Raw genomic sequence first — 57,671 nt, forward strand, 5'->3', positions numbered from 1 at the left:
GGGGCGTTTGAACTCAGTCATCATTACGTTCTCCGGATTTAAGTCTGGAACGTGTCAACGCTATTCAGGACGGGTCACAGAAACAAAAAAGAGCCCATGTATTAAATGGACTCTTTCGCTGATGCCTCGGTTAATCTGTCTAGGTTTTGGGGTCAGTACAAAGTGAGCCCACCTCTGCCATTCTTGTGGCGTTATGCATTCTCAAGGCACTCTGTTAATTTTATCTTGTTGGCGTTTTATAGGCCCGATAACCCATTATGTTATCGGGCATTTTTTTAACGTAATGGTAATTCCGTCAGACAGGTCTGGCTGTCATCTCTGGTGGCAATGGCATGTGACGCCGTTTTACCGTTGTAGCTTACTTCGAGCGTCCCTTCCATATTGCGCGGTAGCCAAACACCGATAAATCCGTTTCGATAGCTTTGCATCTCTTTTTGTACGATGACAGCGCCTTTACTGTCTGTCACTTTTACAGTGAACGGTTTATTCGGCATTTCTCCCTGACAGCCGGAAAGGCTGTGGTTAAAACAGGGGTGTGTCCGCCATTCATAGGGCGCAAAAGAGAGATAGAATTTGTCGCCTAACGGCAGCGTATAAATCTGCTCTCCGTCAGATAATTTGAGTTCGGTACTGGTAATCGACGCGGAGTAAGGCAAAGGACGGCTCTGCGGCGTCTGATCAATCGTATCCACGATCTGCTCAACCGTTTTTCCCGCCAGCCCATGTTGCGCCAGAAAAGCGGATTCTGAGGATGCCGCAAGCGCGGAGCCGCTGGCGCATAAACCCAAAAGTAATAACCATGATGATTTCGACATAACTTCAATTCCTTGTGAACAATCTCCTTGCCTACTATAGGGGTTCCCCTAAGGGAAAGGTCAAAGGAACGCAGGGTAAAGTAATGCAAAGTTATGCTGGGGGAGAGGGGGGAATTGGAATAAAAAAAATCCCCGCCATCAGGCAGGGATTCAAAATTCTGAGCTTTTTAAGCTTACAGGCTGGTTACGTTGCCAGCTGCCGGGCCTTTAGCGCCGCTTTCGATGGTGAAGGAAACTTTCTGACCTTCGTCCAGAGATTTGTAACCATCGTTCTGAATGGCGGAGAAGTGTACGAACACGTCTTTAGAACCGTCATCAGGAGTAATAAAGCCGAAGCCTTTATCAGCGTTGAACCATTTTACGATACCAGTCATTTTACCGGACATAGTGTATTACCTTTTAAAAAATAAGTGTGCCTTTCGGCGTTATGGCGTGCTTTACAGATTTTTTAAGCGTTAAGGAAATGCGCACTACGAGGGGTATCTAATGGATAACTCTTGAAGGGACTTGCCTTACTAAACTGCTTTAATGGTCTGTACGTCAAACCGTTGAGCACATTAACTCATGTAATGCCGGGCGATGCAACTTTTATTTTACTTTATTTCTCCAGGCCAGGAATCGGGCGGGGAAAACGGTCCTTACGCAGGACCGTTAAAACAGAAAGGGGTAAAAATTACTCCATCAATTGCTTACTTAAGCGTGGGTTCGCCTGTATCAGGCGCATCAATTTGAGCTCTGCTGGCGTGGGTTTTTCGCGTTTCGATTCCCATTCCTGAACCATGGCAACCGTTACGCCCAGCGCTCTGGCGAATTCATCTGTTTTTAGTCCCGTCCCTCTCCGTAACTGTTCAAATTCGGTAAAAGGATTGGGTTTTTGCGTCAGGGTGATCTTTCGCGTTTCATCTTTAAAAACAATTTGTTCCAGGCTGCTCAGCAGCTCAAACATCGGATCTTTATATTCCATTGAGAACTCCTGTAAATCACACAGCGGGATCGTGAAGTGCATCGAAGCCTCTTAAGAATAGTCGGGAAACTTGCGGGTGGGGGGCGACGCGCCGCCAGGAAGCGCTATCGATTCGTTTCGATGCCTTACGCTACGCGACTTTTAGGACGCTAACAATTTGATCCAGGAAGGCATATCCGTCTTTCAGAAAATAATTGTAAAGATTAAAAAAATATTACATCCCCCGCTGGAAAGCTTTCTTGCCGCGTTTTTTATCGCAGTGTCAGACCAAAAATTAACAATAAAATAACAAATTAAGCATTGATGCAGATAAACATAATTTTCCGCTACAAGATCGCGTGGAAAGGGTATCCTGCAAGCCTGACCTGGACTATCCTTGTAAGCCGTCAGGCACGCAGGTGTCGTTGTGCGCATTTTTGGGTGAAAGGAGTATTAACAATGGCGACAGGTAAGTCCTGCTCTCGCTGGTTTGCGCCTGTTGTGGCGTTATTAATGGTGTTTAGCCTGAGCGGGTGTTTTGATAAAGAAGGCGATCAGCGCAAAGCGTTTGTCGATTTCCTGCAGAATACAGCAATGCGTAGCGGAGAGCGTTTACCAACGCTGACGGCCGATCAGAAAAAACAGTTTGGTCCGTTCGTGTCTGATTACGCGATACTGTATGGCTACTCGCAGCAGGTAAACCAGGCGATGGATTCCGGTCTGCGCCCGGTGGTCGATAGCGTTAACGCCATCCGCGTTCCGCAGGATTATATGACGCAACGCGGGCCGCTGCGGCAGGCAAATGGTTCGTTAGGCGTGCTGGCGCAACAGTTGCAGAATGCAAAACTGCAGGCTGATGCCGCGCATGGCGCGTTAAAGCAGGCCGATGACCTGAAACCTGTGTTTGATCAGGTCTACAAAAAAGTAGTCACCGTGCCGGCAGATGCTTTGCAGCCGCTGATCCCGGCGGCGCAGATCTTTACGCAGCAGTTGGTACAAGTGGGCGATTATATTGCGCAACAGGGCGAGCAGGTGAGCTTTGTCGCGAACGGCATTCAGTTCCCGACCTCACAGCAGGCCAGCCAATATAATGCGCTGATTGGGCCGTTGGCCTCGCAGCATCAGGCGTTTAATCAGGCCTGGACGGCGGCGGTAAACGCGACCCAGTAATGACAGTCTGCCCGATAAGCGCAAGCCAGCGCTTATCGGGCCTGTAGCGTTATCCCGCCGCTTGCGGATTGACGCAGTTCTTCTCTATTTTTCCCTGCAGCGCATCAATCAAATTATCCACCGCACAGGCCATCATGTTGTAGCGCGTCTCATGCGTTGCCGAGCCAATATGCGGCACCGCGACGACATTAGACATGTTCAGCAGGGGCGAATCCACAGATAGCGGTTCCTGTTCAAAGACATCCAGACCTGCCGCATATATTTCACCGTTTTGCAGCGCGGCAATCAGCGCGTTTTCATCGACCACCGGGCCGCGTCCGGCATTAATAAAAATGGCGGACGATTTCATTCTGGCAAACTGTGTTGCGCCAAACAGATGTCGCGTTTCTGCCGTTAGCGGCAGGATCACGCAGACAAAATCAGCCTCCTGCAACAACGTATCCAGATCGCAGTAGCGGGCGTTAAACCGGTCTTCCGCCTCCTGATGCCGCCGACGGGCGTGATAGAGAACCGGCATGGTAAACCCAAAGTGCGCTCGCTGCGCCAGCGCCATCCCGATACGCCCCATCCCAACGATACCGAGCGTTTTGTGATGGACATCGACGCCAAACCACGCCGGGCCAATGCTTTCTGTCCATTCACCCGCCTTAACCCGTTCTGCGACGTCCACCACGCGGCGGGCAGTGGCCAGCATCAATGCCATCACCGTATCGGCAACGGTTTCCGTCAAAACGGTAGGCGTGTGCATCAGGACTATTTTGCGGGCAGTAAGGGCGTCCACCTCGACATTATCGTATCCCACCGAGATGGTTGATGCCGCGCGTAGCGCCGGCATTTTTTCCAGCAGCGCGCGGTTAACGGTTTCGCTGGCGCCCAGAAGGCCTTGCGCGCTGGCAAATGCCTGCGCGTGTCGCGCTACCGTTTCCGGATGCAGGTTCGGTACCTGGGTGACGGTAAAATGCGCCTCTAGGCGATGTAGCAAATCATCAGGCAGGGTTTTGTAGAGAATGATGGACGGCTTCATGCGACTCTCCGTAAATCAAAAGGTAAGCGCGGCATGCGCCAACCGGAACAGGCTTATTATTAACCCGCTTAGCAATAATCGACCAGCCGATTTTCCCGTTGTCGGCAGCCGTATCGTGGTAAATGGTGAATGAATACCGAATAATGCGAGGTGTATCCGGTCTGGCGAGGGAATAATGCAGGCCGGGTAAAGCATGCCGCCTTACCCGGTACGGTAGTTTACTGCAATGGACTCAAGGTAATTTCGACGCGGCGGTTTTGCGCTTTACCTTCTGCCGTACTGTTGCTGGCGATCGGGTTCGCCGGACCCATTCCGCTGGTACGGATACGGCTGGCGTCAACGCCCTGGGTGATCAGCGAACTGGCGACGGAGTCAGCACGCTGCTGCGACAGACGCATATTCAGATCGTGGCTACCGGTGCTGTCGGTGTAGCCCACCACATTGACGGCGGTCTTGGGATACTCTTTCAGCACCATCGCCACGCCGGTCAGCGTGTTAGCGCCTGCCGGTTTCAGCGTCGCGCTGCTGCTGTCGAAGGTGACATTATTCGGCATATTCAGAATGATATTATCGCCGCTTCGCGTCACGCTAACGCCTGTGCCCCGCATTTTGTCACGCAGTTTCGCTTCCTGTACGTCCATGTAGTAACCCACGCCGCCGCCCAGCGCCGCGCCAGCCGCCGCGCCAATCAGCGCGCCTTTACCGCGATCTTTTTTTGAGGAGGAGAGCGCGCCGATGCCTGCGCCGACCAGCGATCCAATACCCGCGCCAATGCCGGATTTACCTGCTTCGCGTTCGCCGGTGTAAGGGTTTGTTGTGCAGCCAGATACTGCCAGGGCGCCGCTCACGATGGCAGCAATCACAAATACACGTTTTTTCATCTTAAATCCTTATCACTTTTTTATTTTTACCACAGCGACCGTGGCGGTTGATTATGACGTCTGCACATGAAGAAAATTCCAGGGAAAACTCTGAAATTTGTAAGTAACATTGATCGGCAAAATAAATAATCCCAATAATTCAGGAGCGAACCTTGACCCACGCACCATCGCGTCATTCGGTATTGACCGCCGCACACTGGGGGCCAGTCCGCGTTGAAACCGACGGAGAACGCATTTTTGCCTCGTATGGCGAACTCCCGACGGCACACCAAAATTCCCTGCAAACCGTTGTGCATGACCAGGTTCACAGTAAAACGCGGGTTCGCTTCCCGATGGTGCGTAAAGGGTTCCTGGCTTCTCCCGATAAGCCGCAAGGCATACGCGGGCAGGATGAGTTTGTTCGCGTAAGTTGGGATGATGCGCTGGATCTGATCCACGCTCAGCACAAACGTATTCGCGAAAGTTATGGACCATCGTCCATCTTCGCTGGCTCCTACGGTTGGCGTTCGAACGGCGTATTGCATAAAGCGGCTACGCTATTGCAGCGTTACATGGCGCTGGCGGGAGGGGATACCGGCCATCTTGGCGATTATTCCACCGGCGCGGCGCAGGCTATCATGCCTTATGTGGTGGGTGGCAACGAGGTTTACCAGCAGCAGACTAGCTGGCCGGTGGTGCTGGAACATAGCGAGGTGGTGGTGCTCTGGAGCGCGAACCCGCTGAATACTCTGAAAATTGCCTGGAACTCCTCGGATGAACAGGGGCTCGACTATTTTGCGGCGCTGCGACAAAGCGGCAAACGCCTGATCTGCATCGATCCAATGCGATCGGAAAGCGTCGACTTTTTTGGCGATAAGATGGAGTGGATCGCCCCACATATGGGCACCGATGTGGCGTTAATGCTGGGGATCGCCCATACGCTGGTGGAAAACGGTTGGCAGGATGAAGCGTTCCTTGCCCGCTGCACGACGGGCTATGACCGCTTCGCCGACTATCTTTTGGGCACGACCGACGGTACGGCCAAAACAGCGGAATGGGCGGCGGAAATTTGCGGCGTTTCTGCGGTGAAAATCCGCGAACTGGCAGAAATATTTCATCATAACACCACCATGTTGATGGCTGGCTGGGGAATGCAGCGTCAGCAGTTCGGCGAGCAAAAGCACTGGATGATCGTTACGCTGGCCGCAATGCTGGGGCAAATTGGTACGCCTGGCGGCGGGTTTGGTTTTTCTTATCATTTTGCTAACGGCGGAAACCCGATGCGCCGCGCCGCCGTGTTAGCCTCGATGCAGGGAAGCATCCCTGGCGGGGTCGATGCGGTAGATAAAATACCGGTGGCGCGTATTGTCGAGGCGCTGGAAAACCCCGGTGGGTTTTACCAACACAATGGGATGGATCGCCGCTTCCCGGATATTCGTTTTATCTGGTGGGCGGGCGGCGCGAACTTTACCCATCATCAGGATACCAACCGTCTGATTCGCGCGTGGCAAAAACCGGAACTGGTCGTTATCTCGGAATGTTTCTGGACGGCCGCCGCGAAACACGCGGATATTGTTCTGCCTGCGACCACCAGCTATGAGCGTAACGATTTAACCATGACCGGCGACTATAGCAATCAGCATTTGGCGCCGATGAAGCAGGTCGTGTCGCCCCGGTGGGAGGCGCGGAATGATTTTGACGTTTTTGCTGAACTGAGCGAACGGTGGGAAGCCGGCGGTTACGCTCGGTTCACCGAAGGAAAAAGCGAGCTGGCGTGGCTGGAGACTTTCTACAATATTGCCGCCCAGCGTGGCGCCAGCCAGGGGGTGACGCTGCCGCCGTTTGCCGCATTCTGGCAGGCTAACCGTTTACTGGAGATGCCGGAAAATCCCGCCAACGCGCAGTTTGTGCGCTTCGCGGATTTTCGCCGCGATCCTGATAACCATCCGCTAAAAACGGCCAGCGGCAAAATCGAAATCTATTCTGCGCGCATTGCCAGCTATGGTTACGCGGATTGTCCCGGTCATCCGATGTGGCTGGTGCCGGATGAGTGGCACGGGAACGCCGATGCGGGGCAGGTTCAGCTACTTTCCGCGCATCCGGCGCACCGTCTGCATAGCCAGCTCAACTACAGTTCGTTACGGGAGCGGTATGCGGTAGCCGGACGCGAACCTGTGACGATTCATCCGCAGGATGCGACAACGCGCGGAATCGTCGATGGCGATACGGTACGCGTCTGGAATCATCGCGGGCAGGTTCTGGCGGGCGCGGTCGTTACCGACGGAATTCGGCCTGGCGTGATCTGTATTCACGAAGGCGCATGGCCGGACCCTGAACCTACCGCAGGCGGCATATGCAAAAACGGTGCGGTAAACGTCCTGACAAAAGATCTTCCCAGTTCCCGGCTGGGGAACGGTTGTGCGGGCAACACCGCGCTGGTCTGGTTTGAGAAATATACCGGCCCGGCGCTACCGCTTACGGCGTTTGATCCGCCTGCCAACTCATAATCCAGGTGGGGTGGGCGGTATCCTCCTGCCAGGCGCTATCTTCAATACGAAAACCAAGCGCATGGTAGAAGTTTACGGCGGATTGATTTTTCTGGTAAACCTCAAGGCTCAGCAGAGGAAAACGTTGCTGGACATATTCCAGAAGCGCTTTGCCAATGCCGTGTCTTAACGCGTCGGGGGCGACAAACAGCGCCCCGACAAAACGGGCTTCCAGTACGCTGACGAAGCCTTTCAGTTGTCCATTTTCCTCCCATACCCAGGTTTGCGCGGCGGGTAAATAGACGTCGCGTACAATTGCTTCGCTCTCGTGCCAGTAACGTTCTTCGATAAAGGGATGGGCATAAATGGTACTTTTCATCCACAGCGCCAGAATAGACGCCATGTCTTCACTCTGGGATTTGCGAATCATGTTTTTCTCCCGGATGGCAAAAACAGCCGGTAATATGGTCATTGACCAGTCCGCACGCCTGCATAAAGGAGTAACAGATAGTCGTACCGACAAACTTGAAACCGCGTTTTTTCAATGCCTTAGCAAGCGCATCGGACGCAGGTGTTGAGGTAGGGATCTCATCCAGGCTGGCCGCCTGGGTGATCTGCGGCTGGCCATCAACGAATGACCAGACAAAATCGGCGAAAGACTCGCCGTTTTGCTCCATCGCAAGCCAGGCGCGGGCGTTACTGATAATGGCCTGAATTTTACCGCGATGTCGTATGATGCCTGTGTTCTGCAGCAGGCGTTCAACATCCTCCTCCTGCATAGCTGCGATGCGTACCGGGTCAAACTGATGAAAACAGGCGCGGTAGTTCTCCCTCTTTTTAAGCACGGTGATCCAGTATAAACCGGCCTGTTGACCTTCAAGACAGATCATTTCAAACAGCTTTCTGCTATCGGTTTCCGGTACGCCCCACTCGTTATCATGATAGGCAATGTAAAGGGGGGCCTGGCTGACCCAGTCGCAACGCTGCATAGACTTCCTCGTTATTGTGGTTACCGCGAAAATTTCCTTCAACCCGCCTTGACGGGCCCGCTAAAAGGACAATAGTTAATACAGGGCTGATGCCCGACATCCTTCATTCAATGACAATAATATCGCCGAATTCGGCTCTACTCTGGAGTCGCGTTGATGATTGTAAGAAAACGCCGTGGTCGCCGGACATTGCGTTGTCTGGCGGGCCTTATGGCCTGCTCGTTTTTTATCAATACCACATATGCCTGGCAACAAGAATATATCGCTGAAGCGGCTCCGGGGCATACGACGGAACGCTATACCTGGGACAGCGATCACCAACCGAATTACAACGACATACTGGCCGAACGTATTCAGTCTACGCAAAATACGGTGGGGCCGGTGCTTAGCCTGGCGGATGAAACCCCGCTTGATGCGACCAGCGGTATCAGTATGGGCTGGAATTTTCCTCTTTCCCGACGCGTAACCACTGGGCCGGTCGCGGCGCTGCATTACGACGGTTCGACGTCATCAATGTATAACGAATATGGCGATAGCGCGACGACATTAGCGTTTACCGATCCGTTATGGCACGCCAGCGTCAGTACGTTAGGCTGGCGGGTAAACTCGCAGTTCGGCGATGTCCGTCCCTGGGCGCAAATCAGCTATAACCAACAGTTTGGGGAGAATATCTGGAAAGCGCAGTCCGGGTTGAGTCGTATGACCGCAGGAAATCAGGCGGGAAACTGGCTGGATGTCACCGTAGGCGCGGACGTGTTACTTAACCCGCACCTGGCGGCGTATGCGGCGTTTTCCCAGGCGGAAAATAGCGCTACGGATAGCGATTATTTGTATACCCTGGGGGTGAGCGCTAGGTTTTAACTTAAAAATTATAATCGAAACGCAGTGATAACAGCTCTTGTGGCGGAAGTAGGGTGCTAACCTTCTGCGTTATCTTTGCGCTGTTAATCATCTCGCTGGCACTTTCCACCACTATTCGCCAGCCGCAGCGGGAGGGGGTTAGCGAAGCGTCTGCGTAACACATGCAACACCAGGCGTACAGCGCACCCATTTGGTGCCCTTTTTTTTATTTAGCACAAATACCTAATCAATTGTAGTTAAAAAAACGTCTAATAAATAAGGAAGACATTTAACTTATTTATGAATAGGAAGAAATAATATATTAATTATATTAATTTATTCTTAATAAAAAATTACATTTATGTACGTTGCATTTGTAACATATTGATTTCTATTCTTTTTAAGATTAACTAACAATTATTTTTATATATACTAATTATAGTATCCAATACCCACCTCTATACACTCCATTTCCTCACAGAATGCAGATAATCCTAAGGATGCGTTCTGTTATCTACCGTCATAAATGGAGTTTTTAATGAAAAAGGTTGTTTTTGCTCTGTCTGCTCTCGCTGTAGTTTCCACTTCTGCTTTCGCTGCTGAATCTGGTGACGGCACCATTAAATTCACCGGTGAAATCGTTGACGCGCCATGCGTCGTTTCTACTGACTCCCAGAACCAGGAAGTTGTGCTGGGTCAGGTTAAGAAAAATATCTTCAAAGCCATTGGCGACAAGTCTTCTTCTAAGCCTTTCCAGATCAAACTGGAAGACTGTGACATCACCTCTAATACCAAAGTTAACGTAAGCTTCAATGGCGTTGGTGATACAGACGATGCGACACTGGTTTCTGTTAACACTGAAGCAGGTGCGGCAACTGGCGTGGGCATCGGTATCTACGACAACGCTAACAAGCTTGTTGAAATGAACACCGGTAAATCCACCACTACGTTGGCTGCTGGTCAGACCGTGCTGTACTACACCGCTAACTACGTTGCAACAAAAGATACTGTAACCACTGGTTACGGTAACGCAGAAGTGGACTTCAACCTGTCCTACGAATAATCGAATTTTCGTTAATACAGACAATCATAATGGCAACGGAAATCCCGTTGCCATTTTTTCCAGCGGAGGCTCAGGAAGAGAATCATGAACCGCTCACGTTTGATATCTTGCACAGCACTGGTGCTGGCGTTGATTGCTCAAAACAGTTTTGCCGGAGGCGTGGCATTAAGCAGCACGCGTGTTATTTATGACGGTAGTAGAAAGGAAGCTTCTCTTACGGTAAATAATAAAAGCACCACGGATGAATTTCTCATTCAGTCATGGATTGATGATGCTAACGGTAATAAAAAGACGCCCTTTATCATCACTCCACCGTTATTTAAATTAAGCCCGACTAAAAATAACGTTTTACGTATTGTTAATACGACGAACACGTTACCGCAGGATCGCGAGTCCGTTTATTGGATTAACGTAAAAGCTATTCCTGCCAAAAGTGAAGACGCGGAAGCTAAAAACGTACTGCAGATCGCCGTACGTACCCGCTTAAAACTGTTCTATCGCCCGGCGGGCCTGAAAGGCAATAGCATGGACGGCTGGAACAAACTGCAGTTCACCAGCGCAGGGGCTAACCAGATCAAAGTGGAAAACCCATCTGCCTTTAACCTGACGTTTAATAAATTTTATGCCAACGGCCGTGATATTGAAAAAACGGGAATGGTTCCGGCAAAAGGCTCATTGAATATTGAACTGCCAGCCGGCACCGGCAAGGTAAGCGAAGTTAAATACAACATTATTAATGACTTTGGCACGGCTGGCGACATGTTGACACAGCGCGTTAACTAACACGTTTTAAAGGATTATTACTATGACATGGACGCATCTTCCTCTGGGCAATAAGACCTCGCGTTTCACGCAGTCTGCGCTTGCGCTGATGATAGCGGGTACGCTCCCCGCGTATGCGGGAACATTTAACCCGCGCTTTCTGGAGGATGTGCCGGGTATTGATCAGCACGTTGACCTTTCAATGTATGAATCCAATAAAGCTGAACACCTGCCAGGTAAATACCACGTCTCGGTGGTGGTCAACGAAAAAAAAATGGAGTCTCGCACCCTGGAGTTTAAGGCAGCGACAGAGGCGCAGCGCGCAAAAATGGGTGAATCCCTAGTGCCGTGCTTAAGCCGCGTGCAGCTTGAAGATATGGGCGTGCGTATTGATAGCTTCCCGGCGCTGAAAATGGCCCCGCCTGAAGCCTGTGTTGCTTTTGACGACATTATTCCCCAGGCCGCCAGCCATTTCGACTTTGCAGACCAGACCCTGATCATGAGCTTCCCGCAGGCTGCGATGAAGCAGACAGCGCGCGGTACGGTGCCAGAATCGCAGTGGGACGAAGGGGTGAATGCCCTGCTGGTGGATTATAACTTTTCCGGCAGCAACGCCAGCTATGACGCACACGACAGTGAAACCAGCTACAACAGCGACAGCTACTATCTGAATCTGCGCAGCGGTATGAACCTGGGGGCATGGCGGTTACGTAACTATAGCACCTGGACGCGAAACGACGGTAACAACACATGGGATAACATTGGCACATCCTTAAGCCGTGCCATTGTACCGTTGAAATCACGGCTGACGTTGGGGGATACCTCCACTGCCGGTGATATTTTTGACAGCGTTCAGATGCGCGGTGTGCAGTTAACCTCCGACGAAGAGATGCTGCCTGACAGCCAGCGCGGGTTTGCGCCCGTCATCCGGGGTATTGCCAAAAGTAACGCCGAAGTTACCGTTGAGCAGAACAACTACGTTATTTACCGTACGTTTGTTCAGCCGGGTGCGTTTGAAATTAACGACCTGTATCCAACCTCAAACAGCGGCGACCTGACGGTCACCATTAAAGAATCGGACGGCAGTGAGCAGAAGTTCGTTCAGCCGTTCTCCTCGGTGGCGCTCCTCCAGCGTGAAGGCCATCTCAAGTACAGCCTTTCCGCCGGGGAATACCGTGCCGGGAACTATAACAGCGCCGAGCCGAAATTCGGGCAGCTTGATGCCATGTACGGCCTGCCATATGGCTTTACCGTTTACGGTGGTGCGATCTTCTCTGACGACTATTACTCGCTGGCGGGAGGATTAGGTAAAATCTTCGGTTATATCGGCGCGATCTCCATCGATGTAACCCAGGCAAAAAGCAAGCTGGCAAATGAGGAGAATTCGGAAGGTCAGTCTTATCGTTTCCTCTACTCCAAGAGCTTTAACAGCGGTACAGATTTCCGTCTGCTGGGTTACAAGTATTCGACCAGCGGCTATTACACCTTCCAGGAAGCGACGGATGTGCGCAGCGATGCGGACAGCTCTTATAGCCAGTACCACAAACGTAGTCAGATTCAGGGCAACGTGACGCAGCAACTGGGCGCCTGGGGCTCGGTCTATTTTAACGTCACGCAGCAGGACTACTGGAACGATGAAGGTAAACAGCGTTCGCTGAATGCCGGTTATAACGGCCGTATTGGCCGCGTGAACTACAGCGTTGCTTACACCTGGACGAAAAGCCCGGAGTGGGATGAGAGCGATCGTTTACTGTCATTCTCCATGTCGATTCCACTGGGACGCGTGTGGAGTAACTACCACCTCACGACCGATCAGCATGGCCGAACCAACCAGCAGTTAGGGGTGAGCGGCACCGCGCTGGAAGACCACAACCTGAACTATAGTGTGCAGGAAGGCTACGGCAGCAACGGCGTGGGTAACAGCGGCAGCGTGAACCTGGATTACCAGGGCGGCGTGGGTAGCGCCAGCCTGGGTTACAACTACAACCGTGACGGCCAGCAGGTGAACTACGGTTTGCGCGGCGGTGTGATAGCCCATAGCGAAGGTATCACTCTTTCTCAACCGCTGGGTGAATCCATGGCCATTATCTCCGCGCCGGGCGCGCGCGGCGCGCACGTGATCAACAACGGTGGTGTGGAAGTGGACTGGATGGGTAATGCGGTCGTGCCTTACCTTACTCCGTACCGTGAAACGGAAGTCTCACTGCGAAGCGACAGCCTGAACAACCAGGTTGACCTGGATACCGCCTCCGTCAACGTAGTGCCGACACGCGGCGCGATTGTTTGTGCCCGCTGCGATACCCGAGTGGGCTATCGCGTGCTGATGAATCTGACGCAGGCCAATGGCAAAGCGGTGCCGTTTGGTGCTACCGCCACGCTGCTGGATACCACAAAAGAGTCCAGCAGCATTGTGGGTGAAGACGGTCAGCTTTATATCAGCGGGATGCCGGAGAAAGGTGCCCTTCAGGTGAACTGGGGTAAAGACCAGGCACAGCAATGCCGCGTGGCGTTTACGCTGCCGGAACAACAGGATAATACCGGCGTGGTGATGGCGAATGCCGTCTGCCGGTAACAGGGAAGGAAACGATTATGTTGAAAAAGTTGATAATGTTTACGGGCCTGTTGGGCGGGTCGGTGCTGTTTTCGGGGCAGGCGCTGGCAGCGGCAGATTTTGGACCATGTACTCCTGAAGGTGGAACACATATCTTCAGTGCCACCATAAATAAAACAGTTTCAGATACGTCAAAGAACACAACGGGTGCGACCTTCGTAGATTTCGATAGCTGGAATTTAGGTGGAACCTATGCGATGTCCTGTGAATGCCCTGATGATACCTCTCTTATAAATGACACCTTATTTAAGGCTGTGGTTCCTCTGGCCTTTGTTACGAATATAGAGAGTCGCTCCTATTACCAGATCAATAATAATATTGCCATTGCGAGCGATGTACTGATTTCGGGGGGACGAGGAGAATACGTTAACACACTGTTTGAGAATGTAGGTAACCTGACAAACAACCGCTCTCAGTGTTCGCAAAATGCAAGTAGTAAAGATGCAATATGGACATCCGGTGGCAAAGGTCACTTATCGCTCTATATTCTCCATCCGTTTGTGGGTGAAAGTATTATACCTAGCACCAAAATAATGGACCTTTTTGTGACAAAGAAACCCAGTGTATATGGCAGTATACCTGCGTCGTCTGTATATATCAGTGGTTCAATTACGGTACCTCAGGGCTGTGAACTCTCCAGCGGCAGCACGCTGGAAATTCCGTTTGGGGAATTTAAGGCCACTGATTTTAAAGATCGCAAAGGACAAGTTGCAAAGAACGCCACGAAATTCACCAAAGAGCTGCAGTTTAAATGCACCAATATTTCCGATGGCGTAAAGATCTTCCTGCGTATTGAGGGAATGCCAAACGCTAATGATTCGAATGCCATCGACATGGGCAACCCGGATATCGGTGCCGTCATTGAGGGCGCTAACGGTAAAATTTTGGTGCCAAATGACGCCAGTGTTAATCAGGAGCTGAGCGTATCGGGTCTTGTTGACGACACGCACCGTACCGCCTCAACGACCATTTCGGCTTACCCCATCAGCACCACTGGCAAATTGCCGGCCGCCGGGGATTTCGAGGGAATTGCCACCATGCGTATTGATGTGGAGTAAGCAGGATGAAAAACCTTCATGCTTTGATGCCAGCGTGTTTACTGCTTACCGCTTCCGCGATGGCGGCACCGTCGAATATCGGTTCTGCTGGTGATATCCACTTTACCATTACTATTAAGGCGGCTACCTGTGAACTGGAAAACGACAGTATCGACGTCAATATGGAGACCGTGGTGCTTCAGCGCCCGGTAAAAGTGGGTAAAGAGCTGAACCAGAAAAACTTTAGCATCGGCTTAAAAGATTGCGCGTATGCCACAAAGGCCAGCGTTACGATGGACGGTTCTCCAGACCCGACTGACCCCTCGCTTTTTGCCCTGGATAGCGGCGGCGCGACGGGCGTGGCGTTAAAAATTAAAACGTCTGGTGGGGAGCAACAATACCCCTCCAGTACCGACTCTACACCCGTAGAACACACCGTCTGGTTTGATGGTACTAACAAGCTGAACTATATCGCCAGCTATGTGCCTGTTAAGCCGGATGCCACCGTTGGCCCAGCGAATGCGACGGTGAATTTTAGCGTCACATACGAATAATCACTGAGGGCCAGTTCGCTGGCCCTTTTCCATTTTTAGTGATTTTTTGTAAAAATCTTCTCCGATCACACTCTCCGTTGCCACTTTCCCCTCTGCTTGTGGTCTACTTAACCGTGCTTGTAGACTTTCTTACATCTGCGTTAGCCGCATATTTACCTGTTTGATTACAGAATCGTTGTACAGGTCGTTTTTATCCCGATTCCCAGGGTTTGTTTGCATGAGATACATTAAATCGATGACGCAACAGAAACTTAGTTTCTTGCTTGCGCTCTATATCGGTCTGTTTATGAATTGCGCCGTGTTTTACCGCCGTTTCGGCAGTTATGCACAAGAATTTACCATTTGGAAAGGCCTCTCCGCAGTTGTCGAACTGGGCGCCACGGTGCTGGTCACTTTCTTCTTACTTCGTCTTCTTTCACTGTTTGGCCGACGCGTCTGGCGTGTGCTGGCCACGCTGGTGGTGCTGTTTTCCGCTGGCGCCAGTTATTACATGACCTTCCTGAACGTGGTGATTGGCTACGGCATTATTGCGTCTGTTATGACCACCGATATCGATCTCTCGAAAGAGGTGGTGGGGCTGCACTTTGTATTGTGGCTGATTGCCGTGAGCGTGCTTCCGCTCATCTTTATCTGGAGTAACCACTGTCGCTACACGTTGTTGCGCCAGCTACGTACGCCGGGGCAGCGTTTTCGCAGCGCCGCTGTAGTGGTACTCGCAGGCGTAATGGTGTGGGCGCCTATCCGCCTGCTGGATATACAGCAAAAAAAGGTTGAACGGGCGACAGGCATCGACTTACCCAGCTATGGCGGCGTGGTGGCGAACTCCTATCTGCCTTCAAACTGGTTATCTGCGTTAGGGCTGTATGCCTGGGCGCAGGTAGATGAATCGTCGGACAATAATTCGTTAATAAACCCGGCCAGGAAATTTACCTATGTTGCGCCGAAAGATGGGGATGACACCTACGTCGTTTTCATTATCGGTGAGACGACCCGTTGGGATCACATGGGGATTTTCGGCTACGAGCGTAATACCACGCCGAAGCTGGCGCAGGAAAAAAATCTGGCGGCATTCCGCGGCTATTCCTGCGATACCGCGACGAAGCTTTCTTTACGCTGTATGTTTGTACGGGAAGGTGGGGCGGATAATAACCCGCAGCGTACCTTAAAAGAGCAGAATGTTTTTGCCGTACTCAAACAGCTCGGATTCAGTTCCGATCTGTACGCCATGCAGAGCGAGATGTGGTTCTATAGCAATACCATGGCGGATAATATCTCCTACCGCGAGCAGATCGGCGCCGAGCCGCGTAACCGTGGTAAAACGGTTGATGACATGCTGTTAATTGATGAGATGCAGAACTCGCTTGCCCAGAACCCGGAGGGTAAGCATCTGATTATCCTGCATACTAAGGGGTCGCATTTTAACTATACGCAACGTTATCCGCGCAGCTACGCTCAGTGGAAGCCCGAATGTATTGGGGTCGATAGCGGCTGCACGAAAGCGCAGATGATCAACTCTTACGATAACTCCGTGACCTATGTTGATCACTTTATTACCAGTGTGTTCGATCAGCTACGTGATAAAAAAGCGATTGTGTTCTACGCCGCTGACCACGGCGAGTCGATTAACGAACGTGAACATTTGCACGGTACGCCGCGCAATATGGCGCCGCCGGAACAATTCCGTGTTCCGATGCTGGTATGGATGTCGGATAAATATCTTGCCAGTCCGCAACATGCGCAGATGTTCGCTCACCTGAAACAGCAGGCGGAGATCAAAGTGCCGCGTCGTCATGTGGAGCTATACGATACGATAATGGGCTGCCTGGGGTATACATCGCCGAATGGCGGCATTAACCAGAACAACAACTGGTGCCATATTCCCGATGCGCAGAAAGTCGCCGCGAAGTAGGTTGTCTGCCGACTTTCTCGCCGATTGAATTGTATTTTGCGACTAAGGGATTGACGGGCGTGCGCCTGAGCAGTAAGATGCGCCCGCATTCGGTGATTGGCGCAGCCTGGTAGCGCACTTCGTTCGGGACGAAGGGGTCGGAGGTTCGAATCCTCTATCACCGACCAAATTCAGAAACCCTGCTCAGCGAGCAGGTTTTTTTTGTATCTGAAGCCTGACGAGGATGAGAACCTCCGGGGGCAAGAGGTTCGACTCGAGCGAAGCGAGAGAACGTTGCGTCAGCAACGGCCCGCAGTGGCAAGGCATCCTCTGTCACCGGCAGGTTGACGCTCGCACCACCAGTTCAGGCATGATCCCGTCGCTGTAGCTGACCTTCTCACCCGACAGAACGGCAAACAGGAGCGTGATTGTCTGTCGCGCCACCTCATCAAGATGCATATTCACTGCCGTCAGCGGCGGCAGCGATTCGTGCGCGCGGATACCATCATAGCGGGTGACCACCCGCATTTGTTCAGGTATGGCGATGTCTTGTTCCTGAAAAGCGCGTACCGCGCCGCTGGCAAAGGTGTCGATCAGCACCAGCACGCCGTCAACGTCGGGATGTGCCTGTAATAGCTGCTGCGCGGCCTGGTAGCCGGCATTTTCACCCTCGCTTTCATTGAGAGAGTAGACGACGGGGGCCTGGCGTCCCGCGCACCAGCGCTGGTAAGCCGCTTCGCTCTCCAGAACTGATGTTCGCCGTGTGTTACCGACAAATAACGCACATTTGCTGGCGCCGGAGGCCTCCAGATGCGTTAGCAGAAGCTGTGCTGTTGCCGCCGAGTGCAGCTCAACCCACGGCACAAGCGTGTCGGTCCCCGGCGTGCGGCCAATGGTGACGCAGGGAATGCCCGCTTGCGCCAGCGCCTGGAGCTGCGGGTCGTTCTCCGCCGGCTCAATCAGGATCGCCGCGTCAAAGCTGACGGCATCCAGTGGATTTGCCCCCGGCGGCACCAGAATCAGCGCATGCTGTTTTTCCAGCGCCATCATCGCGGACGTTAACGCCACCTCCATCATAAATCCCAGTCGTGACGCGCCGGAGGCAATCGCCAGCGGCACCGAAGAGAGCAAGGCAATGGTATTGGTTTTGCCGGTTCGTAACTGGCGGGCGCGAATATTCGGCGTGTAGTTAAGCGCAACAATGGCCTCTTCAATACGCCGTCGCGTCTGCGGCTCGACAAAGCGGGTGTTGTGCAATGCATTGGATACCGTCCCTGGCGATACGCCTGCATGGCGGGCAACATCAATCAACTTTGCGCGTTTTTTATTTTGAACAGCCATCTGCTTCCTGACCTGCGAAAATTTGCGCACAGGGTAGCATATTTACCAGACGGTAACGTTTGCTTTTTTTCGGTGAGGATCGTAAAAAACTCTTCATTAAAACGTTTTAATGGGGTATTTTGGCGCAAATTTATTCCTCAGGAGGCGATGTGGCACACTTAACTCAGGATTCGACTTTCACCCTTGGACGCCGTCTGGCGGGCCTTATCTACGCTGATAAGGCGAAGAGCTTTGGCGGCTATACGCTTTTTGCGCCGCAAACCGCCGAAGGGCGGGTTTACCTGGTGGACGAGCAGGGCGAAGTCGCGCATCAGTGGCAGCTTCCGGTTCGCGCCGGGCGTGATGCGGTGCTGCTGCCGAACGGTAATCTGGGTTATAACGGTAGCCACCGCACTTCAGCGAACCTCTATCCGGCGTGGGATCTCTGGCACGGCGGCGACTTCTACGAAGTGACGCCGGATAACGAAATCGTCTGGCATTACGAAGATATTTACCATCACCATGATGCGCAATGGTTGGCGAACGGTAATCTGCTGTATACCGCCGCGTCGCCGTTGCCTGCCGATATCGCCGCCCGTGTTACCGGCGGCGACCCGCGCCGCGATGCGCCGGACGGCGTGATTCAGAGCGACGTCGTCAAAGAGGTCAATCGCGACGGTGAAGTGGTCTGGGAATGGCGTGCCTGGGAGCATTTGAATCCGGAAGATTTCCCGATTCATGATATTTTCGACCGCCGCCACTGGCCGATGATTAACGGCCTGTCCGTCACCCGTGATGGCCTGGTACTGATGAGCCTGCGTACCACTTCCGGCGTCATTGCCGTGGATAAAGAGAGCGGGAAGGTTATCTGGCATGCAGGGCCGGAAGTCGTAGCGCAGCAGCACACGCCGGTTGAGATGGAGAACGGGTCGATTCTGGTTTTCGATAACGGCAACCTGCGTCCCGGCGTCACCTCGCCGCATTCCACGGTGCTGGAGTTCGATCCGCAGACCAAAGCGATTACCTGGCAGTATCGCGATATCTTCCCGCCGGCGTTTTTCTCGCCGTATATGGGGAGCGCGCAGCGGCTGGCGAACGGCAACACCTTTATCTGTGAATCGGCGTTTGGCCGCCTGTTTGAAGTCACCCCGGAAGGCGAAACGGTATGGGAATATATCATTCCGTTCTTTAATGAATATCCGGAGCACCTCAGTAAAGGCATTATTCCTGGAAAACAGAACAGCGCCTTCCGTGCGCATCACTATGCCGCTGATGCCATTAGTTGGTTGAAATAATACAGACCGCCAGCCCGCGCTGGCGGTTATTTTTTTGATGTTTTATGGGAGTTAATCATGCCGCAACCTGGCCTTACTACGCCGGATAACGATGCATTACCCTGGCAAACCACCTTACTTTTGGCGCTTCAGCATGTGCTGGTCGTTGCCGCCACCCCCATTACCTCCGTCTTTCTGATCGCCAAAGCGCTCCACTTTACCGATACGGTGACCGCCTCGGTACTTAGCGCGACCTTTCTGATGTGCGGTCTGGGCGCTATTTTGCAAAGCCTGGGTGTGAAAGGGGTGGGCGCGCGTTTGCCGTTTATTATGGTACCGGGGGGCGCGCCGATTGCGATTTTCGTTGCGATCGCTTTACAGACCAATATCCAGACCGCGATTGGCGCCGTAATTCTGACTTCGCTGTTCTACTTTATCGCGTTGCCGATTTTCCGCCGCTGCCTGCACCATTTTCCCCCTTTTATCATCGGCATCATGCTGCTAATGGTGTCGATTAACCTTATTCGCCTGTACGGCGGGTTGATCATTGGCCAGCCAGGGAGCGCCGACTTCGCTCATCCAACCAGTATCATTTTATCGCTGGGGACTATTCTGATAACGCTGATTTTCGCGCTGGCGTTTAGCGGTATTTTGCGCCAGCTGGCGGTGATGTTCGGCCTTTTAGCGGGAACGCTGCTGGGAATGGCGCTGGGCAGCACCGATTTTAGCGGTGTTAGTCACGGGCCGCTGTTTAGTTTCCCACAGCTTTTGCCGTTCGGCTGGCCGATTTTTGATCTCTCCGCCTCGCTGCCGTTACTGATTTACGCGGTCATCTCTATGGCTGAAGCAACCGGGCAAACGATTGCGACCGCGGAAATAGTCAATTCCACGCAAAATGTGCAGCAGACGATTCCACGTACCATTCGTGGTGATGCGGTAATGTCGCTGCTGGGGGGTATTTTTGGCACCTCCTTAATTATCACCTCCGGCGAAAATATTGGGGTGGTACGCACCACTAACGTGAAATCGCGTTTCGTGACTGCGGCTGCTGGAGGATTGTTAATCCTGATTGCCATATTCGCGCCGCTGGTACGTCTGGCGACCTGTCTGCCAGGTTCGGTGGTGTGCGGTACGGCGGTGATTGTCTTCAGCATTATCGGGGTCATCGGCATTGATATGATTGCGCGTGAGCCACTGCATACGCCGGGTAAAACCTATGCGCTGGCGATGGGGCTGGCCATGGGAATGCTACCTATACTGGTACCCGGCCTGTATCAGAATTTCCCGGCGGGCGTACAGATGGTCTTTGGCAACGGCATGGCAGCGGGGACGTTGACGGCGATTCTGGTGAACTCGTTGTTTAACTGGAGCGAAAAGCGCACGCAGGCCAGGGTCAAAAGTTAGTTTTTGTGATCGCGGTAGGCCGCACGACGGCCTACTTATTTACAATTTTGTGACATATTCGATGGTGTTTTTCAATGTCCGTATAACTCTTTTTTGCACACGGCTTATGAATAACCTCAGCATTTTCGCCTGTGCGTTTTAGCGTTAGTGGTATTAATCGCTCAGATAATCAACATATCTAAAGAAATTTTTCAATTAATGTCTAATTGTTAATCACTAACTGTTGCAAAATATTAAGTGAATAACTCTGCCTTTCTGCCTATAGCACAAATTTCCCTGCTGAAAATACCCTTCTGAACTTTTTTTAATCTTTGTTTGTTAATTCTCACCGTTGTTGTAAAAGCTGGTTACCTGTATTGACGTTTTGACATTCTATTGACAGATTGTAGGGAATGAGGGGCATTTTATGGAGAATCCGCACTGCAACTCAGTCGATTATGCGAACGGAATCCCCACCTCTCACTACTGACCTGACCAGGTAAAAAACAAAAAAGGCCGGGCGGTAAAAGCCTTTGCAAAGGGCAAAACAACATACATCACAATTGGAGCAGAAGAATGAGTATTTCCTTGAAGAAGTTAGGGATGCTGAAGCTTGGTTTGAGCCTGGTGGCTATGACCGTTGCAGCAAGCGTGCAGGCCAAAACCCTGGTTTATTGTTCAGAAGGCTCGCCGGAAGGCTTTAACCCACAGCTCTTTACGTCTGGCACCACCTATGATGCCAGCTCCGTACCTATCTATAACCGTCTGGTTGAATTCAAAACCGGCACCACGGAAGTGATCCCGGGTCTTGCTGAGAAGTGGGATATCAGCGAAGACGGTAAAACCTATACGTTCCACCTACGTAAAGGGGTGAAATGGCAATCCAGCAAGGATTTCAAACCCACGCGCGAGCTGAACGCCGATGATGTCGTGTTCTCTTTTGACCGGCAGAAAAACGAGCAGAACCCGTACCATAAAGTGTCTGGCGGCAGCTATGAATACTTTGAAGGCATGGGGCTGCCGGATCTGATTAGCGAAGTGAAGAAGGTAGACGATCACACGGTGCAGTTTGTGCTGACGCGTCCGGAAGCGCCGTTCCTTGCCGATTTAGCCATGGACTTCGCCTCTATTCTTTCCAAAGAATATGCTGACAACATGCTGAAAGCCGGTACGCCGGAAAAAGTGGATCTGAACCCGGTCGGCACTGGCCCGTTCCAACTGGTGCAATATCAGAAAGACTCCCGCATTCTCTACAAAGCTTTTGACGGCTACTGGGGCACGAAGCCGCAGATCGACCGTCTGGTCTTCTCCATCACCCCTGACGCCTCTGTGCGTTACGCCAAACTGCATAAGAACGAATGTCAGGTGATGCCGTATCCGAACCCGGCGGATATTGCGCGCATGAAAGAAGATAAAAACATCAACCTGATGGAGCAGGCTGGCCTGAACGTGGGTTATCTCTCCTATAACGTGCAGAAAAAACCGCTGGATGATGTCAAAGTTCGCCAGGCATTGACCTATGCCGTGAATAAAGAGGCCATCATCAAAGCCGTTTATCAGGGCGCGGGCGTTGCGGCGAAAAACCTGATCCCGCCGACAATGTGGGGTTACAACGATGATATTAAAGACTATGGCTACGATCCGGAAAAAGCGAAGGCGCTGCTGAAAGAAGCCGGTCTGGAAAAAGGCTTCACCATCGATCTGTGGGCGATGCCGGTACAGCGTCCCTATAACCCGAATGCGCGTCGTATGGCGGAAATGATCCAGGCGGACTGGGCGAAGATTGGCGTTCAGGCCAAAATTGTCACCTATGAATGGGGCGAATACCTCAAGCGCGCTAAAGATGGCGAGCACCAGACGGTGATGATGGGCTGGACCGGCGATAATGGCGATCCGGATAACTTCTTCGCCACGCTGTTCAGCTGCGATGCCGCCCAGCAAGGCTCCAACTATTCAAAATGGTGCTACAAGCCGTTTGAAGACCTGATTCAGCCTGCGCGTGCGACCGATGACCACAACAAGCGTATTGAACTCTATAAACAGGCCCAGGTTGTGATGCATGACCAGGCGCCAGCGCTGATCATCGCTCACTCCACGGTTTATGAGCCAGTGCGTAAAGAAGTTAAAGGCTATGTGGTTGATCCATTAGGCAAACATCACTTCGAAAACGTCTCTGTCGAATAATTAAAAGAGCGCTGCGCCCCGGTGTTGTGTAGGCCGGATAAGCGCAGCGCCATCCGGCGTAATGCTTTATCCGCGATGCAGTTTGCGTGGGATAAGATTTGTGAGCAATACAGACTCACGGTTCCAGGCCGTGGGTCATGAGAGAGAATTCGGGTTATGTTGCAGTTCATTCTCCGACGTTTGGGACTCATTATCCCGACGTTTATCGGTATTACCCTTCTCACCTTTGCCTTTGTCCACATGATCCCCGGCGATCCGGTGATGATCATGGCGGGTGAGCGAGGTATTTCCCCTGAGCGTCATGCTCAACTGCTGGCTGAACTCGGTCTTGATAAACCGATGTGGCAGCAGTACCTCCATTATATCTGGGGGGTGATGCATGGCGATTTAGGCATCTCGCTGAAAAGCCGAATCCCTGTATGGGACGAGTTCGTGCCTCGCTTTAAAGCGACGCTGGAACTTGGCGTCTGCGCCATGATTTTTGCCGTCGCCGTGGGGATTCCGGTGGGCGTGCTGGCCGCAGTGAAGCGCGGTTCTATCTTCGATCACACTGCTGTTGGCCTGGCGCTGACCGGTTACTCTATGCCTATCTTCTGGTGGGGCATGATGCTGATCATGCTGGTCTCCGTCCACTGGAACCTGACGCCGGTTTCCGGGCGCGTGAGCGATATGGTGTTCCTTGATGATACCAATCCGTTGACGGGCTTTATGCTGATCGACACCGCTATCTGGGGCGAAGAGGGTAACTTTATTGATGCGCTGGCGCATATGATCCTGCCTGCGATGGTGCTCGGCACAATCCCGCTGGCCGTCATTGTGCGTATGACCCGTTCGTCGATGCTGGAAGTGCTGGGGGAGGATTACATCCGTACCGCACGCGCCAAAGGGTTGACCAGGATGCGCGTCATTATCGTCCATGCTCTGCGTAACGCTATGCTGCCAGTCGTCACCGTGATCGGACTGCAGGTCGGGACGCTGTTGGCGGGCGCGATTCTGACAGAAACTATCTTCTCGTGGCCCGGTCTGGGGCGCTGGCTGATCGATGCGCTGCAACGCCGCGATTATCCGGTAGTGCAGGGCGGCGTGTTACTGGTAGCGACGATGATTATTCTCGTCAATCTGCTGGTAGACCTGCTGTACGGCGTGGTGAACCCGCGTATTCGGCATAAGAAGTAAGGGGCCATCATGTCACAGGTTACTGAAAATAATGTTAATGCCGCACCGGCGCCCATGACGCCATTGCGGGAGTTCTGGCACTATTTCAAACGCAATAAAGGCGCGGTCGTCGGGCTGGCGTATGTTCTCATCGTGATCCTGATTGCGGTGTTTGCCAACTTTATTGCGCCGTACAACCCGGCAGAGCAGTTCCGCGATGCGCTGCTGGCGCCGCCGGTCTGGCAGGAAGGCGGCAGTTGGGCGCATATTCTGGGAACGGATGATGTTGGTCGCGATGTCCTCTCGCGCCTGATGTATGGCGCGCGTTTGTCACTGCTGGTCGGCTGTCTGGTGGTCGTCCTGTCGCTGGTAATGGGGATTATTCTCGGCCTGGTCGCGGGCTACTTCGGCGGTCTGGTCGATAACATCATCATGCGCGTGGTCGATATTATGCTGGCCCTGCCGAGCCTGCTGCTGGCGCTGGTGCTGGTGGCGATCTTCGGCCCCTCCATCGGCAACGCTGCGCTGGCGTTGACGTTTGTGGCGCTGCCGCACTATGTCCGCTTAACCCGCGCGGCGGTTCTGGTAGAGGTGAACCGCGATTATGTGACTGCCTCCCGCGTGGCGGGCGCAGGCGCGATGCGTCAGATGTTCGTCAATATTTTCCCGAACTGCCTTGCGCCGCTGATCGTTCAGGCATCGCTCGGTTTCTCTAACGCCATTCTCGATATGGCCGCCCTCGGCTTCCTGGGGATGGGCGCACAGCCGCCTACGCCGGAATGGGGCACCATGCTCTCTGACGTATTGCAGTTCGCGCAAAGCGCCTGGTGGGTGGTGACCTTCCCGGGGCTGGCGATTCTGCTGACGGTACTGGCATTTAACCTGATGGGTGACGGTCTGCGTGACGCGCTCGATCCCAAACTGAAGCAGTAAGAGGTTCGAGATGGCGTTATTAAATGTAGATCAATTATCGGTGCACTTCGGCGACGAAGGGACACCGTTCAAAGCCGTCGACCGCATTAGCTACAGCGTGAAGCAGGGTGAGGTGGTCGGTATTGTCGGCGAGTCTGGTTCCGGCAAATCCGTCAGCTCGCTGGCGATTATGGGGCTTATCGATTACCCAGGCCGCGTGATGGCGGAAAACCTGCTCTTTAACGGACAGGATCTGAAGCGCATTTCCGAGAAGGAACGTCGCAACCTGGTGGGCGCTGAAGTGGCGATGATTTTCCAGGACCCGATGACCAGCCTCAATCCTTGCTATACCGTTGGCTTTCAGATTATGGAAGCCATCAAGGTACATCAGGGCGGGAACAAGAAAACCCGTCGTCAGCGAGCGATTGACCTGTTGAACCAGGTGGGTATTCCCGATCCGGCTTCTCGTCTGGATGTCTATCCGCACCAGCTTTCTGGCGGCATGAGTCAGCGTGTGATGATTGCGATGGCAATAGCCTGTCGACCAAAGCTGTTAATTGCCGATGAACCGACCACGGCGCTGGATGTGACCATTCAGGCGCAAATTATTGAGCTGCTGCTGGAGTTGCAGCAAAAAGAGAACATGGCGCTGGTGCTGATTACCCATGACCTGGCGCTGGTGGCGGAAGCGGCGCACAAAATTATCGTCATGTACGCCGGGCAGGTCGTCGAAACCGGCGCTGCGCAGGATATTTTCCGCGCGCCGCGTCATCCGTATACCCAGGCATTGCTACGTGCGTTACCAGAGTTTGCGCAAGATAAAGCGCGTCTGGCGTTGCTGCCGGGCGTGGTGCCGGGGAAATATGACCGACCGACGGGTTGTCTGCTTAACCCTCGCTGCCCCTACGCCACGGACAGATGTCGTGCGGAAGAACCTGCTCTCAACCAACTGGACGATGGACGTCAGTCAAAATGTCATTACCCACTCGATGATGCCGGGAGGCCCACACTATGAGCACGCATGAGGCCACCTTGCAACAGCCGCTGTTGCGGGCTATCGACCTGAAAAAACACTATCCGGTGAAGAAGGGGATCTTTTCTCCGGAACGGCTGGTAAAAGCGCTGGATGGCGTGTCGTTTAATCTCGAACGCGGTAAAACGCTGGCCGTAGTGGGGGAGTCCGGTTGTGGAAAATCCACACTGGGTCGCCTGCTGACGATGATTGAAACGCCAACCGGCGGCGAGCTTTATTACCAGGGGCAGGATCTGCTCAAACACGATCCGCACGCGCAGAAACTGCGGCGGCAGAAAATTCAGATTGTGTTTCAGAACCCCTACGGTTCCCTGAACCCACGCAAGAAAGTGGGGCAAATTCTGGAAGAGCCGTTGCTGATCAATACCAGCCTGAGTAAAGCGCAGCGTCGTGAAAAAGCGCTGGCGATGATGGCGAAGGTGGGGCTGAAAACCGAGCACTACGACCGCTATCCGCATATGTTCTCCGGCGGCCAGCGTCAGCGTATCGCTATCGCCCGCGGTCTGATGCTTGATCCGGACGTAGTAATTGCCGACGAACCGGTCTCCGCGCTCGACGTGTCGGTGCGCGCCCAGGTGCTGAACCTGATGATGGATTTGCAACAGGATATGGGGCTGTCTTATGTCTTTATCTCGCACGACCTGTCGGTGGTGGAACACATCGCCGATGAAGTGATGGTCATGTATTTAGGCCGCTGCGTGGAGAAAGGGACCAAAGAGCAGATTTTTAACAATCCACGTCATCCCTATACCCAGGCGTTGCTCTCCGCCACGCCGCGGCTGAATCCGGACGATCGCCGTGAGCGGATTAAGCTGACCGGCGAGTTACCGAGCCCGCTGAACCCGCCGCCGGGCTGCGCCTTCAACGCCCGCTGCCGCCGTCGCTTCGGACCCTGTACGCAGTTACAGCCGCAGCTTAAAGAGTACGACGGCCAGTTGGTGGCCTGCTTTGCCGTCGATCAGGATGAAAACCCGCAGAAACCGCTGAGTTAATTGCGTTTTATGCCGGATGGCGGCTGCGCCTTATCAAGCCTACACCGTACCTGTAGGCCTGGTAAGCGTAGCGCCACCGGGCATGGCTCTCCGGTACGACTTATTCAATCAATTTTAATAACGGCGACAGGCACAACAATATTCCATATAACAGAATAAGCCAGGTTTTCAGGCCGCGTAATTTTTCCAGTTGCGCTACTTTATAAATCAGGAAAAAGGGAATAATACACGCGACAATGCCATAAAACGGACTGCCTAACTGGAAAAAGACCAATACTGAGACGCGAAACGAAACCCAAATAACCAGAGTAACCACGATAAAGACACAGATTCCAGATGTCAGTAACAGTAGGTTGACGTTTTTGACATCCATAATACGACTCAATACATTCAGAACAATACCTTTAAGCGCTTCGTGAAAACCTAAATAAATACCAAAGAACGCGGTAAGTACGGCAAAAATATTGAGGATGGTAGAGGTAATGTGGATGATATGGCCAGGGATTACCTGAGCTGCCAGTGCAAGGGCGGAAATATTCTGCTCGAACGCTGATACCGCCTCTTCATGGCTAATCGAAAAGGTAAACGAGAACGAGAAAAAGAGAATAATGGCAATCAGCGTAATATAGCTAATGCGATGCGTGCGAATCGCCATCCGGGTGGCCAGCACACGGTCAGGTTCGCGCTTACGATAGGCGATGTTCATTGGGTTTAGCACCTGAATGAAGACCGCAGAAAAGAAGCAAAATGGGATAGTGAGCAGTACGTCGCGAAAGAAAACCGATGCGGCGGGAAAGGCGGAAATATTATCAAGATTCCAGTGTGGGATCATCGCAAAACCGAATATCAGAATGATCCCGACTTTTACCACCACCATCGGGCCGGAAATTTTAAATAATAACTTTTCCCCGCCGGAGGCAATCGCCACCAGCACGGCGAAAATCGCGACTTTATAGATAATAGACTGTGAAAGATCGGCCTCAGTAAGGCCGAAGGTTTTGATATAGGAGGCGCTATCAAACACCACCGACAGGGAGTAAATAAACACCCCGTGGATAATCATAAGAAAATAGATTACACCGAGAAAAACGCCCCAGTTTTTGCCAAGATAGTGACTGATAATATCCGTATAATCGTCACAGGTTTCGCTTTCAGATAACGTTTTTAGATAAATATCCTGCACAATATAGGTAGCGGGATAGGCGATGATAAAAGCGGTAATAAATACCCAGATCCCCTTGAGACCGATTTGCACTGGCATTAAGACGGTACCGGCGCCGATCGCCATTCCGATACACAAGAGCACCCAGCCAAAATCATATTTTGTAAACGGTAATCTCGTTGAAAGCGGTGTGGTCGTAGCGTTACTGTTATTTAATGGTAATGTGTCGTCCTGCATAGAGCCCCCTGCCCAAAATATACGCAGCTCTCTCATAAAGAATGCTGCCTATAACCAGGCTATAGTGCCTTGATACCCGATGCGGCAAACCGGTGACAGCGGTTCGCCGAGCAATCGTCAGAATGCTGCTTTTCTGCTGGCGCGTTCAAGGTCATGAATAATATCGTCGGGATCTTCAGGTCCCGCTGAAAGACGGATAAGTTCGTCGGTAATACCTGCTTTTAGCCATTCCTCTGGCGCAACAGGCGAATATGTCATAGACGCAGGATGCTGAACGAGGGTTTCGGTATCACCGGGACTGGCCGCGAGGAGGCATAATTTACAGAATTGAGCGGCTGACTGCCAGCCTCAGAAATGCTGAATGTTAAAAGTAATCGTCTGCGAAGCGTCACGCAGATTGCACGTTAGCGCCGTGCCGGGACGGGGATTTTGCCGTAATATCAGCAGCAAGCCGGGTTTACCCGGTGAGGCGCAATGTTGCGGGGGCTTGATCCCCGGCGGCATAGGTTGCTGGATAGAGAAAACCCCCGCACGTTGACTGGTATAAACCTGGCAACCTGACGGGGGCTAACTTGAACCTCAACACATCAAGGATAGCCGCGAACGGTTGCCATTGCAACAAGGCGGCTATATGACGCTTACGCAGTTGGGCGTGGCCTTCTGGCACGATCTGGCGGCGCCGATCATTGCTGGCATTATCGCCAGTGTGATCGTCAACTGGCTACGTGACAGGAAGTAACGCGTTTTGAGCGTCTGTCCGCCGTAATGGCAACATGCGCCCGAACCAGGCCGCAGGGGAAACCTTGCGGCCTTTTTCGGTTTACTGCGGGTAAGGCACCCAGTCGCCGCCATTCAGACGAACGTAGGGCTTACCCTGGTACTGAATCACCACCGCATTAGCGTTTTCTGAAACCGGCGCGGTTTGCGGCAGATTGCTGGTCAGCTTGTTCCAGTTCACACTGTCTTCGGTAAAGAGCTTACCGTCCACGGCGCGTACGACCAGTTCGGAAATCGCCAGGTAGCTGCTCGGCTGATTAATATCAATCGGCGCGCCCTCATGCGGGGCTTTCATGCCAAAAAATTTCACGCCCGCCGGGACGTTGGTGATGGAGGGGCTGGGAATATCGCGCAGGCCTGAGATCTGCATTCTGTCGCCCTTCAGCGCGCCGCCGTGCTCCGGTACGACGACCACCATCACCTTACGCCCGGATTTCTCCAGTTCGGTAAAGAAGGCGTCCAGTTCATCGAACAGTTTCTGCGCGCGGATTTTATAATCCGCCGTTTTGCTGACGCCGGGGAAGTGGTTGCCATCGTGCAGCGGCAGCAGGTTAAAGAAAGTCGCGGAGCGGGAATTGGCTTCACGTTCTTCCCCTGTCAACCAGCGGTTCAGGACCGCCAGATCGTCATATACCGGCGAGCCGTCGAATGACAGCAGGGCGGTTGGCAGGCCGGACTGGTTCATCAGTTCGCTCTGCATACCGCCGTTTTCGCGAACTTCTTTCAGGAAGCCGCCAAATTCACCGTTATGATCCATCATCAGATGCTGAGTAAAGCCCAGCTTCGCCAGATTATCAAACAGATAACATTCGTTATCGGCTGGTTGATAAAGTCGGGTATGCGATGGTTGACCACAGCTGGCGCGCAGCAGACGAATGGCCGCCGGGCCGCTGTAAGACGTACCGGAATTAAAGTGTTTAAACAAAATGTCAAAGTGCGACCATAGCGGATGTGACATCAAGCCTGCCGCTTCGACATCCGACCAGGAGAGCGAACAAATATTGATGACCAATAGGTCGAACGGCTGCGCATCAGGCGGAGGCTGCGCCGGGAACGTCGTTTTCCGCTTTTCTTCCGCGGCATAGAAGGTGTTCAACCAGGTGTTCAGATTCGCGGCCGTCGGCGGCGCGGTTTGCGCAGGCATATCGCCGATGACCGGCTTATCGCCCGCTGTCGCGACGGTAGCGGCCGCATTACCGCCAGTCGTCGTCACCGTATCGGTTGGCTGGCCTGCCGGCCACAGCGTAAAAACCGGGCCGGTTAATGTCAGGACATTCAGCCATACCATGATGGCGACCACAAACACCGTGACCCGAATCCACTGTGATAAAAAAAGCCAGGCAACCAGCAGTACGAAGATGGCGCCGATCATTTGCCAGTTAATAAAACGGGCGATCAGATCGAGCAGATAACCGGAGCTGAATTCCGCCACCTGCGTCCCCTGGCTCATAATGCTTTGCGGGCCGGGTAGCCAGGTATCATGCCAGAACAGCGCGAAGCCGACGGGAATGGCAATCCAGTGGCGCAACCGGTGAAGGCGATACTTTGGTATTGGCATGAGCAGAAACGCCATGAATACCAGATTCAGTAAAGGATGAAAATTCAGATAGCCTGCCCACAGCAGGCCAAACTTGACCAGAAAATAGAAGTTCCAGCCGGAAAGACCGCGCCAGTACTGCCAGAGCGGAGAAGGCATTGAAGGAGTTTGAGTATGCTGAGTCATTTTTTGTCTGCCTTGACTTTCGTAGCGCGGCGCAGAGTTCCGGCTGGTTTTACATAACGAGGTTTGGCAAATAGCAGCCGGGTTGTATCACTGATACGGCGTAGCGAATGACGCGCCAGATACCCCAGCGGAAAGAAAATCAGCGCGCAAAAAAGAATAATTTGCACGATATCGCTGATGGTCATCATGATGCACGCTCCGCGGTGTCGTCGAGCAATCGCAGGGGTTCAGGAATACGACGCCAGATGCGGCCATCGTGTTCGGCATTTATTACCGGGTCGGCGCGTTTTGCCAGCGGTAGCGGCGTTCCCCACAGTTCCGGCGACAATAAGCGCATCTGCACCAGCTCGGCGCTGATTTGTTTATCTTCGAACCAGACCATACGATTAGAGAAAATATCGCCCGTCGGCAAAGGGAAAAAATGGTTTAACGCGGTATCCAGATCGTTGACCCAGCAGAATGATAAAAACAGCACCAGACGGTTGCCGCCGATGGTCATAATATCGCCGGTTCGGTTTGGCCGACATAATGTTAACGCCTGCTCAACCCGAATGCCCGGCACCGGGCGCAGCGCGACCAGAACGCCTTTCCCGTCGGCGGGGAGCAGGGTGTTGCTCATCATCGTATGGATGGCATCGCAGAAGGTATCCCACGGCTGAAAACCGCGCAGTTTCAACGGCTGCGTCATCGACAGTAGCGTGGTGATGTCTTCCGGTACGTAACGGCTGAACTGCTGCCCCTGCACGCTTTCAATAAGCGTCAGGCAGCGTGAAAGCGGGGCGTTCCAGGGAATGATCATATTCGCGCCGCAGCCCAGCAGCAGGCGCTCATCGGTGGCGCGCAAACTGGCGATATTTTCGCGCACGACAATTTTCAGCGCGCTTCCCCGCTGGCGCCGCAAAGTATGAATGCGACGAGCAAGCGGCTCGATTTGGTTGTTCTGTGTAAGCGAAAAAATAATTGTCGCGGCCTGCGCCGTGCGCGCGTCGTTGAATAGCGCTTCGTTATTGTCGAAAAGCGTCCAGTGTTCCGAGAGCGGCGGCGCGCCTTCAAGGACGGCGACGTGGCTAAGAATGCGTTTTTCATCGCTACGCGGCTGAATTGCCGTCTCCTCCTGATGGGATAGCGTCCAGCGTTCGTCCTGCTGACACAGCAATAACTGCTGTCGGGCGCTGACGCCTTTTTCGTTACACCAGAAGGCAATATCGAACAAATGTTGGTCGCCCTGAAAACGTAAACTGGCGAGGCCGAAAAGTGAGCGATACTCGCCCATCAACAACGAGGACTGTTTATCGCTATTATTACAAGGGTTAATAACCAACAATGAACAGTGATGAAAACGAGTCCATTTATTCATTTTTTCCAGCCATTTATGCAGGCTTTCTGACGTTATATTCCGCCACGTGTTATTTGCACAAATAAGAATGAAAAAGTAATGCGTCGGGTTAACAGAACAAAGCAAATCGTGGGGCAAAGAGTATAGCCCTTTTTCTGAATCCGGCATGGTAAATAAGCGGATTTTCTCCGGACCGTGAGATTCATCTAATTTGATTACTTTGCCAGGATCGCCTTCCATGCCGATGACGGCGACATTTGCATTCTCCGTTTGTGACGCAATCGTTTGATTCACCAGGCTGATGGCATCTTGCTGGCGATCGGCGTTAACCCACCAGACGCCGCCGGTTGGCATATGGCGCAGTTCATCCCATAATGATGAGATGCCGAGAGAAAATACGGGGTCCACAGTGTCCCTCATGTCACTATTTTAACTGTTTATCAGTTTACTAGCGAAAGCACAGAAATAAACCTAACATTGAAATTAAAACGCATCAGATTTAGCATGTGAATCAATTTGTCCGGCAGGATGCCCTGTAACTCTGCGCTTTGCATTTTTACACATTATAAATGATGTCACGGAAAGATGAAAAATGCGCGTTCTCCCGTATTGACGACGGGGCGTAATGCTGCCAGTGAGAAATATTTAAAAAGGAGCAACCAGAATGTATAACAATGAACCTGGCGCTCAGTCCGATCCAACGTTGGGCTACACTTTTCAAAATGATTTTCTGGCATTAAGCCAGGCGTTTTCACTACCCGAAATAGATTATACCGATATTTCCCAACGCGAACAGTTGGCGGCGGCGATTAAAAGATGGCCGCTCCTGGCTGAATTTGCGCAACCACATTCATTAAGGAAGCCATGAATGGCGATTCTGGGACTGCAGGGCGTGCGCGGCGGGGTGGGAACCACATCTCTCACCGCAGCACTCGCCTGGGCGTTACAAATCTTAGGGGAAAATGTCCTGGTGATTGACGCCAGCCCCGATAACCTGCTGCGCATGTCGTTTAACGTCGACTTCGTCCATCAGGGCGGTTGGGCGCGATCGTTGCTGGACGGCCAGGACTGGCGCGATGCCGGATTACGTTATACCTCACAGCTTGATCTACTGCCGTTTGGACAGCTTACCGCGCAAGAGCGGGAAAATCCGCAGGCCTGGCAGGAGACGCTGGGAGAGATCGGATCGGCTATCCAGGCGCTGAAAGCGAGCGGGCGTTATAGCTGGATTTTACTGGACTTGCCCTACGGCGCGTCACCGCTGACACGGCAGCTGGTGAGCCTCTGCGACCATACGCTGGCGATAGCCCAGGTTGACGCTAACTGCCATATTCGCCTTCATCAGCAGGCATTGCCTGCCGGAGCGCATATTCTGATCAATGACTTACGCATTGGCAGTCAGTTACAGGACGATCTGTACCAGGTCTGGCTGCAAAGCCAACGCCGGTTGCTGCCCATTGTGATCCATCGCGATGAGGCGATGGCGGAGTGCATGGCGTCGAAACAGCCGTTAGGCGAATATCGCAGCGATTCGTTAGCCGCCGAAGAGGTGTTAACGCTGGCGAACTGGTGCCTGCTGCATGATGCGGGCGACAAAACGTCCGCCGGGAGCCTGCGATGAGCGCCCTTTCCCGGTGGCTGCTTATCCCGCCGGTTAGCGCGCGCTTGAGCGAGCGCTATCAGGGTTACCGCCGCCACGGCGCGTCGCCGTTTAGCGCAGCGCTCGGCTGCCTGTGGATGATTCTGGCGTGGATAGTGTTTCCGCTTGAGCATCCGCGCTGGCAGCGTATTCGCGACGGGCATAAAGCGCTTTACCCGCATATTAACGCCGCCCGCCCGCGCCCGCTGGACCCGGCCCGCTACCTCATTCAGACCCTCTGGCTGGTGATGATCTCGTCGACTAAAGAACGTCATGAACCGCGCTGGCGGTCATTTGCGCGCCTGAAGGACGTTCGTGGACGTTACCATCAATGGATGGATACCTTACCGGAACGGGTGCGCCAAAAGACAACGCATCTGGAAAAGGAAAAAGAGCTGGGACATCTTAGCAACGGCGCCCGGCGTTTTATTCTGGGCGTTATCGTGACCTTTTCACTGATACTGGCGCTGATCTGTATTACGCAGCCATTTAACCCGCTATCGCAATTTATCTTTCTGCTGTTGCTGTGGGGCGTTGCGCTGTTGGTACGACGTATGCCGGGACGCTTTTCCGCGCTGATGCTCATCGTGCTGTCACTAACGGTCTCCTGTCGTTATATCTGGTGGCGCTATACCTCGACGCTAAATTGGGACGACCCGGTCAGTCTGGTGTGCGGGCTGATTCTGCTGTTTGCGGAAACCTACGCCTGGATTGTGCTGGTGCTGGGGTACTTCCAGGTGGTGTGGCCGTTAAATCGTCAACCGGTGCCGTTGCCGAAAGAAATGTCGCAGTGGCCGACGGTGGATATTTTTGTACCGACCTATAACGAAGACCTTAATGTGGTCAAAAATACCATTTACGCTTCGCTTGGCATTGACTGGCCGAAGGACAAGCTGAATATCTGGATCCTTGATGACGGCGGGCGTGAATCATTTCGTCATTTTGCCCGACATGTTGGCGTGCATTACATTGCCCGCGCCACGCATGAACACGCCAAAGCCGGCAACATCAACAATGCGCTAAAACACGCGAAAGGCGAGTTTGTGGCGATCTTCGATTGCGACCATGTGCCGACACGCTCGTTTCTGCAAATGACAATGGGCTGGTTCCTGAAAGAAAAACAGCTGGCGATGATGCAGACGCCGCATCATTTCTTCTCCCCGGACCCGTTTGAGCGCAACCTGGGACGTTTTCGTAAAACGCCTAACGAAGGCACGCTGTTTTACGGACTGGTACAGGACGGTAACGATATGTGGGACTCCACTTTCTTTTGCGGATCGTGCGCGGTGATTCGCCGTAAGCCGCTGGATGAGATTGGCGGTATCGCCGTTGAGACGGTGACGGAAGATGCGCATACTTCGCTCCGGCTGCACCGGCGAGGTTATACCTCAGCGTATATGCGCATTCCGCAGGCGGTGGGGCTGGCGACGGAAAGCCTGTCGGCGCATATCGGGCAGCGTATTCGTTGGGCGCGGGGCATGGTGCAAATTTTCCGCCTCGATAACCCTCTGTTTGGTAAAGGCTTAAAACTGGCGCAGCGGCTGTGCTACCTCAACGCGATGTTCCATTTCTTGTCCGGCATTCCGCGCCTGATCTTTCTGACCGCGCCGCTGGCTTTTCTGCTGCTGCACGCCTATATCATTTATGCGCCTGCGTTGATGATTGCGCTATTTGTGATACCGCACATGGTCCACGCCAGCCTGACTAACTCGAAGATTCAGGGCAAGTATCGTCACTCTTTCTGGAGTGAAATCTATGAAACGGTACTGGCATGGTATATCGCACCGCCGACTCTGGTCGCGTTGATCAATCCGCACAAAGGGAAATTTAACGTCACGGCGAAAGGCGGGCTGGTGGAAGAGAAGTACGTCGACTGGGTAATCTCGCGTCCGTATATCTTCCTTGTCTTGCTTAACCTGCTCGGCGTGGCGGCGGGCGTATGGCGATACTATTACGGGCCGGAAAATGAAACGCTGACCGTCATCGTTAGCCTGGTGTGGGTCTTCTATAACCTGGTCATTCTCGGCGGCGCGGTTGCGGTTTCGGTAGAGAGTAAACAGGTCAGACGCGCGCATCGGGTCGAGATTGCCATGCCGGGGGCCATCGCCCGCGAAGATGGACATTTGTTCTCCTGTACCGTACATGACTTCTCCGACGGCGGGTTAGGCATCAAGATCAACGGTCAGGCGCAGGTGCTGGAAGGGCAGAAAGTGAATCTGTTGCTTAAACGCGGGCAGCAGGAATATGTCTTTCCAACGCAGGTGGTGCGCGTAACGGGCAATGAGGTCGAGCTGCAACTGATGCCGCTCACCACCAAACAACATATTGATTTTGTGCAGTGTACCTTCGCGCGCGCCGATACGTGGGCGCTTTGGCAAGATAGCTTCCCGGAAGATAAACCGCTGGAAAGCTTGCTGGATATTCTGAAGCTGGGCTTCCGCGGATATCGCCACCTCGCGGAGTTCGCGCCGCCTTCAGTAAAAGTAATTTTCCGATCGTTGACGGCGTTAATTGCCTGGATTGTATCGTTTATTCCGCGTCGCCCGGAGCGGCAAGCGGCGATACAGCCGTCGGATCGGGTTATGGCTCAGGCTCAACAATGATGATAATGCGATGAAAAGAAAATTGTCCTGGATGTGTGCGGCGGTAATAGGATTAAGCGCGTTTCCTGCTTTCATGACGGCGGCGGCGCCTGCGATGCCGCCATTGATCAATGCTGAACCCACCGAGCCTGCGCAGTCCCCCGCAGATCAGGCGCCAGTCGTGGCGCAGACCGCGCCTTCGCGCGAGGTCAAGCTGACCTTTGCGCAAATCGCGCCGCCGCCGGGTAGTATGGCGCTGCGTGGCGTTAACCCCAACGGCGGCATTGAATTTGGTATGCGCAGCGATGAAGTGGCGTCGAAAGCGGTGCTGAATCTGGAATATACGCCCTCGCCGTCGCTCCTGCCGGTTCAGTCGCAGCTCAAGGTTTATCTCAATGATGAACTGATGGGCGTACTGCCGGTGACAAAAGAGCAGTTGGGGGAAAAGACGCTGGCGCAGGTACCTATCAATCCGCTATTTATCACCGACTTTAACCGGGTGCGGCTGGAGTTTGTCGGCCACTATCGCGACGTGTGTGAAAACCCGGCCAGCAGTACTCTGTGGTTAGACATCGGGCGAAATAGCGCCCTGGATCTGACCTATAACATGCTGGCGGTGAATAACGATCTGTCCCACTTCCCGGTGCCGTTTTTCGATCCGCGGGATAACCGTCCGGTGACGTTGCCGATAGTGTTTGCTGACATGCCGGATCTGGCGCAGCAGCAGGCGGCTTCTATTGTCGCGTCCTGGTTTGGCTCGCGGGCGGGCTGGCGCGGTCAGCGCTTCCCGGTGTTGTATAATCACCTGCCGGATCGCAATGCGATCGTGTTCGCCACCAACGATCGACGCCCCGATTTCCTGCGCGATCATCCTGCGGTTAACGCGCCGGTTATCGAGATGATGAGCCATCCGGATAATCCGTATGTGAAGTTGCTGGTCGTGTTTGGCCGTGATGATAAAGACCTGTTGCAAGCGGCAAAAGGTATCGCGCAAGGGAATATTCTCTTCCGTGGTTCCAGCGTGGTGGTCAACGATGTAAAACCGCTGCTGGCGCGCAAACCGTATGATGCGCCGAACTGGGTGCGTACCGATCGCCCGGTCACTTTTGGCGAGCTGAAAACCTATGAAGAGCAGCTCCAGTCGAGTGGGCTGGAGCCGGCGCCCATCAATGTTTCTTTGAATCTGCCGCCGGACCTCTATTTGCTGCGTAGCAACGGTATTGATATGGATCTCAACTACCGTTATACCTCGCCGCCGACTAAAGACAGTTCACGGCTGGATATCAGTCTGAATAACCAGTTTCTGCAAGCCTTTAGCCTTAACAGCACGCAGGAAACTAATCGACTCCTGTTGCGCCTGCCGGTACTTCAGGGACTGCTGGATGGTAAAACGGATGTGTCTATTCCAGCGCTCAAACTGGGGGCGATGAACCAACTACGTTTTGACTTCCGCTACATGAATCCGATGCCGGGCGGGTCGGTGGACAACTGTATTACCTTCCAGCCGGTACCGAATCATGTGGTGATAGGGGATGACTCCACTATCGATTTTTCGAAATATTACCACTTTATCGCGATGCCGGATTTACGCGCGTTCGCCAATGCGGGTTTCCCGTTCAGCCGGATGGCCGACCTGTCTGACACGCTGGCGGTGATGCCGAAGACCCCAACCGAAGCGCAAATGGAAACGCTGCTGAATACGGTCGGCGCCATTGGCGGACAGACCGGTTTCCCGGCAATTAATCTGATAATCACCGATGATAGCGCTCAGATAGCCGACAAAGACGCCGATCTGCTGATTATTGGCGCTATTCCGGGCAAGCTAAAAGACGATAAGCGTATCGATCTGTTGGTGCAGGCGGCACAAAGCTGGGTAAAAACCCCGATGCGGCAGACCGCTTTCCCGTCGATTATGCCGGATGAGGCCGATCGCGCGGCGGATGCGCAGTCCACCGTCACCGCCAGCGGCCCGATGGCGGCGGTGGTGGGCTTCCAGTCGCCGTTTAACGATCAGCGCAGCGTGATTGCTCTGCTGGCTGACAGCCCGCGCGGTTACCAGCTACTGAACGACGCCGTGAACGACAGCGGTAAACGTGCCGCGATGTTTGGTTCCGTGGCGGTGATCCGCGAGTCTGGCGTTCACAGTCTGCGCGTTGGCGATATCTATTACGTCGGACATCTGCCGTGGTTTGAGCGGCTGTGGTATGCGCTGGCGAATCACCCGGTGCTGCTGGCGGTACTGGCGGCCCTCAGTGTGGTATTACTGGCGTGGGTATTGTGGCGTCTGCTACGTATTCTCAGTCGCCGTCGTCTCGACCCTGACCATGAGTAACGCATGATGACTATGCTGCGCGGATGGATAACGATGCTCGTCATGCTGACGGCAATAAATGCGCAGGCAGCCTGTAGCTGGCCTGCGTGGGAACAGTTCAAGAAAGATTACATTAGCCAGCAGGGACGCGTTATCGATCCGGACGATGCGCGAAAAATTACCACCTCCGAAGGGCAAAGCTACGCCATGTTCTTTGCCCTGGCAGCGAACGATCGACCGGCGTTCGCGCAACTGTTTAACTGGACGCAAAACAATCTGGCGCAGGGATCGTTGCGTGAACATCTGCCCGCCTGGCTGTGGGGGCAAAAAGATCCCGACACCTGGTCGGTGCTGGACAGCAACTCCGCGTCCGACGGCGATATCTGGATGGCATGGTCGCTGCTGGAGGCCGGTCGTCTGTGGAAAGAGACGCGTTATACCGAGGTGGGCACGGCGTTGCTAAAACGCATCGCCCGCGAAGAGGTCGTGAATGTGCCGGGGCTGGGCTCAATGCTGCTACCTGGCAAAATCGGCTTTGCCGAGGCGAATAGCTGGCGTTTTAACCCAAGCTATCTGCCGCCGCAGTTGGCGCAATACTTTAGCCGTTTTGGCGCGCCGTGGTCGACGTTACGGGAAACCAATTTGCGGCTTTTGCTGGAAACCGCGCCGAAAGGTTTCTCGCCGGACTGGGTGCGTTATGAAAGCAAGCAAGGCTGGCAGTTGAAAGCGGAAAAGACGCTGATCAGTAGCTACGATGCGATTCGCGTCTATTTATGGGCGGGAATGATGCATGATGGCGATCCGCAAAAAGCGCGTTTACTGGCGCGATTTAAACCGATGGCGACGTTAACGATGAAAAACGGCGTTCCACCGGAGAAAGTGGATGTCGTCAGCGGGAACGCGCAAGGGACGGGGCCGGTCGGGTTTTCCGCCGCCTTACTGCCTTTCCTGCAAAATCGCGACGCCCAGGCCGTGCAGCGACAGCGGGTCGCAGACCATTTTCCTGGCAGCGATGCCTATTACAACTATGTGCTGACTCTCTTTGGACAAGGCTGGGATCAGCACCGTTTTCGCTTCACCGTCAAAGGTGAATTATTACCTGACTGGGGCCAGGAATGCGTAAGTTCACGTTAAGTCTCATGCACGCTTTTTTGCCGGCTGGCGGTCGAAACGCCTTACCTGGCAAAAGGGGCGTTTCTCGGGCATTGTTGGGGTTATCGCTTGGTATGGCGCTAACACCGCTTGCCGGCGCAGCGACCTCCGCGCAGCAACAGTTGCTGGAGCAGGTTCGGCTGGGCGAGGCCACGCACCGTGAGGACTTAGTCCGTCAGTCGCTCTATCGCCTGGAGCTGATCGACCCCAATGATCCACAGGTTATCGCCGCCCGTTTCCGCTATCTGTTGCGGCAGGGGGATAGCGACGGGGCGCAGAAGTTACTTGACCGGCTGGCGCAACTGGCGCCGGAGTCGACGGCGTATCAATCTTCCCGCACCGCGATGCTGCTCTCCACGCCGCAAGGACGCCAGTCTTTGCAGGAGGCGCGTTTACTGGCGACGACCGGCCATACTGAACAAGCGATCGCCAGCTACGACAAGCTGTTTAAAGGTTATCCGCCGGAGGGCGAACTGGCGGTCGAATACTGGACGACCGTGGCGAAATTGCCCGCTCGCCGTCACGAAGCGATTAACCAGCTACAGAAAATCAATGCCGTCAGTCCGGGTAATAACGCTCTGCAAAATGCGCTGGCGCAACTGTTGTTCGCCAGCGGGCGGCGCGATGAGGGATTCGCGGTGCTAAAACAGATGGCGAAATCCAGTACGGGACGCAGCGCGGCCTCCGCCATCTGGTACCAGCAGATAAAAGATCTCCCGGTGAGCGACGCCAGCGTAAAAGCGTTGCAAGACTATCTGACGCAGTTTAGCGAAGGCGATAGCGTGTCTGCCGCCCGCGCCCAGCTTAGCGAGCAGCAAAAACAGTTAGCCGAGCCGGCGTTCCGCGCGCGCTCGCAGGGCATCGCGGCGGTTAATACCGGAGAAGGCGGTAAGGCCATTGTGCAATTGCAGCAGGCGGTGAGCGCCCGGCGGGACGACAGCGAGGCGGTCGGCGCGCTGGGGCAGGCATACTCACAGCGTGGCGATCGCGCCCGCGCCGTCGCGCAGTTTGAAAAGGCGCTGGCGATGGCGCCGCACAGCAGCAGCCGCGATAAGTGGGAGAGCCTGCTGAAGGTCAATCGCTACTGGCTGTTAATTCAGCAGGGCGACGCGGCCTTAAAAGCGAATAATCTGGCCCAGGCGGAGCGTTTCTATCAGCAGGCGCGAGCAGTGGATAACACCGACAGCTACGCGGTGCTGGGGCTGGGGGATGTGGCGATGGCGCGCAAAGATAATGCCGCCGCCGAACGTTATTATCAGCAGACGCTGCGTATGGATAGCGGTAATACCAATGCTGTACGCGGGCTGGCGAATCTTTATCGCCAGCAGTCGCCGCAAAAAGCCGCCGCGTTTATCGCTTCTCTTTCCGCCAGCCAGCGGCGCAGTATCGACGATATCGAACGCAGTCTGGAAAATGATCGTCTGGCGCAGCAGGCGGAAACGCTGGAAAGCGAGGGCAAATGGGCGCAGGCCGCAGAACTGCACCGTCGCCGGCTGGCATTAGATCCGGGGAGCGTGTGGGTGACGTACCGACTGTCACGCGATCTGTGGCAGGCCGGGCAGCACGCCCAGGCCGATGCGCAAATGCGCTCTCTGGCGCAGCAGAAGCCAAACGATCCGGAACAGGTCTATGCTTATGGACTTTATCTTTCCGGCAGCGATCGGGACCGGGCGGCGCTGGCGCATCTCAATACCCTACCGACCAGCCAGTGGAACAGCAATATTCAGGAACTGGCGGGCCGATTGCAAAGTAACCAGGTGCTGGAAAGCGCTAACCGCTTGCGCGATAGCGGCAAAGAACGCGAAGCGGAAGCGTTGTTACGTCAGCAGCCGCCCTCTACGCGCATTGCGTTAACGTTGGCGGACTGGGCGCAGCAGCGTGGCGATAATGCGGCGGCCCGCGCCGCTTATGACGCCGTTCTGGCGCGGGAACCGGGTAATGTCGATGCCATGCTGGGGCGGGTGGAAATCGACATCGCACAGGGCGATAACGCCGCGGCGCGCGCTCAACTGGCGGCGCTGCCTGCGTCGCAAATCACCTCTATTAACATGCAGCGCCGCGTCGCGCTGGCGCAGCTCCAGCTTGGCGATATCACGGCGGCGGCGCGGACCTTCAACCGCATTACGCCGCAGGCAAAAGCACAGCCGCCATCAATGGAAAGCGCGATGGTATTGCGTGACGCCGCCGCTTTTCAGGCGCAAACGGGCGAGCCGCAGCGGGCGCTGGAGACCTACAAAGACGCAATGGTCGCCGCAGCGATTACGCCGGTTCGTCCCCAGGATAACGATACCTTTACCCGCCTGACGCGCAATGATGAAAAAGATGACTGGCTAAAACGCGGCGTGCGTAGCGATGCGGCGGAGTTGTACCGTCAGCAGGATCTCAATGTCACGTTGGCGCACGATTATTGGGGGTCGAGCGGGACTGGCGGCTACTCCGATCTGAAGGCGCATACCACGATGCTTCAGGTGGATGCGCCCTGGTCGGACGGACGGGCGTTCTTTCGTACTGATATGGTGAATATGGATGTTGGCCGTTTCTCTACGGATGAGGACGGAAAATACGATAATAACTGGGGTACCTGTACGCTGGAGAAATGCAGCGGACATCGTAGCCAGGCCGATACGGGCGCGAGCGTGGCGGTCGGCTGGCAGAATGAGACCTGGCGCTGGGATATCGGCACGACGCCGATGGGCTTTAATGTCGTTGATGTGGTCGGCGGCGTCAGCTACAGCGACGATATCGGGCCGTTGGGTTATACCCTGAACGCGCATCGTCGCCCGATCTCCAGTTCGCTGCTGGCGTTTGGCGGGCAAAAGGACGCCAGCAGCAATACCGGCACCAAATGGGGCGGCGTGCGGGCCAACGGCGGCGGCATCAGTCTCAGCTATGATAAAGGCGAAGCAAACGGTGTCTGGGCGTCGCTCAGCGGCGACCAGTTGAGCGGTAAAAATGTGGAAGATAACTGGCGCGTGCGCTGGATGACCGGTTATTACTATAAGGTGATTAACGAGAATAACCGCCGCGTTACCGTCGGGCTGAATAACATGATCTGGCATTACGACAAAGATTTGAGCGGTTATTCACTGGGTCAGGGCGGTTATTATAGCCCGCAGGAATACCTGTCGTTTGCGGTGCCGGTGATGTGGCGGCAGCGTACGGAAAACTGGTCGTGGGAGCTAGGCGGCTCGGTATCCTGGTCGCACTCCCGCAACCGTACCATGCCGCGTTATCCGCTGATGAATTTGATCCCGGCGGATTATCAGGAGGATGCGCGTGACCAGACCAACGGCGGCGGCAGCAGTCAGGGATTTGGCTATACCGCGCGGGCGCTCATTGAACGCCGGGTCACTGCCAACTGGTTTGTGGGTACGGCTGTCGATATTCAGCAGGCGAAAGATTATACCCCCAGTCATCTGCTGCTGTATGTCCGTTATTCCGCGGCGGGCTGGCAGGGGGATATGGATTTACCGCCGCAGCCTCTGGTGCCTTACGCTGACTGGTAATCATTGCGTCAGGCCTACGAATTGACAGGCGTCGTAGGCCTGAGAAGCGCAGCGCCATCAGACGCTATCATTAACCGTTATTCAGAAAAGTCCTTTTCAGATACAGCCTCTCTTAATGCCGCTGCAATCGGGTATACTCAGGCGGCAGTCCGGGATATCCAGGGAGAGTCAATTTGCGCGTCAGCCGCTCGTTAACAATTAAACAGATGGCAATGGTTGCGGCCGTTGTCATGGTGTTTGTTTTTGTCTTTTGCACCGTTTTGTTGTTCCATCTGGTACAGCAGAACCGCTACAACACGGCTACGCAACTGGAAAGTATCGCGCGATCTGTTCGGGAACCTCTTTCTTCCGCGATTCTAAAAGCGGATCTCCCCGGCGCGGAAACCATTCTGGAAAGTATTAAACCTGCGGGCGTGGTGAGTCGCGCCGATGTGGTATTGCCGAATCAGTTCCAGGCGTTGCGTAAGCGCTTCATTCCTGAACGCCCCGTCCCGGTTATGGTGACGCGTCTCTTCGAACTGCCGGTACAAATTTCTTTGCCGGTTTATTCGTTGGAGCGTCCTGCCAATCCGCAACCTCTGGCCTACCTTGTATTGCAGGCGGATTCGTACCGTATGTACAAGTTCGTCATGAGCGCGCTCTCTACGTTAGTGACCATTTACTTACTTTTATCGCTGATCCTGACGGTGGCCATCGCCTGGTGCGTAAACCGCCTGATTGTGCATCCGCTGCGCAAAATCGCCCGCGAGCTGAACGACATTCCGCAGCAGGAGCTGATCGGACATCAGCTGGCGTTGCCGCGTCTGCATCAGGATGATGAAATTGGAATGCTGGTGCGCAGCTATAACCTCAACCAGCAGCTTATGCAGCGTCAACGCGAGGAGCAAACGGACAACGCGATGCGTTTTCCGGTTTCCGAGTTGCCCAATAAAGCCTTTTTAATGGCGCTGCTGGAACAGGTTATCACCCGCCAACAGACCACCGCGCTTATCATCGTGACGTGCGAAACGTTGCGTGACACGGCAGGCGTGCTGCAAGAAACGCAGCGGGAGATTCTATTACTGACGCTGGTTGAGAAGCTGAAGTCGGTGCTGGCGCCGCGCATGGTGCTTACGCAGGTCAGCGGGTATGACTTCGCCATTATCGCCCACGGCGTTAAAGAGCCGTGGCACGCCATTACATTAGGTCAGCAAATACTCACTATCATTAATGAACGACTGCCCATCCAGGGTATTCAACTGCGCCCAAGCTGCAGTATTGGCATTGCGATGTATTATGGCGATCTGACCGCCGAAGAGCTCTATGGTCGCGCCGTCTCCGCCGCCTTTACCGCGCGCCGAAAAGGTAAAAATCAGATCCAGTTCTTTGACCCGGCGCAGATGGAGGCCGCTCAACAGCGCCTTACCGAAGAGAGCGATATCCTTACCGCGCTGGATAACCATCAGTTTGCCATTTGGCTGCAGCCGCAGGTCGAGATGCGCAGCGGCAACGTATTAAGCGCCGAAGCCTTGTTACGTATGCAACAGCCGGACGGTAGCTGGGAATTACCAGATGGGCTGATTGAGCGCATTGAATCCTGCGGCCTGATGGTCACGGTGGGCTATTGGGTGCTGGAAGAGTCCTGCCGCCAGCTTGCCGCCTGGCAGGAGCGCGGCGTGACATTGCCGCTCTCCGTCAATCTTTCCGCGTTACAGCTCATGCACCCTGGCATGGTGTCGGAGCTGCTGGAATTGTTAAACCGCTATCGTATTCAACCAGGTACGCTGATTCTTGAGGTCACTGAAAGCCGCCGTATCGACGATCCACACGCTGCCGTCGCTATCTTACGTCCGTTACGTAATGCTGGCGTGCGTATCGCACTGGATGATTTTGGCATGGGTTACGCGGGGCTGCGCCAGTTACAGCATATGAAGTCGCTACCGGTCGATATCCTTAAAATTGATAAAATGTTTGTCGATGGGTTACCGGATGATCACAGTATGGTGACGGCGATTATCCTGATGGCCCGCAGTCTTAATTTACAATTGATTGCCGAGGGCGTGGAGAACGAGGCGCAACGCGCGTGGCTGGAACAGGCTGGAGTCAACGTGGCGCAAGGCTTCCTGTTTGCTCGGCCCGTTCCCGCGGATATCTTTGAAGAACGGTATCTGTCGCACGAAAATTCTGATTACAAAAGTTAAAAAAGGTCGCGCTTGTGCGAGCCAGCTCAAACTTTTTAACATTTTTGTTTCAATTATGATCCTGGCGCATTTCTGTCATGTTGTGTGGGTGTTATTTTAAGGCCGCAGGTTACTCATAACCTTACAAGACCTGTGGTTTTTACTTCAAGGACACCCTATGAAAACCTCTCTGTTCAAAAGTCTTTATTTTCAGGTCCTGACAGCAATCGCCATTGGTATTCTCCTTGGCCATTACTATCCTGAACTGGGCGCACAAATGAAACCGCTTGGCGACGCGTTCGTTAAGCTCATTAAGATGATCATTGCTCCTGTCATTTTCTGTACTGTCGTGACGGGCATCGCAGGCATGGAAAGCATGAAGGCGGTGGGGCGTACCGGCGCGGTCGCGCTGCTTTACTTTGAAATTGTCAGTACGATTGCGCTGATTATCGGTCTTATCATCGTCAACGTTGTGCAACCTGGCGCCGGGATGAACGTCGATCCGGCAACGCTGGATGCGCAGGCGGTGGCCGTTTATGCCGCACAAGCCAAGGAGCAGGGCATTATTGCCTTCCTGATGGATGTCATACCGGGCAGCGTGATCGGCGCGTTTGCCAGCGGCAACATTCTGCAGGTCTTACTGTTTGCGGTGTTGTTTGGTTTTGCGCTGCACCGTTTGGGCAGCAAAGGCCAGCTCATTTTCAATGTGATTGAGAGTTTTTCGCAGGTCATTTTCGGCATCATCAATATGATCATGCGCCTGGCGCCGATTGGCGCATTCGGCGCGATGGCCTTCACCATCGGTAAATACGGCGTCGGTTCTCTGGTGCAACTGGGGCAGCTCATTATCTGCTTCTATATCACCTGTATTCTCTTCGTGGTGGTGGTGCTGGGGACGATTGCACGGGTAACAGGCTTTAGCATTTTTAAATTTATTCGCTATATCCGGGAAGAATTACTCATTGTGCTTGGCACCTCCTCTTCCGAGTCAGCGTTGCCGCGTATGCTCGATAAGATGGAAAAACTGGGGTGCCGTAAGTCGGTGGTAGGGCTGGTGATCCCGACGGGGTATTCGTTCAACCTTGATGGCACCTCTATCTACCTGACGATGGCGGCGGTGTTTATCGCCCAGGCGACCAACAGCCATATGGATATCTTCCACCAGATAACGCTGCTGGTCGTGCTGCTGCTATCGTCAAAAGGCGCCGCGGGCGTGACCGGAAGCGGCTTTATTGTGCTGGCGGCCACTATCTCCGCCGTAGGCCATTTACCGGTTGCGGGACTGGCGTTAATCCTCGGTATCGACCGCTTTATGTCCGAAGCGCGCGCGCTGACTAACCTGGTGGGTAACGGCGTGGCGACGGTGGTGGTTGCCAAATGGGTGAAAGAGTTAGATCACCAAAAGCTGGACGATGTGCTTAATAATCGTGCGCCGGATGGCAAAACGCACGAAATTTCCTCCTAATCTCGCCACTTATGCCCGTAGTCCCTTCCAGGACTGCGGGTGTTTGCGCATAATTGACCCCTGCGCCCAAAGCATACAGCATGATGCTTAGGGATTATTTCACTTCTTCCGTGACATTTTTAGGTTCTCGCGGTCTAACACGAAGTGTTTTTACGTCATATTCAGGCATCCCTGCCGGGGCTGTCTTTTTATTACCAGGATTGTTGATCAGGGGTTCACATGCAGGGCACAAAAATTCGACTCTTAGCGGGCAGTCTGTTGATGTTGGCCTCTGCCGGCTATGTGCAGGCAGATGCGCTCCAGCCCGATCCGGCATGGCAACAGGGGACGCTGGCTAATGGGTTACAGTGGCAAGTGTTGGCTACGCCTCAGCGCCCCAGCGATCGTATTGAAGTTCGTCTCCAGGTTAATACCGGTTCGCTCACCGAAAGTACGCAACAGAGCGGGTTCAGCCATGCGATTCCCCGTATCGCGCTGACGCAAAGCGGTGGTCTGGATGCCGCACAGGCACGTTCTTTATGGCAGCAAGGGTTTGATCCTAAACGTCCCATGCCGCCCGTTATTGTTTCTTATGATTCCACGCTCTATAACCTCAGTTTACCCAATAACCGTAACGATCTGCTGAAAGAAGCGCTGACCTATCTGGCTAACGTCTCCGGTAAATTAACCATTACGCCAGAGACGGTGAATCATGCGTTAAGCAGCGAAGATATGGTTGCGACGTGGCCAGCAGATACTAAAGAGGGCTGGTGGCGTTATCGGCTGAAAGGATCGGCGTTATTGGGGCACGATCCCGCGGAACCGTTAAAGCAACCGGTAGACGCAGCCAAAATTCAGGCTTTCTATGAAAAATGGTACACCCCGGATGCCATGACGCTGATTGTTGTCGGCAACATTGATGCGCGCTCCGTCGCCGAGCAGATCAATAAAACGTTCGGTACGCTGAAAGGTAAACGCGAAACGCCCGCCCCGGTGCCGACGCTTTCGCCGCTGCGGGCGGAATCAGTGAGCATTATGACCGATGCGGTGCGCCAGGATCGTCTCTCCATTATGTGGGATACGCCGTGGCAACCGATTCGCGAGTCGGCGGCGCTGTTGCGCTACTGGCAGGCGGATCTGGCGCGCGAAGCGCTGTTCTGGCATATCCAGCAAGAGCTTACTAAAAATAACGCGAAAGATATTGGTCTGGGGTTTGACTGCCGGGTTCTGTTCCTGCGCGCGCAGTGCGCCATCAACATTGAATCACCTAATGATAAGCTCAATACCAATTTGAGCCTGGTGGCGAATGAACTGGCGAAAGTACGCGATAAAGGTTTGTCGGAAGAGGAGTTTACTGCGCTGGTGGCGCAGAAAAATCTCGAATTGCAAAAGCTGTTCGCGACCTACGCGCGTACCGATACTGACATTTTGACTGGACAGCGTATGCGCTCGCTGCAGAATCAGGTGGTGGATATCGCGCCGGAGCAGTATCAGAAGCTGCGTCAGAATTTCCTCAACAGCCTGACCGTTGATATGCTCAATCAGAATTTACGTCAGCAGCTATCGCAGGAGATGGCATTAATTTTGCTGCAACCGCAAGGCGAGCCGGAATTTAATATGAAGGCGTTAAAGGCGACGTGGGATGAAATCATGGTCCCGACAACTGCCGCCGCTGTTGAAGCAGATGAGGCGCATCCGGAAGTGACGGAGACACCGGCGGCACAGTAAGCTGCCGCCTGCCGGCCCGGTAAGCGCAGCGCCACCGGGCAAGAGCAAATGACTTACTGCGGCATCGCGTCGTGCGGAATAATGGCCCCACGGTACTGAATTACCGTGCTGGCCGTCAGGTGTCCGCGCTTCGCGGCATCCGTCGCGCTGCCGCCCGTCAAACGAACGGCCAGATAACCGGCGCTGAAGGAGTCGCCTGCGGCAGTGGTGTCTATCACTTTCTCTTTCGGCAGTTTTACTGCCGGAACGTCAATGAGCGCCTCGCCCTGAATTGAGACCAGGCAAGAGTCCGCCCCGCGTTTTACCACCACTTCCTGCACGCCTGCCGCATGGGTGCGGGCAATGACCTCTTCCACCGGTTGCTGACCCCATAGCGCGTCTTCATCGTCCAGTGTCAGGAAAGCGATATCAGTACATTCCAGCATCTTTTGATAGACCTGCTGCGTTTCTTCGCGACTTGTCCATAAACGCGGGCGATAGTTATTATCAAAAATGACTTTCCCGCCGTTGGCCCGACATTCACGCAATAAAGACAGCAGCTTATCACGGCTGGTCGGGCTTAAAATCGCGAGGCTAATGCCGCTCAGGTAGAGATAATCGAAGGTCGCCAGCGCCTCGCAGATAGCCGCTGACTGTTCGCTCTCCAGCCAGAATTTCGCTGCCGCTTCGTTACGCCAGTAGTAGAAGGTACGCTCGCCAGTGTCATCGGTTTCGATGTAATAGAGGCCTGGCAGGCGATTTTCCATCCGCTGCGTTAGCGAGGTATCCACATTTTCATGCTGCCACGCCTCCAGCATCTGTTGGCTGAAACTGTCGGTACCCAGCGCCGTCACATAGTGAACGGCCAGAGCGGTAGAATCGACCTGACGGGCAATATAAACGGAGGTATTCAGCGTGTCGCCGCTGAAGCCGCGCTGAACATCAGCGCCTTTCTGCGACAGCTCAATCATGCATTCGCCAATCACGGCAATCTTTTTAGACATAGTCGTGAACCTGATCTGTAAAAATTAGCGTTAGTGTGCGCTGTGGATGTTTAGTGGTCAATAATATTAAAACATCGGTCCATTATTTTTTTGAGCAAGTGCGTATTTTTGACAAGTTTCGTGGTCTGTTTTTATTTTGCCAGGGACTGAGGGTAAAGTTCTCTGCCTGAACGCCGATAACCTTTGACGAGTCCGGACAGTCACACTCCCATTAACAGGACAACTGAGATGATAAAGCAGGTTATCCAGCAGCTACGCGTTCCTGATGCAGGTATAGAGAATTTGCAGGAACGGCGCTATTGGCTGCAATGCGAGCGTGCCTATACTTACCAGCCGATATACCAGACGGATGGCCGTCTGATGGCGGTTGAACTTCTCACTGTCGTCACCCATCCTGATAACCCTTCCAGACGTATTGCCCCGGATCGTTATTTCGCGGAGTTAGCGGTTCGACACCGCATTGACGTAGTGAAAGAACAACTTCATCAGCTTGAACAAAAAGCGGATTTTTTCACTCGCCATCACTTATTGGCATCGGTCAATGTCGATGGCCCTACGCTGATTGCCATGCGACGACAGCCGGACATTCTGGCAGCGATGGAGCGTTTACCCTGGCTGCGTTTCGAATTGGTGGAACATATTCGTTTGCCGAAAGACTCCTCTTTCGCCTCGATGTGTGAGTTCGGCCCGCTGTGGCTGGATGATTTTGGTACTGGTATGGCCAATTTTTCAGCGCTGAGCGAAGTGCGTTATGACTACATTAAAGTGGCGCGCGAGCTGTTCGTCATGCTGCGTCAGTCCGCGGAGGGACGCAACCTGTTCACTCTGCTGCTGCAACTGATGAACCGCTACTGCCGCGGCGTTATTGTCGAGGGCGTGGAGACGCTGGAAGAGTGGCGTGATGTGCAGCGTTCGCCCGCCTTTGCCGCCCAGGGCTATTTTCTTTCTCGACCCGTGCCGCTGATATCGCTCGAAGAGGTGATTCTGACCCTGTAACGCCAGACTGTTCCCGTAATACGTGGTATTACGAGGCGCGGTCATCCTCCTTTTTCGTCTGGCTGAACTATCTTTAGGACAGGCAAGGGAAGAAGTGAGGAAATAACACATGACTAAAGCAGGCAAAATAACCGCCGCCATCACAGGGACTTTCTTGTTGTTGATCGCCATAGTGATTTTGTTGATCGCAACATTTGACTGGAGCCGCCTCAAACCGACCATCAACCAGAAAGTCTCTACCGAATTGAACCGGCCTTTCGCTATTCGCGGCGATTTAGGCGTGGTGTGGGAACGCCAAAAACAGGAGACCGGCTGGCGAAGCTGGGTACCGTGGCCGCATGCTCACGCGGAAGACATCATTCTCGGCAATCCGCCGGATATTCCGGAAGTCACGATGGTGCATCTGCCACGCGTTGAGGCGACGCTTGCCCCACTGGCGCTCCTGACCAAAACCGTCTGGCTGCCGTGGATCAAACTGGTGAAACCCGACGCGCGTCTTATTCGTCTGTCCGAGAAAACCAATAACTGGACCTTTAACCTCACGCAAGACAAGAATACGGACCCCAATGCTAAACCTTCCGCCTGGTCCTTCCGGCTGGATAATATTCTCTTCGACCAGGGGCGAATCGCGATCGATGATAAGGTCAGTAAAGCGGATATCACTATTCTGGTCGATCCGTTAGGCAAACCGTTGCCGTTCAGCGAAGTGACGGGAACGAAAGGCAAAGCAGACAAATCCACCGTGGGCGACTATGTCTTCGGCCTGAAGGCGCAGGGGCGTTATAACGGGGAACCGTTGACCGGTACGGGGAAAATAGGCGGTATGCTGGCGCTACGCAGCGAAAGTACGCCTTTTCCTGTGCAGGCCGATTTCCGCTCTGGCAATACGCGGGTGGCTTTTAGCGGCGTGGTGAACGAGCCGATGAAAATGGGCGGCGTCGATCTGCGGCTTAAATTCTCTGGCGATTCACTGGGCGATTTATATGATTTAACCGGCGTGCTGCTGCCGGATACGCCGCCGTTTGAGACCGATGGGCGATTGGTAGCGAAAATTGACGCCGAAAAGTCATCAGTATTTGATTATCGCGGTTTTAACGGGCGCATTGGCGACAGTGATATCCACGGCTCCCTCACTTATACCACCGGTAAACCGCGCCCTAAACTGGAAGGCGATGTCGAATCACGCCAGTTACGCCTGGCCGATCTTGGGCCGCTGATTGGCGTGGATTCCGGGAAAGACGCTGAGCAGTCGAAACGGTCTGAACAGCGCAAAGGCGAGAAGAATGTTCAGCCGGCGGATAAAGTGTTGCCTTACGATCGCTTTGAAACCGACAAATGGGACGTTATGGACGCCGATGTCCGGTTTAAAGGCCGACGTATTGAACATGGCGGCAGTCTACCGATTAGCGATCTTTCGACCCATATCATCCTGAAAAACGCCGACTTACGTCTACAGCCGCTGAAGTTTGGTCTGGCAGGCGGCAGTATTGTCTCCAACATCCATCTGGAAGGGGATAAAAAGCCAATGCAGGGGCGGGCGGATATACAGGCGCGTCGGCTGAAGCTTAAAGAACTGATGCCGGATGTGGAGCTGATGCAGAAAACGCTGGGCGAGCTGAACGGCGATGCGGATATTCGCGGGACGGGCAACTCGGTCGCCGCGATGCTTGGCAACAGTAACGGCAATCTCAAATTATTGATGAATGATGGATTGATTAGCCGCAACCTGATGGAAATCGTGGGGCTGAACGTCGGCAACTATATTGTCGGGCAGATTTTTGGCGATGACGAAGTGCGGGTTAACTGCGCGGCGGCGAATCTCAATATTGCGAACGGCGTGGCGCGACCGCAAATTTTTGCTTTTGATACAGAAAATGCGTTGATTAACGTGACCGGTACGGCGAGCTTCGCCTCTGAACAGCTCGATTTAACCATTGATCCGGAAAGTAAGGGGATTCGTATTATTACGCTGCGATCGCCGCTGTACGTGCGCGGGACATTTAAAAATCCGCAGGCGGGCGTCAAGCCCGGCCCGCTGATTGCGCGCGGCGCGGTTGCGGCAGCGCTGGCGACGTTGGTAACGCCCGCCGCCGCGCTATTGGCGCTCATTTCGCCCTCTGAAGGCGAAGCCAATCAGTGCCGGACGATTTTAACGCAGATGAAGCAGTAACGTGAAACGTAGCGCCGGATGATGCCATCCGGCGCCCTATTACAACGCCTGATGACGCGTCTCATGGGTTAACAGCAGTGCAATCAGCGTCAGCGCCGCCATTGACGCCAGGTAAACCCCTACCGCCGCCAGCCCGTAGTGGCTTTGCAGCCATGCGGCAATATACGGCGCGACGGAAGCGCCCAGAATCGATGAGACATTGTAGGAAAACGATGCGCCGGTATAGCGCACTTCCGTCGGAAATAGCTCCGGCAGCAGCGCTCCCATTGGGCCGAAGGTCAGCCCCATCAGGCTCAGGCCTAACAACAGGAACACGAATACCAGCGCTGGATTGCCTGAACCCAGCAGCGGGGTAAAGGCGAACAACGCGAAGAGAATGATGAGCGTGGTAATGATGACCATGCTTTTCCGACGGCCAAATGCGTCCGCCAGCAGGCCGGCGATGGGCACCATCACGCCGAAACCAATCACCGCCATCATCAGCATCCACAGTATTTCATTGCGCGGCAAGCCAAGCCCCACCGGCGCGGCGGCCGTGCTGTAAGTCATGGAATAGACGGTCATGATATAGAACAGCGTGTAGGTCGCCAGCATGATAAACGTGCCGAGAACGGTTACGCGGACATGCTTCGTCAGCAACGTGCCCAGCGGTATTTTTACCTGTTTTTTCGCTGCGGCGACTTTCGCAAACACCGGCGTTTCATGCAGCGACACGCGCACATACAGGCCGATAATCACCAGCACCGCCGAGAAGATAAACGGCACGCGCCAGCCCCAGCTCATAAACTGTTCGTCGGTCAGCAGCCAGGAGAGCAACAGGAAGGTGCCATTGGCAAAAAAGAAGCCGATCGGCGCGCCCAACTGCGGGAAGGAGCCATACAGCGCGCGTTTGCGCGGCGGCGCATTCTCCGTCGCTAATAACGCTGCGCCGCCCCATTCGCCGCCCAGCCCCAGTCCCTGACCGAAACGCGCCAGCGCCAGCAGCAGCGGCGCGAAAATACCTATCGTCGCGTAGCCCGGTAACAGACCGATAATGACCGTGGAGATCCCCATCGTCAGCAGCGAAGCCACCAGCGTGACTTTGCGGCCTACCCGGTCGCCGAAGTGACCGAATAGCGCAGAGCCAATCGGACGCGCCACAAACGCGATAGCGAAGGTGGCGAGCGATTGTAGCGTTGCCGCAGTGGGATCGCCCTGGGGGAAGAAGATAAGGGGGAACACGATCACCGCTGCGGTGGCGTAAATATAGAAGTCGAAGAACTCAATCGCGGTGCCGATAAGCGAGGCAATAACGACTTTATTGCGTGAGTTTACCGGAACATGTTCCTGCTCATGGTCGAGTGTTGTGGCGGTTGCTTGCATACTATTTTCTTATTTTTAGCGAACGAATAGCCATATTACGCACAGCAAAAGTTATATTTCAATGTGTAACAAAAGCTAAAAATGGTCAAAAAAAGCGCAAAAAGGGGATAATGTTTAAGCCAGCCATTTTGCGTCTATGAAATGCTTCACATAATTTTAGAATTGGTGGATAAAACTGGTTTCTGGTTAAATAAAAGTTAATTACTGGATTTATATGCTGAAACAATGAGATGAGGCGGAAGGACGTGCCTGATTGTACCGCCGGGTACGCTTTGCTTGCCCGGCCTGGGACTACACGCCAGTAGGCCGAATGACGACGCCGTGCGTGCCATCCGGCAGCAAGCCGCAGACTAGCGTTGCGTTTTACCCGGCATTCGCGGGTCGTCCTTGTATTCGGCGGTGGCTATCCAGGCCGCGCAGAATAACGTCAGGCGGGCAAAAAAGTAGAAGAAGGCCATCAGACCGAGTACGGAGCCAAACGCCGCGCCGGAAGGCGATTTCACCAGTGACGGCAGCGTATAGGTCATAATGATTTTAATCACCTCAAAACCGATAGCGGCGATAAATGTCCCGCGAATCAACGCTTTTTTACGGGGACGATGGCGAGGCAGTCGCCAGAAAATCCAGAAAAAAAGTAGATAGTTGGCAAAAATAGAGATGGCCAGACCGATCAAATGCCAGGCCGGTTTTAACCATTCGATGCTGTCGAGATACAAGGCGGAGATGATCATCTGCTGGGCGGAACCGGCGATGGAAGTAATGGACAGCGTAATGATTAAAGCGATTAATAATCCAATCAGCGAGATAAAATCGCGCAGATATTTGAGCCAGATTTTCTCCTGATCCTGCGGCTTGCGCTCCCAGACGTCCCGTGACTGGGCGCGAATCGCTTCCCGCAGGTTGCCCATCCAGTTAACGCCGGAATAGAGCGCGATACCCAGTCCGACCAGCCCTACCGTGGTACGCTGTTGAACCGCCGTATTAATCGTATTTTTAAGCGTGGACGCCAGCGTAGGATCGCTCACATTCATCAATATCTTGCTGAAAATATCTTCCAGTAGATTAGGGTGCGAGGCGAGGATAAAACCTGCCGCGGCAAAGGACACCATCATTATCGGGATCATCGACAGAAACGAAAAGTAGGTGATAGCCGCGCCAAACTGATTACCCAGTCGATCGTTAAAACGTTCGGTCGCGCGAATGAGGTGGGCCACCATTGGTTGACGCTGAATTTTTTGCATCAGGGTGGTGACGGAATGCAACGCCTGATTTGCCTTTTCGTTTTTTTCCGGGGCGTCATGCGGCTGCGTTTCTATTTTTTGTATCGGGTCGTGCTCCAGTTCCTGAATAGGGCGTTTTACGTCATTTTCCTGCGTCATCAGGTCGGTAGTCCTTCATCATTAATAGAATATGTCAGTATAGCTTCTCCCCGGTGGATGCTGAAAATGCGGCTACTCTGCGGCCTCTTTAATGGTTTCAGTCAGCCATACCATAAACAGGTGTACCCGGTGGGAAAGATTACGGCGATGGGGATAATGCAGCGTCACCGGCAGTGGAGCGGCGCGATATTGCGGTAAAATTTCAATGAGCGTTCCAGCGCGTAACGCCTCCCGTACAGCAATGCGCGGCGTCTGAATGATCCCTAATCCTGCCAGACAGGCCGTATGCTAGGTCTCCGTACTGTTTACCGTTAGCATTCCGCCGGTTTTTACCCACTGCATACCGTGGGGAGTTTCGAAGGCAAAACCCGGTGAAGAGACTCCCGGGGTCAATGAATAATGCACCATCGCATGTGAGGCGAGGTCGTCAAGGTTTTCTGGATACCCAAAGCGCGCCAGGTATTGTGGGCTGGCGCAGTTCACTCTTCTCAGTTTGCCAAGCGGGCGCGTCAGTATCCCTGGCGCATGTAGCGGCTCTGTGCGTACCACGCAGTCGAAATCTTCCCGTAGTAAATCGACCTGTCGATCGCTACTACAAAGTTCCAGCGCAATGCCGGGATACTGATGCAAAAAAGTGGGCAGGCGCGGCATGATGAGGCTGTTTGCGAGACATGGCGGTATATCTACCCGTATTTTGCCACTGATACTGGCGGGATCAGGCTGGAAAAGACCTTCTAGTTCATCCAGGTTACTCAACAGATCTTTTGCCCGTTCGTAGTAAACCATACCGTCCTGAGTAAGCTGTACCCGCCGGGTGGTGCGGTGGAGCAGGCGGATGCCCAGTTGATGTTCTAACGCTTGTATTTGCCGTGAGACGCTGCCTTTGGGAAGGCCGATATCTTCTGCTGCACGGGAAAAACTTTCCCGTTCCGCCACGCGTACAAACAATTTCATTGCATATATTTTATCCATCATCAGGCTCTATTATTGTTTTTATTGAAACAGTGACGCTGAAGCGGCTGGTTTTATTGATTTTCTAGCATCTAATAAGCCCTTTCGCAATCATTGCTCGCGTGACGAATACGTCTGATCGCGTTGCGCGGCGGATTTATCGCCTTCCGGCCAGGCTTTTTAGCGCCAAAAAGCCGATAAACGGGACAAGGGCGGTAAAACACGCCGATAACAGCGGGTGTAGTGGGGCAGAGAAATGCATGTACATACACGGTATTGTCATTGACCCATCGTCGCGGTTTTCAGGCGGATTGGCTATTTTTTAACAAAATGTGCTACTTTATTTTTTGTAACACATCAGGCGAAAAGCAGATATTTCCTTTGTGACGCGCCAGGCGTACTCTTCATTAAATTAATATTCAAATTAGCCTTGTCTGTTTGTACTAATAAGATATTCCTTACTTTAAAACGCTAATTTTAGCGAATTCTGTAATCCCGATGTTGAAGCTGTAAATATTCATAACCTTTCCCTTCCTCAACCAATGACTATCGGTAAAATGGCCTATACCAAATGGCGACTTCTTATTTTACCCTACGGGTAATACCCTTCCTCATCTTGAGACTATTATCTTACCCAGGTGGAGAAAAGTAATGCAGGTAATCATGTTTGACAGGCAGTCAATATTTATTCATGGAATGAAAATCAGTTTGCAGCAGCACATTCCAGGAATAAGTATCCAGAGTGTCGGTCAGGCAGAAGAACTCTGGCAAAAAATAGA

Annotated in this window: 44 protein-coding genes, 1 tRNA gene, 1 other RNA gene and 2 pseudogenes (1 of these 48 running past the window's edge); 31 read left to right on the forward strand and 17 right to left on the reverse strand. The window is 53.6% G+C overall.

The window, feature by feature from the left end:
- Positions 1-275: 275 nt before the first annotated feature.
- The 3 genes from cueP to ACLJRU_RS06460 all read right to left on the reverse strand — a co-directional run bounded on the left by cueP (position 276) and on the right by ACLJRU_RS06460 (position 1,779).
- A complete protein-coding gene (gene cueP / locus ACLJRU_RS06450) occupies positions 276-815 on the reverse strand; it encodes a copper-binding periplasmic metallochaperone CueP (RefSeq protein ID WP_000047148.1) in 540 nt (179 codons plus the stop codon).
- A 173-nt stretch (positions 816-988) separates the two neighbouring features.
- Positions 989-1,201 carry an RNA chaperone/antiterminator CspA gene (gene cspA, locus ACLJRU_RS06455; RefSeq protein WP_000014594.1) on the reverse strand — a complete coding sequence of 71 codons (213 nt, stop codon included), beginning with the start codon at positions 1,199-1,201 and terminating at the stop codon, positions 989-991.
- A gap of 287 nt (positions 1,202-1,488) precedes the next feature.
- Positions 1,489-1,779 (reverse strand): HTH-type transcriptional regulator, encoded by a 291-nt coding sequence (locus ACLJRU_RS06460; protein WP_000455790.1) that lies wholly within the window; start codon positions 1,777-1,779, stop codon positions 1,489-1,491.
- A 438-nt stretch (positions 1,780-2,217) separates the two neighbouring features.
- On the opposite strand from ACLJRU_RS06460, the gene ACLJRU_RS06465 reads away from it, so the two are divergent.
- Positions 2,218-2,928: a DUF3053 domain-containing protein gene (locus tag ACLJRU_RS06465; RefSeq protein WP_001541097.1), complete on the forward strand. Its 711-nt coding sequence runs from the start codon at positions 2,218-2,220 to the stop codon at positions 2,926-2,928.
- Between the two features lie 49 nt (positions 2,929-2,977).
- Here the strand turns inward: ACLJRU_RS06465 and ghrB are convergent, their stop codons facing one another.
- A complete protein-coding gene (gene ghrB, locus ACLJRU_RS06470) occupies positions 2,978-3,952 on the reverse strand; it encodes a glyoxylate/hydroxypyruvate reductase GhrB (protein WP_000804686.1) in 975 nt (324 codons plus the stop codon).
- Positions 3,953-4,170: 218 nt separating this feature from the next.
- Positions 4,171-4,833, reverse strand: a complete 663-nt coding sequence (locus ACLJRU_RS06475; RefSeq protein WP_000747548.1) for an OmpA family lipoprotein — start codon at positions 4,831-4,833, stop codon at positions 4,171-4,173.
- Positions 4,834-4,985: 152 nt separating this feature from the next.
- Between ACLJRU_RS06475 and ACLJRU_RS06480 the strand changes: the two genes are divergently transcribed.
- Complete coding sequence (locus ACLJRU_RS06480; protein ID WP_011264408.1) at positions 4,986-7,319, forward strand: molybdopterin guanine dinucleotide-containing S/N-oxide reductase; 2,334 nt, start codon at positions 4,986-4,988, stop codon at positions 7,317-7,319.
- Here the strand turns inward: ACLJRU_RS06480 and ACLJRU_RS06485 are convergent.
- Together ACLJRU_RS06485 and tag are read right to left on the reverse strand one after the other, a co-directional pair.
- Positions 7,288-7,728, reverse strand: coding sequence for an N-acetyltransferase (locus tag ACLJRU_RS06485; protein ID WP_000619902.1), 441 nt, complete (start codon positions 7,726-7,728; stop codon positions 7,288-7,290). The genes ACLJRU_RS06480 and ACLJRU_RS06485 overlap by 32 nt on opposite strands.
- A complete protein-coding gene (tag, locus tag ACLJRU_RS06490) occupies positions 7,706-8,287 on the reverse strand; it encodes a DNA-3-methyladenine glycosylase I (protein WP_023235368.1) in 582 nt (193 codons plus the stop codon). The genes ACLJRU_RS06485 and tag overlap by 23 nt, the downstream gene beginning before the upstream one ends.
- 156 nt (positions 8,288-8,443) lie before the next feature.
- On the opposite strand from tag, the gene ACLJRU_RS06495 reads away from it, so the two are divergent.
- The 9 genes from ACLJRU_RS06495 to ACLJRU_RS06535 all read left to right on the forward strand — a co-directional run bounded on the left by ACLJRU_RS06495 (position 8,444) and on the right by ACLJRU_RS06535 (position 17,385).
- Complete coding sequence (locus tag ACLJRU_RS06495) at positions 8,444-9,148, forward strand: autotransporter outer membrane beta-barrel domain-containing protein (protein WP_000637070.1); 705 nt, start codon at positions 8,444-8,446, stop codon at positions 9,146-9,148.
- Between the two features lie 517 nt (positions 9,149-9,665).
- Positions 9,666-10,190, forward strand: a complete 525-nt coding sequence (lpfA, locus tag ACLJRU_RS06500) for a long polar fimbria major subunit LpfA (RefSeq protein WP_001519917.1) — start codon at positions 9,666-9,668, stop codon at positions 10,188-10,190.
- Positions 10,191-10,274: 84 nt separating this feature from the next.
- On the forward strand, positions 10,275-10,973 hold the full coding sequence (gene lpfB, locus ACLJRU_RS06505; protein ID WP_001082123.1) for a long polar fimbrial chaperone LpfB: 699 nt from the start codon (positions 10,275-10,277) through the stop codon (positions 10,971-10,973).
- Positions 10,974-10,995: 22 nt separating this feature from the next.
- On the forward strand, positions 10,996-13,524 hold the full coding sequence (lpfC, locus tag ACLJRU_RS06510) for an outer membrane usher protein LpfC (protein ID WP_187790635.1): 2,529 nt from the start codon (positions 10,996-10,998) through the stop codon (positions 13,522-13,524).
- Positions 13,525-13,541: 17 nt separating this feature from the next.
- Positions 13,542-14,621 carry a long polar fimbrial protein LpfD gene (gene lpfD, locus ACLJRU_RS06515; RefSeq protein WP_023235366.1) on the forward strand — a complete coding sequence of 360 codons (1,080 nt, stop codon included), beginning with the start codon at positions 13,542-13,544 and terminating at the stop codon, positions 14,619-14,621.
- 5 nt (positions 14,622-14,626) lie between these two features.
- Positions 14,627-15,154 carry a long polar fimbrial protein LpfE gene (gene lpfE, locus ACLJRU_RS06520; protein WP_001541093.1) on the forward strand — a complete coding sequence of 176 codons (528 nt, stop codon included), beginning with the start codon at positions 14,627-14,629 and terminating at the stop codon, positions 15,152-15,154.
- Positions 15,155-15,371: 217 nt separating this feature from the next.
- A complete protein-coding gene (gene eptB, locus ACLJRU_RS06525; protein ID WP_001269258.1) occupies positions 15,372-17,063 on the forward strand; it encodes a kdo(2)-lipid A phosphoethanolamine 7''-transferase in 1,692 nt (563 codons plus the stop codon).
- A 90-nt stretch (positions 17,064-17,153) separates the two neighbouring features.
- Positions 17,154-17,230, forward strand: a tRNA-Pro gene (locus ACLJRU_RS06530).
- 36 nt (positions 17,231-17,266) lie between these two features.
- Positions 17,267-17,385: non-coding RNA, RtT sRNA (locus tag ACLJRU_RS06535), on the forward strand.
- Here ACLJRU_RS06535 and ACLJRU_RS06540 read toward each other — a convergent pair.
- Positions 17,376-18,383 carry a substrate-binding domain-containing protein gene (locus tag ACLJRU_RS06540; RefSeq protein WP_011264407.1) on the reverse strand — a complete coding sequence of 336 codons (1,008 nt, stop codon included), beginning with the start codon at positions 18,381-18,383 and terminating at the stop codon, positions 17,376-17,378. The genes ACLJRU_RS06535 and ACLJRU_RS06540 overlap by 10 nt on opposite strands.
- 149 nt (positions 18,384-18,532) lie before the next feature.
- Here ACLJRU_RS06540 and ACLJRU_RS06545 point away from each other — a divergent pair, with 149 nt between their 5' ends.
- The 7 genes from ACLJRU_RS06545 to dppF all read left to right on the forward strand — a co-directional run bounded on the left by ACLJRU_RS06545 (position 18,533) and on the right by dppF (position 27,295).
- Entirely contained in the window at positions 18,533-19,657 is a 1,125-nt protein-coding gene (locus tag ACLJRU_RS06545; protein ID WP_023235365.1) for an aryl-sulfate sulfotransferase, read from the forward strand.
- Positions 19,658-19,714: 57 nt separating this feature from the next.
- On the forward strand, positions 19,715-21,040 hold the full coding sequence (locus ACLJRU_RS06550; RefSeq protein WP_001136082.1) for a uracil-xanthine permease family protein: 1,326 nt from the start codon (positions 19,715-19,717) through the stop codon (positions 21,038-21,040).
- A gap of 555 nt (positions 21,041-21,595) precedes the next feature.
- Positions 21,596-23,203 carry a dipeptide ABC transporter periplasmic-binding protein DppA gene (gene dppA, locus ACLJRU_RS06555; RefSeq protein ID WP_001541089.1) on the forward strand — a complete coding sequence of 536 codons (1,608 nt, stop codon included), beginning with the start codon at positions 21,596-21,598 and terminating at the stop codon, positions 23,201-23,203.
- Between the two features lie 156 nt (positions 23,204-23,359).
- Positions 23,360-24,379, forward strand: coding sequence for a dipeptide ABC transporter permease DppB (dppB, locus tag ACLJRU_RS06560; protein WP_001541088.1), 1,020 nt, complete (start codon positions 23,360-23,362; stop codon positions 24,377-24,379).
- Between the two features lie 9 nt (positions 24,380-24,388).
- Positions 24,389-25,291: a dipeptide ABC transporter permease DppC gene (dppC, locus tag ACLJRU_RS06565; RefSeq protein ID WP_000084690.1), complete on the forward strand. Its 903-nt coding sequence runs from the start codon at positions 24,389-24,391 to the stop codon at positions 25,289-25,291.
- A 10-nt stretch (positions 25,292-25,301) separates the two neighbouring features.
- On the forward strand, positions 25,302-26,285 hold the full coding sequence (gene dppD / locus ACLJRU_RS06570; protein ID WP_001541086.1) for a dipeptide ABC transporter ATP-binding protein: 984 nt from the start codon (positions 25,302-25,304) through the stop codon (positions 26,283-26,285).
- Entirely contained in the window at positions 26,282-27,295 is a 1,014-nt protein-coding gene (dppF, locus tag ACLJRU_RS06575; RefSeq protein ID WP_000103561.1) for a dipeptide ABC transporter ATP-binding subunit DppF, read from the forward strand. Before dppD ends, dppF begins: the two co-directional genes overlap by 4 nt.
- 100 nt (positions 27,296-27,395) lie before the next feature.
- Here dppF and ACLJRU_RS06580 read toward each other — a convergent pair whose 3' ends face one another.
- Together ACLJRU_RS06580 and ACLJRU_RS06585 are read right to left on the reverse strand one after the other, a co-directional pair.
- The gene (locus ACLJRU_RS06580; protein WP_023235363.1) at positions 27,396-28,694 is read right to left on the reverse strand and encodes an aromatic amino acid transport family protein; all 1,299 of its coding nucleotides are present in this window, start codon (positions 28,692-28,694) and stop codon (positions 27,396-27,398) included.
- 117 nt (positions 28,695-28,811) lie between these two features.
- Positions 28,812-29,032, reverse strand: a pseudogene (locus tag ACLJRU_RS06585) (PLP-dependent transferase); the annotation flags it as partial.
- A gap of 293 nt (positions 29,033-29,325) precedes the next feature.
- On the opposite strand from ACLJRU_RS06585, the gene ACLJRU_RS06590 reads away from it, so the two are divergent.
- Positions 29,326-29,433, forward strand: coding sequence for a type I toxin-antitoxin system toxin Ldr family protein (locus tag ACLJRU_RS06590; RefSeq protein WP_001537650.1), 108 nt, complete (start codon positions 29,326-29,328; stop codon positions 29,431-29,433).
- 81 nt (positions 29,434-29,514) lie between these two features.
- Here ACLJRU_RS06590 and bcsG read toward each other — a convergent pair whose 3' ends face one another.
- The 3 genes from bcsG to bcsE are packed head-to-tail and all read right to left on the reverse strand — an operon-like array spanning position 29,515 to position 32,950.
- A complete protein-coding gene (gene bcsG / locus ACLJRU_RS06595; protein WP_038394056.1) occupies positions 29,515-31,194 on the reverse strand; it encodes a cellulose biosynthesis protein BcsG in 1,680 nt (559 codons plus the stop codon).
- On the reverse strand, positions 31,191-31,382 hold the full coding sequence (bcsF, locus tag ACLJRU_RS06600) for a cellulose biosynthesis protein BcsF (RefSeq protein ID WP_000988321.1): 192 nt from the start codon (positions 31,380-31,382) through the stop codon (positions 31,191-31,193). Before bcsF ends, bcsG begins: the two co-directional genes overlap by 4 nt.
- On the reverse strand, positions 31,379-32,950 hold the full coding sequence (bcsE, locus tag ACLJRU_RS06605; RefSeq protein WP_077916198.1) for a cellulose biosynthesis c-di-GMP-binding protein BcsE: 1,572 nt from the start codon (positions 32,948-32,950) through the stop codon (positions 31,379-31,381). Before bcsE ends, bcsF begins: the two co-directional genes overlap by 4 nt.
- 244 nt (positions 32,951-33,194) lie before the next feature.
- Here bcsE and bcsR point away from each other — a divergent pair, with 244 nt between their 5' ends.
- From bcsR to ACLJRU_RS06650, 9 genes are all read left to right on the forward strand, one after another.
- Positions 33,195-33,398, forward strand: coding sequence for a cellulose biosynthesis protein BcsR (gene bcsR / locus ACLJRU_RS06610; protein WP_000282616.1), 204 nt, complete (start codon positions 33,195-33,197; stop codon positions 33,396-33,398).
- On the forward strand, positions 33,399-34,151 hold the full coding sequence (gene bcsQ, locus ACLJRU_RS06615; RefSeq protein WP_000996118.1) for a cellulose biosynthesis protein BcsQ: 753 nt from the start codon (positions 33,399-33,401) through the stop codon (positions 34,149-34,151).
- Positions 34,148-36,772, forward strand: a complete 2,625-nt coding sequence (gene bcsA, locus ACLJRU_RS06620; protein WP_038394054.1) for a UDP-forming cellulose synthase catalytic subunit — start codon at positions 34,148-34,150, stop codon at positions 36,770-36,772. The genes bcsQ and bcsA overlap by 4 nt, the downstream gene beginning before the upstream one ends.
- Positions 36,773-36,782: 10 nt before the next feature.
- Positions 36,783-39,083 (forward strand): cellulose biosynthesis cyclic di-GMP-binding regulatory protein BcsB, encoded by a 2,301-nt coding sequence (bcsB, locus tag ACLJRU_RS06625; protein ID WP_000823802.1) that lies wholly within the window; start codon positions 36,783-36,785, stop codon positions 39,081-39,083.
- 3 nt (positions 39,084-39,086) lie between these two features.
- The gene (gene bcsZ / locus ACLJRU_RS06630; RefSeq protein WP_000988809.1) at positions 39,087-40,196 is read left to right on the forward strand and encodes a cellulose synthase complex periplasmic endoglucanase BcsZ; all 1,110 of its coding nucleotides are present in this window, start codon (positions 39,087-39,089) and stop codon (positions 40,194-40,196) included.
- Positions 40,178-43,720 (forward strand): cellulose synthase complex outer membrane protein BcsC, encoded by a 3,543-nt coding sequence (gene bcsC, locus ACLJRU_RS06635; RefSeq protein WP_023235361.1) that lies wholly within the window; start codon positions 40,178-40,180, stop codon positions 43,718-43,720. The genes bcsZ and bcsC overlap by 19 nt, the downstream gene beginning before the upstream one ends.
- A 173-nt stretch (positions 43,721-43,893) precedes the next feature.
- Positions 43,894-45,900, forward strand: a complete 2,007-nt coding sequence (gene hmsP / locus ACLJRU_RS06640) for a biofilm formation regulator HmsP (protein WP_001266358.1) — start codon at positions 43,894-43,896, stop codon at positions 45,898-45,900.
- A gap of 157 nt (positions 45,901-46,057) precedes the next feature.
- Complete coding sequence (dctA, locus tag ACLJRU_RS06645) at positions 46,058-47,344, forward strand: C4-dicarboxylate transporter DctC (protein ID WP_000858228.1); 1,287 nt, start codon at positions 46,058-46,060, stop codon at positions 47,342-47,344.
- A 219-nt stretch (positions 47,345-47,563) separates the two neighbouring features.
- Positions 47,564-49,051 carry a M16 family metallopeptidase gene (locus ACLJRU_RS06650; protein ID WP_001163182.1) on the forward strand — a complete coding sequence of 496 codons (1,488 nt, stop codon included), beginning with the start codon at positions 47,564-47,566 and terminating at the stop codon, positions 49,049-49,051.
- A 53-nt stretch (positions 49,052-49,104) separates the two neighbouring features.
- Here the strand turns inward: ACLJRU_RS06650 and ACLJRU_RS06655 are convergent, their stop codons facing one another.
- Complete coding sequence (locus tag ACLJRU_RS06655; protein WP_187790636.1) at positions 49,105-50,034, reverse strand: sugar kinase; 930 nt, start codon at positions 50,032-50,034, stop codon at positions 49,105-49,107.
- A gap of 228 nt (positions 50,035-50,262) precedes the next feature.
- Between ACLJRU_RS06655 and pdeH the strand changes: the two genes are divergently transcribed.
- Both pdeH and ACLJRU_RS06665 read left to right on the forward strand, forming a co-directional pair.
- Complete coding sequence (gene pdeH / locus ACLJRU_RS06660; protein WP_000595624.1) at positions 50,263-51,030, forward strand: cyclic-guanylate-specific phosphodiesterase; 768 nt, start codon at positions 50,263-50,265, stop codon at positions 51,028-51,030.
- 109 nt (positions 51,031-51,139) lie between these two features.
- Positions 51,140-53,200 (forward strand): AsmA family protein, encoded by a 2,061-nt coding sequence (locus ACLJRU_RS06665; RefSeq protein ID WP_001541074.1) that lies wholly within the window; start codon positions 51,140-51,142, stop codon positions 53,198-53,200.
- Between the two features lie 39 nt (positions 53,201-53,239).
- On the opposite strand, the gene ACLJRU_RS06670 is transcribed toward ACLJRU_RS06665, so the two are convergent.
- The 3 genes and pseudogenes from ACLJRU_RS06670 to ACLJRU_RS06680 form a co-directional block, all read right to left on the reverse strand.
- Positions 53,240-54,562, reverse strand: coding sequence for an MFS transporter (locus tag ACLJRU_RS06670; protein WP_001148983.1), 1,323 nt, complete (start codon positions 54,560-54,562; stop codon positions 53,240-53,242).
- 350 nt (positions 54,563-54,912) lie between these two features.
- Positions 54,913-55,941 (reverse strand): inner membrane protein YhjD, encoded by a 1,029-nt coding sequence (gene yhjD, locus ACLJRU_RS06675; RefSeq protein ID WP_000191231.1) that lies wholly within the window; start codon positions 55,939-55,941, stop codon positions 54,913-54,915.
- Positions 55,942-56,013: 72 nt separating this feature from the next.
- A pseudogene (locus ACLJRU_RS06680) lies at positions 56,014-56,913 on the reverse strand (LysR family transcriptional regulator).
- Positions 56,914-57,543: 630 nt separating this feature from the next.
- Here ACLJRU_RS06680 and ACLJRU_RS06685 point away from each other — a divergent pair.
- On the forward strand, positions 57,544-57,671 hold the 5' portion of the coding sequence (locus ACLJRU_RS06685) for a response regulator transcription factor (protein ID WP_001196081.1). It continues 475 nt past the right edge of the window; only the first 128 of its 603 coding nucleotides appear in the window; the start codon lies at positions 57,544-57,546; its stop codon lies off the right edge, out of view.

The organism is Salmonella sp. SAL00653, from assembly GCF_046552515.1.
In the GTDB taxonomy this organism is placed as follows: Bacteria; Pseudomonadota; Gammaproteobacteria; order Enterobacterales; family Enterobacteriaceae; genus Salmonella; species Salmonella enterica.

Bases quoted from the DNA above. Each gene is read 5' to 3' on its own strand.
- cueP (WP_000047148.1), bottom strand. From the start codon at position 815: ATGTCGAAATCATCATGGTTATTACTTTTGGGTTTATGCGCCAGCGGC.
- cspA (WP_000014594.1), bottom strand. From the start codon at position 1,201: ATGTCCGGTAAAATGACTGGTATCGTAAAATGGTTCAACGCTGATAAA.
- ACLJRU_RS06460 (WP_000455790.1), bottom strand. From the start codon at position 1,779: ATGGAATATAAAGATCCGATGTTTGAGCTGCTGAGCAGCCTGGAACAA.
- ACLJRU_RS06465 (WP_001541097.1), top strand. From the start codon at position 2,218: ATGGCGACAGGTAAGTCCTGCTCTCGCTGGTTTGCGCCTGTTGTGGCG.
- ghrB (WP_000804686.1), bottom strand. From the start codon at position 3,952: ATGAAGCCGTCCATCATTCTCTACAAAACCCTGCCTGATGATTTGCTA.
- ACLJRU_RS06475 (WP_000747548.1), bottom strand. From the start codon at position 4,833: ATGAAAAAACGTGTATTTGTGATTGCTGCCATCGTGAGCGGCGCCCTG.
- ACLJRU_RS06485 (WP_000619902.1), bottom strand. From the start codon at position 7,728: ATGATTCGCAAATCCCAGAGTGAAGACATGGCGTCTATTCTGGCGCTG.
- tag (WP_023235368.1), bottom strand. From the start codon at position 8,287: ATGCAGCGTTGCGACTGGGTCAGCCAGGCCCCCCTTTACATTGCCTAT.
- ACLJRU_RS06495 (WP_000637070.1), top strand. From the start codon at position 8,444: ATGATTGTAAGAAAACGCCGTGGTCGCCGGACATTGCGTTGTCTGGCG.
- lpfA (WP_001519917.1), top strand. From the start codon at position 9,666: ATGAAAAAGGTTGTTTTTGCTCTGTCTGCTCTCGCTGTAGTTTCCACT.
- lpfB (WP_001082123.1), top strand. From the start codon at position 10,275: ATGAACCGCTCACGTTTGATATCTTGCACAGCACTGGTGCTGGCGTTG.
- lpfC (WP_187790635.1), top strand. From the start codon at position 10,996: ATGACATGGACGCATCTTCCTCTGGGCAATAAGACCTCGCGTTTCACG.
- lpfD (WP_023235366.1), top strand. From the start codon at position 13,542: ATGTTGAAAAAGTTGATAATGTTTACGGGCCTGTTGGGCGGGTCGGTG.
- lpfE (WP_001541093.1), top strand. From the start codon at position 14,627: ATGAAAAACCTTCATGCTTTGATGCCAGCGTGTTTACTGCTTACCGCT.
- eptB (WP_001269258.1), top strand. From the start codon at position 15,372: ATGAGATACATTAAATCGATGACGCAACAGAAACTTAGTTTCTTGCTT.
- ACLJRU_RS06540 (WP_011264407.1), bottom strand. From the start codon at position 18,383: ATGGCTGTTCAAAATAAAAAACGCGCAAAGTTGATTGATGTTGCCCGC.
- ACLJRU_RS06550 (WP_001136082.1), top strand. From the start codon at position 19,715: ATGCCGCAACCTGGCCTTACTACGCCGGATAACGATGCATTACCCTGG.
- dppA (WP_001541089.1), top strand. From the start codon at position 21,596: ATGAGTATTTCCTTGAAGAAGTTAGGGATGCTGAAGCTTGGTTTGAGC.
- dppB (WP_001541088.1), top strand. From the start codon at position 23,360: ATGTTGCAGTTCATTCTCCGACGTTTGGGACTCATTATCCCGACGTTT.
- dppC (WP_000084690.1), top strand. From the start codon at position 24,389: ATGTCACAGGTTACTGAAAATAATGTTAATGCCGCACCGGCGCCCATG.
- dppD (WP_001541086.1), top strand. From the start codon at position 25,302: ATGGCGTTATTAAATGTAGATCAATTATCGGTGCACTTCGGCGACGAA.
- dppF (WP_000103561.1), top strand. From the start codon at position 26,282: ATGAGCACGCATGAGGCCACCTTGCAACAGCCGCTGTTGCGGGCTATC.
- ACLJRU_RS06580 (WP_023235363.1), bottom strand. From the start codon at position 28,694: ATGCAGGACGACACATTACCATTAAATAACAGTAACGCTACGACCACA.
- ACLJRU_RS06590 (WP_001537650.1), top strand. From the start codon at position 29,326: ATGACGCTTACGCAGTTGGGCGTGGCCTTCTGGCACGATCTGGCGGCG.
- bcsG (WP_038394056.1), bottom strand. From the start codon at position 31,194: ATGACTCAGCATACTCAAACTCCTTCAATGCCTTCTCCGCTCTGGCAG.
- bcsF (WP_000988321.1), bottom strand. From the start codon at position 31,382: ATGATGACCATCAGCGATATCGTGCAAATTATTCTTTTTTGCGCGCTG.
- bcsE (WP_077916198.1), bottom strand. From the start codon at position 32,950: ATGAGGGACACTGTGGACCCCGTATTTTCTCTCGGCATCTCATCATTA.
- bcsR (WP_000282616.1), top strand. From the start codon at position 33,195: ATGTATAACAATGAACCTGGCGCTCAGTCCGATCCAACGTTGGGCTAC.
- bcsQ (WP_000996118.1), top strand. From the start codon at position 33,399: ATGGCGATTCTGGGACTGCAGGGCGTGCGCGGCGGGGTGGGAACCACA.
- bcsA (WP_038394054.1), top strand. From the start codon at position 34,148: ATGAGCGCCCTTTCCCGGTGGCTGCTTATCCCGCCGGTTAGCGCGCGC.
- bcsB (WP_000823802.1), top strand. From the start codon at position 36,783: ATGAAAAGAAAATTGTCCTGGATGTGTGCGGCGGTAATAGGATTAAGC.
- bcsZ (WP_000988809.1), top strand. From the start codon at position 39,087: ATGATGACTATGCTGCGCGGATGGATAACGATGCTCGTCATGCTGACG.
- bcsC (WP_023235361.1), top strand. From the start codon at position 40,178: ATGCGTAAGTTCACGTTAAGTCTCATGCACGCTTTTTTGCCGGCTGGC.
- dctA (WP_000858228.1), top strand. From the start codon at position 46,058: ATGAAAACCTCTCTGTTCAAAAGTCTTTATTTTCAGGTCCTGACAGCA.
- ACLJRU_RS06650 (WP_001163182.1), top strand. From the start codon at position 47,564: ATGCAGGGCACAAAAATTCGACTCTTAGCGGGCAGTCTGTTGATGTTG.
- ACLJRU_RS06655 (WP_187790636.1), bottom strand. From the start codon at position 50,034: ATGTCTAAAAAGATTGCCGTGATTGGCGAATGCATGATTGAGCTGTCG.
- pdeH (WP_000595624.1), top strand. From the start codon at position 50,263: ATGATAAAGCAGGTTATCCAGCAGCTACGCGTTCCTGATGCAGGTATA.
- ACLJRU_RS06665 (WP_001541074.1), top strand. From the start codon at position 51,140: ATGACTAAAGCAGGCAAAATAACCGCCGCCATCACAGGGACTTTCTTG.
- ACLJRU_RS06670 (WP_001148983.1), bottom strand. From the start codon at position 54,562: ATGCAAGCAACCGCCACAACACTCGACCATGAGCAGGAACATGTTCCG.
- yhjD (WP_000191231.1), bottom strand. From the start codon at position 55,941: ATGACGCAGGAAAATGACGTAAAACGCCCTATTCAGGAACTGGAGCAC.